We start from the raw sequence: 57,671 nt of genomic DNA on the forward strand, positions 1-57,671 counted from the left end.
GTATAGGTGATTACATCGCCTTCCGCTAGCTCAACACATCCGTTGTTGCCAGGAACCTGGTCGCTCTCCTTCACGATCGCGATGTCCGCGCTCTGGCAGATAACTACAACCGTATCCCCGTCCGCCGTGGTAGAGGTCGGGTGCGAGTCATCGGATACCGGGGTATTGGATGGGTTCATCGCAAGTCCGTTAACCGTAGCCTGGTTGGTCACCTCGCCATCGTCAACGTCGTCCTGTGTTACCGTATAGGTTGCAGTGTATTCCCAAATTTCATTAAGTCCAAGGATGCCGTCTGAACCTGTATCGCCCGTTGGGCCGGTGATGGTGGACAGGCCTACCAATGGATCTGTTACGACCACATTGTCGATGGACACGTTGCCCTCGTTGGTCACCCTGAAGGTATAGGTGATTACATCGCCTTCCGCTAGCTCAACACATCCGTTGTTGCCAGGAACCTGGTCGCTCTCCTTCACGATCGCGATGTCCGCGCTCTGGCAGATTAATACCGTAACTGTATTACTGGTAGCAGTATCAACAGTACCCAATACTGAGCTACCATCTACTTCCGCAGTATTTATAACAGAACCAGTATCCATATCATTTTGAGTTATTGTATAAGTTGCATTAAACGTCCAAACTTCACCAACATTCAAAATACCGTCACCATTATCCCCAGAAACGAGTACTATAGGAACAACTGGGTTTGGTGCCAAAAATAATGGATCGCTTATAACAACATTTGTAATATCAACATCACCTTCATTTGTTACTACAAACTTATAATCAATTGTATTACCAGCCTCAAAGTTAATACAATCTCCTGTTGCACTAGTACTGGACTTTACAATTGACATTTCAGCATCTTGGCAAAGATTTACTGTAACAGAAGATGAAGTAGAAACTGGGTAAGGATTTCCTGAGGTTTGAACTAGTCCGTTTACAGTAGCTGTATTTTGAACTTGTCCATTTGTGATATTTTGTTGTGTTACTGTATAAGATGCAGTATAAATCCATTCCTCGCCTCCTTCTAGAATACCATCTCCATCATCTCCACTTACATAAACAATAGGAACCACTGGATTCGGCGCCTCCAATAACGGGTCTGACAACTGCACATTATACACTGGTGAGGCTCCTACTGGAATTGACACTTTAAATGTATATGAAATAGGCTCTCCTGGAGCTATTGGTGTACAACCCTGTGGATTGTTTGGACTTGCTATTTTTTCAAGTATAATACCACAGTTGTTCAAAGTCAAAGTAACTGGTGTACGTGTCGAACTTTTACAACTTGTTGTATTATTTACAGCTTCAGCATAATATGTTTTTGAACCTATAGAATTCCATGTAGGAGCAACTACACTTCCACCAACAGCAAGATCATACCAAACTATGGATTGTCCTCCGGGTACAGTAGCTGTTGCCGTTAAAGTTTGTATTGGATCTAAAGCGCATTCCGTTTGGTTTCCACCACTCACAGGAGCTGAGGGCGCTGTATTTACCATGATATTTGCAGTGTCGCTGTTAGAGCAGCTGTTGCCATCGGTGTAGCTGTAGGTAACGGTAATGGAACCGGTTAATCCTAATGGATTGAAACTCGCTGTTCCGTTGCCGTTGTCCGTAACCCCTGTGCCGCTCCAAGTTCCATTGGAGTTGGTAGGCGTTCCCGTCAGGGTGATTGGGCTCACGTTGTCACAGAGTGGACCGTAATTCCCAGCATCGACCGTCGGAGCCGTGTTCACCAATATATTCGCGGTGTCGCTGTTCGAGCAGCTGTTGCCGTCGGTGTAGCTGTAGGAAACGGTAATCGAACCGCTAAGACCAGCAGGATTGAAGCTCGCAGTCCCGTTGCCGTTGTCCGTAACGCCCGTCCCGCTCCAGCTTCCGTTGGAGTTGGTAGGGGTTCCCGTCAGGGTGATTGGGCTAACGTTGTCGCACAATGGACCGTAGTTTCCGGCATCGACCGTCGGAGCCGTGTTCACCAATATATTCGCGGTGTCGCTGTTCGAGCAGCTGTTGCCATCGGTGTAGCTGTAGGTAACGGTGATCGAACCGCTAAGGCCAGCAGGATTGAAGCTCGCAGTCCCGTTGCCGTTGTCCGTAACGCCCGTCCCGCTCCAGCTTCCGTTGGAATTGGTAGGGGTCCCCGTCAGGGTGATTGGGCTCACGTTGTCACAGAGTGGAGCGTAGTTTCCGGCACCGACCGTTGGCGCAGTTTTAACAATTATGTTTGCAGTATCGCTGTTAGAGCAGCTGTTGCCATCTGTATAGCTATAGGTAACGGTAATGGAACCGGTTAATCCTAATGGATTGAAACTCGCTGTTCCGTTGCCGTTGTCCGTAACCCCTGTGCCGCTCCAAGTTCCATTGGAGTTGGTAGGCGTTCCCGTCAAGGTGATTGGGCTAACGTTGTCGCACAATGGACCGTAGTTTCCGGCATCGACCGTTGGCGCAGTTTTAACAATTATGTCTGCAGTGTCGCTGTTCGAGCAGCTGTTGCCATCTGTATAGCTATAGGTAACGGTAATGGAACCGGTTAATCCTAATGGATTGAAACTCGCTGTTCCGTTGCCGTTGTCCGTAACGCCCGTCCCGCTCCAGCTTCCGTTGGAATTGGTAGGGGTCCCCGTCAGGGTGATTGGGCTCACGTTGTCACAGAGTGGAGCATAATTGCCTGCGTCCACGTTAATTTGATTAGGTTGAGTAATAACAATAGTTTCCTGAGTAGCACAAGTACCATCACTTACTGTTACATTATAAGTACCTGCAGTTAGACCTGATTGATCTTGGGATGTTGGATTTAATCCACTTCCATTACTGGTGGTCCATGAATAAGTATACGAATTGGATCCGCCGGTTACAGTTAAGTTAATCGATCCGTCATTTCCACCAAAACAGGTTACATTTTGTTTCGTATAACTTGAATCTAAATCTGTATTTGTTAAAGTAAGTTTTCGAGATGGCGAAGTACAACCTAAAGTAGGGTTATAATAAAATGCATACCAAACTCCAGGAGTTGTAACTGTAGGATTATTTGGCAAATGGTCTCCTGTAACTGTTAAATCTGGATTAGTCGTCCACTTTAAAATAGCTCCGGGAGGAGTAGTAGATGTTACAAATGTATCTAGTGCAACTTGTGTGGGCTGACAATATTCTTTAAATATTGGGTCAACAGTGGGTGAATTTGCATACCCTTCAACAGATAATCTTAAACCATCTACCAACACAACTGATCTTCCTGGGTTTCCAGTTTTATAAAACACTTCCACGGAGGTGGCACTATTACCAGATCTAAATGTTATACATCTATTTTCCCAATAAGGGTTTATTTCTGTCCAACCGCCTGGATTTTGATTTCCTCCATTACCACTTGAAGAAAATGACAACCTTGTAGGAAAATCGCTTTGAGGGTGTTGTATTAAATCGTTATGGGTATAAGTTAATGGGTCAGTAATTTGAACCGCACCATTTCTTACACCAAATTGCAGGTTAGGCGCATATTCCAATATTCCTCCTCCTTGATTATTACTATTAACAGTAGCGTATCTTGGTATTACAGCTATTTCAAAACATACAGTATAGACTGTATTTGGAACTACAGTTAAAGTTTGGCGAATAGCTTCATTTTGATATGAAAATATAGCAAAACCACCACCATCAAAAGTAGACGGCTCAATAATACCAGGATATACTGAATTTGAGTTAGTAGTTGAATAAGAAATATATTGCCCTTCAGACCAATCTACAGTTCCGTCATCATCCCAACAGGTATATCTTGCATCAGCTTGGTACTGACCATTGGTACCACCCACAGCTGTGCGGAAAGTACCCCCATTAACATCGACCTTTTCAAAAGATCCGCAAGTAATGAGATTACAAGCTCCAACAACATTTCCTTTCTGACCATTATCGAAAGCTTGCGCTTTTGACCTAGAACGAAACGTTGCATTATATTCTGCTGCTTTTTTATCTAGATCAGCATTATATTGATCCAAGTATTCTTGCGAATATGGCAATATTACTTCTCCCTCATCTGAAGAACCTATCGCTTGAGAATAACCTTGGCTACTCAAGCAACCTATTAAAATGAGACCTATTAAGAACCTCTTATCAGAAGCTAATAATTTAGTAATTATTTTAAACATAAGTTAGAATTTTATTAATACCGATATCTTTTGATAATGCTATAAGTAACATTTCACCACAATTAATGTTCAAATATACAGTGTAAAAATTGTTAAGGAATTACTAACAAACAAGTATTAGTTGAACTGTAAAAAATAGTCGGCAAACGACCTAAATTGATTGAAAAAACAAGAAATTTTGTAGGAAAAAGACATACGTGTTAGTACGTATATACGCTGAATATAAGGCTTTTGGAGAGTAGTTTGGTAAGAAAAAAATACCAGTTTTAAATTTCTAATTGCATTCTAATATTCAAGTAAACCAATAAATGCAAAACAATATTGTATAATTAAAATCCTTCTAGTAGGTTTATAATGTAGTAAGAAAAAGTATTTTCAAAAGTTATATAGGTTGAAAGAAAAAATCCAATATAATTCTAAGCATTTACGGCTTAAATCTAAATAAACAACGTTTATCTTTGCAACCAATTTAGATTTAAAGCATGTCCTTAACAAAAGAAATAAAACGCCGAAGAACGTTCGGAATCATCAGTCACCCAGATGCCGGAAAAACCACTTTAACGGAAAAACTTCTTCTTTTTGGGGGAGCTATTCAGGAGGCTGGGGCCGTGAAAAGTAATAAAATAAAAAAAGGTGCTACCAGCGATTTTATGGAGATTGAGCGGCAGCGAGGAATTTCCGTGGCTACTTCTGTCTTGGCGTTTGAATATGAAGGAATTAAAATCAACATTCTCGATACCCCCGGCCACAAAGATTTTGCTGAAGACACATTCAGAACGCTTACCGCGGTAGACAGTGTTATTGTTGTAATTGACGTAGCAAAAGGTGTCGAGGAACAAACCGAAAAATTAGTTGAAGTTTGCCGAATGCGGAACATCCCAATGATTGTTTTTATAAATAAAATGGACCGCGAGGGAAAGGATGCGTTTGAATTACTTGATGAAATTGAGCAAAAACTAAACCTTCGTGTAACACCCCTAAGTTTCCCAATTGGGATGGGATACGATTTTAAGGGCATTTATAATATTTGGGAAAAAAACGTAAATCTCTTCAGCGGCGATAGCAGGAAAAATATTGAGGAAACTATTGAAATTGAAGATGTAAGCAGCCCAGATCTTGAAAAATTAGTTGGAGAAAAAGCAGCAAACACACTTCGAGAAGAGCTTGAATTGGTATATGAGGTTTACCCCGATTTTAATCACGATGAGTATTTAGATGGAGAACTTCAGCCAGTCTTCTTTGGATCTGCATTGAATAATTTTGGAGTACGGGAATTGCTTGATTGCTTTGTTGAAATAGCTCCTACCCCACGCCCAAAGGAAAGCGATACACGTTTGGTGAAACCGGAGGAAAAGGAGTTCTCGGGTTTCGTTTTTAAAATTCACGCAAATATGGATCCCAAGCACCGCGACCGTTTGGCTTTCGTTAAAATTGTTTCGGGCACATTCGAAAGAAACTCTCCCTATTTACACGTTCGCAATGGTAAGAAATTAAAGTTCAGTAGTCCGAACGCTTTCTTTGCCGAAAAGAAACAAATAGTTGACATTTCGTATCCAGGCGATATTGTAGGCCTTCACGATACCGGAAACTTCAAAATTGGCGATACGCTTACAGAAGGGGAAGAAATGCGATATAAAGGCATCCCAAGCTTTTCTCCGGAACACTTTAAATACATTAATAATGCCGACCCGATGAAAAGCAAACAGCTTGAAAAGGGCATCGACCAATTGATGGATGAAGGTGTGGCGCAACTTTTCACTTTGGAACTAAATGGCCGAAAAGTGATCGGGACTGTTGGTGCGCTTCAGTTTGAGGTAATACAGTACCGTTTAGAGCACGAATATGGTGCAAAATGTAGTTATGAAAACCTAAACGTGCACAAAGCTTGTTGGGTAGAAGCGAAAGATCCGAAGAGTGAGGAATTTGCCGATTTCAAACGTGTAAAAGCAAAATTTTTGGCGAAAGACAAACGCGGCCAATTGGTGTTCTTTGCAGATTCGGCTTTTACGCTGCAAATGACGCAGTCAAAATATCCGAATGTGAAATTGCATTTTGTGAGTGAATTCGAAAAAGCTAAAAAGTAAACGTTTCAATAAATAAAAAGGCCCCGATATTTCGGGGCCTTTTTTTATGCTTCGCCAGTCGGGCCAAAGTTTAAGGGAATGGGCGGCTGCTCATAATCTTTTATTTCGCCGTGGGCATTTTCAAATCGTTTCACGTTGTCACCCAATGCTTTTAGAAATCTTTTTGCGTGTTGTGGCGTCAGGATAATTCTCGACTTCACTTTACTTTTTGGGATTCCCGGCATAATGGTTACAAAATCTACAACAAATTCAGAAACAGAATGGTTTATGATGGCTAGGTTACTGTAAATACCTTGTGCCACAGTCTCATCAAGTTCAATATTTATCTGCCCTTGTTTGGGTTGTTCTTTTTTTTGATCTGCCATATCTGATTTACAATGTACGATTTACGATGTACGATTTAAAAATCTAAAATCGTACATCGTATATCTAAAATTACTAGTTATAATTTACTTCTTGCTTTACGCGGTTCATCTCCTCAAGCTCTTCTTTAGAACCTACAATGATAGTGTCATATCTACGCATACCGGTACCGGCTGGTATTTTATGTCCTACAATTACATTTTCTTTCAAGCCTTCCAAGGTATCAACCTTACCTGCAACTGCAGCTTCGTTCAATACTTTGGTGGTTTCCTGGAAGGAAGCCGCAGAGATGAATGACTTGGTTTGTAACGACGCTCTCGTAATACCCTGAAGTACTGGAGTGGCCGTTGCAGGAACCGCATCGCGCGCTTCCGCAAGTACTTTATCGTTTCTTCTCAATAAAGAGTTCTCATCGCGAAGCGTACGTGGAGAAAGGATTTGGCCTTCCTTCAAGTTTTCAGAATCTCCAGCGTTGGTGACAACCTTCATTCCAAAGATTTTATCGTTTTCTTCGATGAAATCATCTTTATGCGCCAATTGGTCTTCAAGGAAAGTTGTATCTCCCGGATCTTGGATCTGTACTTTACGCATCATCTGGCGAACCACAACTTCAAAGTGCTTGTCGTTGATCTTCACCCCTTGCAGACGGTACACCTCCTGAACTTCGTTCACAAGATATTGCTGTACTGCAGATGGGCCTTTAATGCGAAGGATATCTTCCGGAGTAATGGAACCATCAGAAAGTGGCATTCCTGCGCGAACGTAATCGTTTTCCTGAACTAGGATTTGGTTTGAAAGCTTCACCAAATACTTTTTCAATTCACCCAACTTGGACTCAACGATAATCTCGCGGTTACCACGCTTAATTTTTCCGAAGGAAACTACACCGTCAATCTCGCTAACTACTGCTGGGTTTGATGGATTACGAGCTTCAAAAAGTTCGGTAACTCGTGGAAGACCTCCCGTAATATCACCTGCTTTGGCTGATTTACGTGGAATTTTAACCAGTACTTTACCAATCTTAATCTTGTCGCCATCGTCTACCATCAAGTGAGCACCAACAGGTAAGTTATAGCTACGGATAACTTCGTCTTTCTTCCCTAAAATTTGAAGGGTTGGAATACGCTTTTTATCTCTCGATTCGGAAATTACTTTTTCTTGGAAACCAGTTTGCTCATCAATTTCTACCTGATAGGTTAAACCTTGAACAATGTTTTCGTATTTAATTTTTCCAGCAAATTCTGAAATAATTACACCGTTGTATGGATCCCAAGAACAAACCACATCACCAGCATTCAGGCTATCGCCATCCTTTACATAAAGTGTGGAACCGTATGGAATGTTATTGGTACTTAATGTAATACCGGTTTTCTTGTCAACCAGTTTAATTTCAGAAGTACGTGAAATTACAATATCAACTGTTTTGCCTTGGCTATCTTCACCTTTAACGGTTTTAAGATCCTCAATCTCTGCTTTACCGTCAAACCTGACAACCAATTTGTTCTCTTCGGAAATGTTCCCCGCAATACCTCCTACGTGGAAAGTACGGAGTGTAAGCTGGGTTCCTGGTTCCCCAATGGATTGTGCAGCCACAACACCCACGGCTTCTCCGCGCTGAACCATTTTATTGGTAGCAAGGTTACGACCGTAACACTGTGAACAGATTCCTTGTTTAGCCTCACAAGTAAGTGCAGAACGAACTTCAACACTTTCCAACGGAGATTTTCCAATGGCATCTGCTATTTCTTCTGTAATGTGTTCTCCAGAAGCAACAAGCAATTCCTTAGTCAATGGGTTAACAATATCGTTAAGTGCTGTACGTCCTACAATTCTATCGCGAAGGGATTCTACAACCTCTTCATTTTTCTTCAAGGCAGAAACCTCAATTCCACGAAGGGTGTAGCAATCTTCAATATTGATAATAACATCTTGTGAAACATCTACCAAACGACGTGTTAGGTAACCCGCATCGGCTGTTTTAAGAGCCGTATCCGCAAGACCTTTACGCGCCCCGTGGGTAGAGATAAAGTATTCAAGAATTGAAAGTCCTTCCTTAAAGTTGGAAAGAATCGGGTTCTCGATAATCTCGCCACCACCAGAGTTTGATTTTTTAGGTTTTGCCATCAAACCACGCATACCTGTTAACTGACGGATTTGTTCCTTAGAACCCCTCGCACCAGAGTCAAGCATCATATACACAGAGTTGAAACCTTGCTGGTCCTCACGGATTCGTTTCATCGAAAGCTCGGTAAGCTCAGCGTTGGTTGCAGTCCAAATATCAATTACCTGGTTGTAACGTTCGTTGTTCGTAATAAGTCCCATGTTGTAGCTGTTGATAATACCGTCAACTTGTTCGTTGGCGTTATCAATCATACTTTGCTTTTCAGCAGGGATAATGATATCACCCAAGCTGAAAGACAATCCACCTTCAAAAGCGAATTTATACCCAAGGCCTTTAATTTCGTCAAGGAACGCTGATGTTACAGGAACAGAAGTTACTTTCAAGATTTTTCCGATAATATCACGAAGTGACTTTTTAGTCAATACTTCATTTATAAAACCAGCTTCTTCAGGAACCTTTTCGTTAAAGATTACTCTTCCCAAAGTTGTGGTGATGATTTGGTTAACCAACTCACCATTTTCGTTGAAATCTTTCGTTCTAATCTTTATTTCAGCATTTAAATCTACTTGCCCTTCATTGTAGGCAATAATAGCCTCTTCAGCTGAATAGAAAGTAAGTCCTTCACCTTTAACTACAGTATCACCCATAGTTTTCTTAAGCTTGGTCATATAGTATAGACCCAAAACCATATCCTGTGAAGGAACCGCAACCGGACTACCGTTTGCAGGGTTCAAAATGTTGTGTGAAGCAAGCATCAAAAGCTGGCATTCCAAAATTGCTTCTGGCCCAAGTGGAAGGTGAACCGCCATCTGGTCACCATCGAAATCCGCGTTAAATGCAGTACAAACCAATGGGTGAAGCTGAATCGCTTTTCCTTCAATCAGTTTAGGCTGGAACGCTTGAATACCCAATCTGTGCAAAGTTGGGGCCCGGTTAAGCATAACTGGGTGACCTTTCAATACATTTTCAAGAATATCCCAAACTACGGGCTCCTTTTTATCTATAATTTTCTTTGCAGATTTTACTGTTTTTACAATTCCTCTTTCAATCAATTTACGGATTACGAAAGGTTTGTAAAGTTCGGCAGCCATATCTTTTGGAAGACCGCACTCGAACAATTTCAATTCCGGTCCCACGACGATTACCGAACGTGCAGAATAATCCACACGCTTACCAAGCAAGTTTTGACGGAAACGCCCTTGTTTACCTTTTAAGGAATCTGAAAGGGATTTCAATGGACGGTTACTATCAGTTTTAACTGCGGAAGATTTACGCGTGTTGTCAAACAATGAATCTACCGATTCCTGAAGCATACGCTTTTCGTTACGAAGGATCACTTCTGGAGCTTTTATCTCCATCAATCGCTTCAAACGGTTGTTACGTATAATTACACGACGGTAAAGATCGTTCAAATCTGAAGTTGCAAAACGGCCACCATCAAGCGGCACCAATGGACGTAATTCTGGTGGAATAACCGGAACTACTTTCATAATCATCCACTCGGCTTTGTTTTCGCGGTTTTTGTTTGCATCACGAAGTGCCTCCACAACTTGAAGACGCTTTAGCGCTTCAGTTTTACGTTGTTTTGAAGTTTCGTTGTTTGCTTTATGGCGAAGATTATATGAAAGTGTATCCAAATCGATTCTTTGTAAAAGATCGATCAAGCACTCTGCTCCCATTTTCGCGATAAATTTATTTGGATCTGTTTCTTCCAAATATTGGTTTTCCTGCGGAAGTGAATCAAGAATTGCAAGATATTCCTCTTCAGTAAGGAAATCCATTTTCTTCACATTCTCACCACCTTCATATTTTGCAATACCTGGCTGAATTACTACGTAACGTTCGTAGTAAATGATCATATCCAATTTCTTGGAAGGCAACCCGAGAAGGTACCCAATCTTGTTTGGAAGGCTTCGGAAGTACCAAATGTGCGCCACGGGAACTACCAAATTGATATGGCCTACACGGTCACGACGTACTTTCTTCTCCGTTACTTCCACCCCGCAACGGTCGCAAACTATACCTTTGTAGCGTATTCTTTTATATTTACCACAGGCACATTCGTAATCCTTTACCGGACCAAAGATGCGCTCACAGAAAAGACCGTCACGCTCAGGCTTGTGCGTACGGTAGTTTATTGTTTCGGGCTTTAATACTTCGCCGCGTGATTCCGCCAAAATGGATTCAGGGGAAGCCAAACCAATAGAAATCTTGTCGAATTTCTGTACTGTGTTTTCTTTATTTCTGTTCATCATGATTTAAAAATAAACTTTGTTGTTAAATGAGGTTTTTACTTCCTCGGAAGAAATTTATGATTCCCCACCGGAGCGGGGATTATCATTATTCCTCTAATCTAATGTCAAGACCCAATCCTTTCAATTCGTGCATAAGTACGTTGAAAGATTCTGGTAATCCTGGTTCTGGCATGGTTTCCCCTTTTACGATTGCCTCGTAGGTTTTCGCCCTTCCAATAACATCATCAGATTTAACAGTCAATATTTCTCTAAGCGTGCTGGATGCACCGTATGCTTCCAAGGCCCAAACTTCCATCTCTCCAAAACGCTGACCACCAAATTGTGCTTTACCACCAAGCGGTTGTTGCGTAATTAGTGAGTACGGACCAATGGAACGTGCGTGCATCTTATCATCTACCATGTGGCCTAGTTTCAGCATATAGATAATACCTACGGTTGCAGGTTGATCAAAACGCTTACCGGTGCCACCATCAAATAGATAGGTGTGTCCAAATCTTGGAATTCCAGCCTCATCGGTCAATTCATTTATTTGGTCAATAGTTGCACCGTCAAAAATTGGGGTTGCATATTTGCGACCTAACTTTTGTCCGGCCCATCCAAGAACGGTTTCATAAATCTGCCCAATGTTCATACGCGATGGTACCCCAAGTGGGTTCAACACGATATCTACAGGAGTTCCGTCTTCAAGGAAAGGCATATCTTCCTCACGTACAATACGTGCTACAATACCTTTGTTTCCGTGACGTCCCGCCATCTTGTCCCCTACTTTTAGTTTACGCTTTTTAGCGATGTAAACTTTGGCAAGTTTCAAAATTCCGGATGGAAGCTCATCTCCTACAGAGATTGTAAACTTCTCACGTCGCAAGTTACCTTGAAGGTCGTTTTCCTTAATTTTATAGTTGTGCATTAAATCTGCCACCAATACATTGGTTTCATCATCTGTCGTCCAAGTACCTCCAGTTAAGTGAGTATAATCATCAACCGCGTGAAGCATTTTTAATGTGAACTTTTTACCTTTAGGGAAAACTACTTCGCCAAGATCGTTATTTACACCTTGAGCAGTTTTTCCACCTACAATTGCGAAAAGTTTTTCAACCAAAACATCTTGCAGTGCTACGAATTTTGCTTCGTATTTTGCTTCAAGTTCAGCGATGTCCTCTTTATCTTTTGCACGCTTGCGCTTATCTTTTACGGCACGGGCAAACAATTTCTTGTCAATCACCACCCCGTTCAACGATGGCGAAGCTTTTAGCGAAGCATCCTTAACGTCACCTGCTTTGTCACCAAAAATGGCACGAAGCAGTTTTTCTTCCGGCGTTGGGTCGCTTTCTCCTTTAGGCGTAATTTTTCCGATAAGGATATCGCCAGGTTTTACCTCGGCTCCAATTCGGATCATACCGAATTCATCCAAATCTTTTGTAGCTTCTTCAGATACGTTTGGAATATCGTTTGTCAATTCCTCGTTACCCAATTTGGTATCGCGAACCTCCAAAGAGTATTCATCTATATGTATGGAAGTGAAAATATCTTCGCGAACTACTTTTTCAGAAATAACGATCGCATCCTCAAAGTTATACCCTTTCCAAGGCATGAAGGCAACCTTCATGTTTCGGCCCAAGGCCAATTCTCCTTTTTCAGTAGCATATCCTTGACAAAGCACCTGTCCTTTTTTCACTCTGTCGCCTTTGCGAACAATTGGCTTCAAGTTAATGGAAGTACTCTGGTTTGTCTTTCTGAATTTTACCAGTTGATATGTTTTTTCGTCAGAATCAAAACTTACCATACGTTCGTTCTCGGTACGGTCATATTTGATTGTAATTTCATTAGCATCAACATACTCTACTACACCGTCTCCCTCAGCATTTATCAAGACACGACTATCGGAAGCAACTTGTCTTTCAAGACCAGTTCCCACGATTGGTGAATCAGCAATCAACAAAGGTACCGCCTGGCGCATCATGTTTGAGCCCATCAGTGCACGGTTCGCATCATCATGCTCCAAGAATGGAATCAACGATGCTGAGATAGATGCAATCTGGTTTGGCGCAACGTCAGCATAATTTACAACCGTTGGTTCCACAAGCGGGAAATCACCTTCCATACGTGCAATTACCTTATCGGTTTCGATTTCACCTTTGTCAGACAATGGAATGTTTGCCTGTGCAATGTGTTTTTCTTCTTCTTCTTCAGCAGAAAGATAAACAGGCTCATGTTTCAAGTCGATTTTACCATCCGTAACTTTACGGTATGGTGTCTCGATGAAACCAAGATTGTTCACTTTCGCATAAACTGCAAGTGAAGAGATAAGACCAATGTTTGGTCCTTCCGGAGTTTCAATCGGACACAATCTACCGTAGTGCGTATAATGAACGTCACGAACCTCGAAACCTGCTCTTTCACGGGAAAGACCACCTGGCCCAAGTGCCGAAAGACGACGCTTATGCGTAATCTCTGCCAATGGGTTGGTCTGGTCCATAAACTGTGAAAGCTGGTTGGTACCAAAGAATGAGTTGATTACCGATGAAAGTGTTTTCGCATTAATCAAATCGATAGGTGTAAATACCTCGTTGTCACGAACGTTCATACGCTCGCGAATGGTACGCGCCATACGGGCAAGACCAACGCCAAACTGTTGTGACAATTGCTCACCCACAGTACGTACACGACGGTTACTAAGGTGGTCAATATCATCAATCTCAGCTTTAGAGTTGATAAGCTCGATAAGATATTTCACAATGGTGATGATATCTTCCTTGGTAAGCACTTGCTTGTCCATTGGGATATCAAGACCCAGTTTCTTGTTCATTCTGTAACGCCCTACCTCACCAAGATTATATCTCTGGTCACTGAAGAATAGTTTGTGGATAATACCACGAGCCGTTTCCTCATCGGGTGGTTCGGCATTACGAAGTTGTCTGTATATGTGTTCTACCGCTTCCTTTTCTGAGTTGGTAGGGTCTTTTTGCAGTGTATTGTGGATAATGGCGTAATCTGCCTGAAGGTTATCCTCTTTGTGCAACAAGATTGTTTTTGTTCCTGAATCGATAATTTCGTCAATATGCTCTTTTTCAAGAACAGTATCACGGTCCAAAATAATTTCGTTACGTTCGATGGAAACTACTTCACCTGTATCTTCATCCACGAAATCCTCATGCCAAGTTTTTAGCACACGTGCCGCTAGTTTGCGGCCAATATATTTTTTAAGCCCCGTTTTTGAAGCTTTAACTTCTTCCGCAAGGTCAAATATTTCAAGAATATCCTTATCCCTTTCAAAACCAATGGCACGGAAAAGTGTAGTTACAGGTAATTTTTTCTTACGGTCAATGTACGCGTACATTACGCTGTTAATATCTGTGGCAAACTCAATCCATGAACCTTTAAAAGGAATTACACGGGCAGAGTACAGTTTAGTTCCGTTTGCGTGGAAGGACTGGCCAAAGAAAACACCTGGCGAACGGTGAAGCTGCGAAACAACAACACGTTCGGCCCCGTTGATGCAGAAAGTTCCGCTTGGGGTCATATAAGGGATTGTACCTAAGTAAACGTCCTGTACTATTGTTTCAAAATCTTCGTGCTCGGCATCTGTACAGTACAGTTTTAAACGCGCCTTCAGAGGTACGCTATAGGTAAGACCGCGCTCAATACATTCCTGGATGGAATATCTTGGTGGATCTACGAAATAGTCTAAAAACTCTAAAACGAATTGGTTGCGGGTATCGGTAATCGGGAAATTTTCCAAAAAGGTTTTGTACAATCCTTCTTGGCCTCTTTCTTCTGATTTGGTTTCCAACTGGAAAAAATCCTGAAAGGATTTAATCTGAATGTCCAAAAAGTCGGGATATTCCGGCTTATTTTTTACAGAGGAAAAATTCAATCTTTCAGTTTGCGTTGCTGACATCTATGGACGGAATTTTAATTAAAATGAAAATGAAATAATCGTATAAAAAGGCATTAACCATTATATACGCAAAATGGTTTAGGTCTTTCCGGCGAAACGGAAGACCTAAACCTTAAGGTTTGGAACGTAAGGAGCCTACTTAAGCTCAACCTCAGCTCCAGCTTCTTCTAATTGAGCTTTCAAAGCCTCAGCTTCGTCTTTAGAAACGCCTTCTTTAATTGGAGAAGGAGCGTTATCTACCATTTCTTTTGCTTCTTTAAGACCAGCACCAGTTAATTCCTTAACTAGTTTTACAACTGCAAGTTTAGATGCACCAGCAGCTTTCAACATTACTGTGAATTCTGATTGCTCTTCAGCGGCGTCTCCACCACCACCAGCAGCACCACCAGCAGCAACAGCAACAGCTGCAGCAGCAGGCTCAATGCCATACTCGTCTTTTAATATTGTAGCTAACTCATTAACTTCTTTTACTGTTAGGTTAACCAATTTTTCTGCGAAATCTTTCAAATCTGCCATTTCTATCGTTTTTAAAAATAATTGTGTTTATATAAATTAATTAGTGCTTAATGAAATTTTATCCTTCTCTTTCGGATAAGGTCTTAACAATTCCTGCAAGCTTTCCACCACTTGATTTAAGTGCTGAAACAACATTTTTAGCAGGCGATTGCAACAACCCGATAATTTCTCCAATAAGTTCGTCTTTAGATTTAAGTTCAACCAGACTATCCAATTGATTGTCGCCAACATAAATTGACTCTTGGATGTAGGCTCCCTTCAAAAGAGGCTTATCAGATTTCTTTCTGAATTCCTTAATTACTTTGGCAGGCGCATTTCCTGTTTCAGAAATCATCAAAGATGTATTTCCTTTCAGGATATTTGTAAGCTCACCAAAATCCTTATCTGAACTCTCCATTGCTTTTTTAAGCAATGTGTTCTTAACAACTGCCAACTGAACACCTGCTTTGAAACAAGCCCGGCGAAGGTTGGAAGTATTCCCTGCGTCAAGTCCTGAAATGTCTGCCAAATAGATATTGGCATTATCAGACAACTGCGCAGTCAACGTTTCAATTACTTGTGATTTTTCTTCTCTTGTCATAATTTCCAGTTTTTACTGCTCAGTAAACCTTTTTGTATCCACTTCAACTCCGGGGCTCATTGTGCTTGACATGAAGATACTCTTAATGTAAACACCTTTTGCGGCCTGAGGCTTAAGTTTAACGAGGGTTGTTAATAATTCTCTTGCGTTTCCTGCAATTTTTTCGGCGTCAAAAGATGCTTTCCCGATTGCTGCGTGTACAATACCGGTTTTATCAACTTTAAAGTCAATTTTACCAGCTTTTACATCAGAAACTGCTTTAGCAACGTCCATTGTTACTGTACCTGTTTTTGGGTTTGGCATAAGGCCACGAGGACCTAATACACGTCCTAAAGGACCTAATTTACCCATAACGCTTGGCATAGTTACAATTACGTCAACATCTGTCCATCCTCCTTTAATTTTGTCGAGGTACTCATCAAGACCTACGTAGTCTGCTCCTGCTTCCTTAGCCTCGGCTTCCTTATCTGGAGTTACCAATGCCAATACTTTTACGTCCTTACCAGTTCCGTGTGGAAGGGTAACAACGCCTCTAACCATTTGGTTCGCTTTACGTGGATCCACGTTAAGACGTACCGCAAGGTCAACGGAAGCATCAAACTTTACGCTGGTGATTTCTTTTATTAAAGCAGAAGCTTCGGCTACTGAATAGGCCTTGTTAGGCTCTATTTTTGAAGCGGCTTCCTTTTGCTTTTTAGTTAATCGTGCCATTTTATAGATTCTTTTTTCAGATTAAAAAGGTGCGTCACCTTTTACTTTAATTCCCATAGAACGTGCAGTACCGGCTACCATTTTCATAGCAGACTCTACGGTAAATGCATTAAGATCGGGCATTTTGTCTTCCGCGATCATTTTAATTTGGTCCCAAGAGATTGTGGCCACTTTTTTTGCGTGTGGTTCACCGGAGCCTTTTTTTGCTTTAGCAGCTTCAAGTATCTGCACGGCAGCGGGTGGGGTTTTGATAACAAAATCAAATGATTTGTCTTTGTAAACCGTGATCGCTACTGGCAATACTTTTCCCTGCTTATCTTGGGTTCTTGCATTGAATTGCTTACAGAACTCCATGATGTTGACACCGGCAGCACCAAGAGCAGGTCCCACTGGTGGTGATGGGTTAGCAGCACCTCCACGAACTTGCAACTTAACTACTTTACTGATTTCTTTTGCCATTTCTAATTTTTAATGTGGTATTTCAAAAGTGGAAGCCTCCGAAAGACCTATTAAGCGTAACAATTAAACTTTTTCTACTTGCATATAGCTCAACTCTAATGGTGTTTTTCTTCCGAAAATTTTCACCATTACTTCCAGCTTGCGTTTCTCTTCATTTATCTTTTCCACGGTGCCGTTAAATCCGTTGAACGGTCCGTCTATTACTTTTACGGTTTCGCCAATTGTGTAAGGGATGTTAACACTATCATCTTTCACAGAAAGTTCATCAACCTTACCTAACATTCTGTTTACTTCAGATTGTCTAAGCGGCACGGGATCTCCTCCTTTGGTTTCACCCAAAAAGCCGATTACTCCATTGATAGATTTTATGATGTGTGGAATTTCTCCCCCCAAATTTGCCTGTATCATTATGTAACCTGGAAAGTAAACACGTTCTTTGTTTACTTTTTTACCGTTACGTATCTGTATTACTTTTTCAGTGGGTACGAGCACCTGATCAATATAATCCTCAAGTTCCAATCGTTTTATCTCATTTTCGATATACGATTTGATCTTGTTCTCCTGTCCACTAACTGAACGGACTACATACCACTTTTTTGCACTTGTTGTTTCGGTCATTGCTTACGACTTGATCCAATCAAAATATAAACCAACCACTTTACTGAAAACGGTATCTACGCCCCAAACTGCCAAGGCCAATAAAACAGAGAACACTGCTACAATAACAGTTAACTTCTGTGCTTCTGCCCAAGTAGGCCAAGTAACGTGATTTTTAAGTTCTTTATACGATTCTGTAATATAGTTTGCCATTTTGTCGCAGTTTAAGATTTTATAGATGTAACAAAGGTTTTCATCTTTTGCACGGGTTGAGAGACTCGAACTCCCGACACCTGGTTTTGGAGACCAGTGCTCTACCAACTGAGCTAAACCCGTCTATAAGGATTAGCACCTTTTAAAGGCCAATATGCTAAACCCGCTATAAAAGCCAAGGTATCCCGAAGTTAATTCGGGACACCCAGTGCTTTTTATAATAATATAATTAGTCTAAAATTTCAGTTACCTGACCCGCACCTACAGTACGTCCACCTTCACGGATTGCGAAACGAAGACCTACGTTCATTGCAATTGGTTGAAGCAACTCAACGTGGATAGTCAAGTTATCACCAGGCATAACCATTTCAACACCATCAGGAAGCGAAATTGTTCCAGTTACATCAGTTGTACGAACGTAGAACTGTGGACGGTAGTTGTTGTGGAATGGAGTGTGACGTCCACCTTCTTCTTTCTTAAGGATATAAACCTCAGCTTTAAATTTAGCGTGTGGCGTTACAGATCCAGGTTTAGTAATAACCATACCTCTAGAAATCTGTGATTTTTCAATACCTCTTAATAGGATACCAGCATTATCTCCAGCCTCACCTCTATCAAGGATTTGACGGAACATCTCAATACCAGTAATGGTAGAAGTTAATTTTTCAGCACCCATACCGATGATTTCTACAGGATCTCCAGTTTTTGCGATACCAGTTTCAATACGACCAGTAGCAACAGTACCACGACCTGTAATAGAGAATACATCTTCAATAGGCATAAGGAAAGGCTTATCAACATCACGAGTTGGAAGTTCAATCCAAGAATCAACTTCTTCCATCAATTTCAAAACTGTATCAACCCATTTTTGTTCTCCGTTAAGAGCTCCAAGAGCTGAACCTTGAACTACAGGCCCATTATCACCATCATATTCGTAGAAGTTAAGAAGGTCACGAATTTCCATCTCAACTAATTCTAATAATTCCTCATCATCAACCATATCTACCTTATTCATAAATACAACGATACGTGGAATACCTACTTGGCGACCAAGAAGGATGTGCTCGCGAGTTTGCGGCATTGGTCCGTCTGTAGCAGCAACAACTAGAATAGCACCGTCCATTTGGGCAGCACCTGTTACCATGTTCTTTACATAATCCGCGTGACCAGGACAGTCAACGTGCGCATAGTGGCGGTTAGCTGTTTGGTACTCTACGTGTGAAGAGTTAATTGTTATACCTCTTTCCTTTTCTTCTGGTGCGTTGTCAATCTGATCGAATGAACGTGCTTCAGAGAAACCAGCATCCGCCATTACTTTAGTAATTGCAGCTGTTAAAGTTGTTTTACCGTGATCTACGTGTCCAATTGTACCAACATTTAAGTGTGGTTTTGAACGATCGAATGTTGCTTTTGCCATTTTGTATTTATTTTAATCTTAGTTATATATTAGTGATCTATTGTATTCTAAATTTGAGCCAATGATGGGAATTGAACCCATGACCTCTTCCTTACCAAGGAAACGCTCTACCCCTGAGCTACACCGGCGTTTTTGGTTTCAGGTTTCAGGTTTCGAGCTTCAGGTTACTCCAACCTGTAACTTGCAACTTTACAACTTGTAACTCATTTAGAGCGGGAGACCGGGTTCGAACCGGCGACATTCAGCTTGGAAGGCTGACGCTCTACCAACTGAGCTACTCCCGCAATTCTTTGAATAAATTCCAAAATAATAAATCCCAAATTCCAAANACCGGCGACATTCAGCTTGGAAGGCTGACGCTCTACCAACTGAGCTACTCCCGCAATTCTTTGAATAAATTCCAAAATAATAAATCCCAAATTCCAAAGAATTTAAAAATGACTTTAGAACTTATTCAAAATGTTTTCAATATTGTAAAGAACAATTTTCAAATTTCCAACCAATTCTTTTGGAATTTGGTTTTTGTAATTTGAAATTTTCAATTTTTGCTTGGGCAAAAATTGTTCGTGGGGAGAGCAGGATTCGAACCTGCGAAGACGTAGTCAGCAGATTTACAGTCTGCCCTCGTTGGCCGCTTGAGTATCTCCCCAAGACCTTTTAAAGCCTATACTTTAAAAGGAGTGTTTTTCAAAATTTCAAGAGCCGATAGAGGGACTCGAACCCACGACCTGCTGATTACAAATCAGCTGCTCTAGCCAGCTGAGCTACATCGGCTTTTTGACCTCTTTTTAAGGCTATTTTTCAGCCATAAAAAAGTCCGCTATTTCTAACGGACTGCAAATGTAGAGAAATTATTTTTTCTACAAAACTTTTTCTAAAAAATTCTATTACAAATATGCTTTTTGTTTTTGTTTTCTTTTTTTAAGCTGTCTTTCAAGTGCCTTAATAACATCATCCACAGCCTCCTCAAAACTTTTCGCCTCTTTCTTTACCATCATATCGTCTCCAGGAATGCTCAATAGCACCTCCACTATTTTATTCTCCTTGTCGCTTGTTTTTTGGACTTTTAAAAATACATCTGCAAAAATAATTCTATCGTAAAATTGTTCTAGCTTGGACAGTCTGCTTTCAACAAATGTCAAAAGTTCATCTTTGGCAGCAAAGTTGGGTGTTTGAATGTTTACCTTCATACTATATTATATTTAAAGTTAATGTAATATGTAATTTTACCCCATAAAGTGTTTTTTTTTGAATTTATCCGTTTCGCGGATGTGAGTTTTTATAAACCTCCTTCAACTTTGCGATACTATTTTGTGTGTAAACCTGTGTGGAAGCAAGACTGGAATGCCCCAACAACTCCTTTACCGAATTAATATCTGCGCCTTCGTTTAAAAGATGCGTTGCAAAAGAATGCCGCAAAATATGCGGACTTTTCTTCACCTTTTCCGAAGCTTTACTAAAATATGAATTAATAATCCGATAGACAAGAGTTTCATAAATTTTAACCCCTTTTTGGGTGAGAAATAAAGCATCAGTGTCTTTTATACTCCCAAGTTCACTGCGCTGTTGCAAATAATCATTTATAGATTGCAGCACCGTGGGCAAAATTGGAACAATGCGCTCTTTGTTTCTTTTGCCCAACACCTTTAAAGTTTTCTGCGCAAAAGAAACATCAGTTACTTTAATATTGATCAACTCTGCCCTGCGTATTCCGGTGGAATAAAAAAGTTCCACGATTAAGCGGTTGCGCAATCCTTCAAAATCATTTTCTTCTCCAAACATTTCCATTACGTTCCCGATTTCCTTTTCTGAAAAAGGGACCTGGATTTTTTTTGAAGTTTTCAGCGCTTTGTGCTTTGCTAAAGGATTGATCTCTATTTGTCCCGTTTTCAAAAGAAATTTATAGTAGGTTTTTAAAGATGAAATCTTCCGGTTTACGGTTCTGTTTGAAATACCGGAATCTACGAGCGAGACTATCCAGCTTCTCACCACGGAATAATTCACACCTACAATTTCAGCATACTGAAATTCCGCAGAAGCAAAACCATTAAAATCTTCCAAATCTTTTAAATAGGCAGTCACCGTATGTGGTGAATACTTTTTTTCTAATTGGAGATATGCTACAAAAGGCTGAAAGGACATTGTTTTTTGGCGGCTTGTTTTCGATTATCAATTTTAATATTGAAACTCTGGGATTCTAAAAATAACTGAATAACTTAAAAAGCCAATGACTTTTTACCATAAAAAAATCCGTTGGAAAATTTTCACAACGGATTTTTTAGAATGAATTGAAAAGAATGATAGTTAAATATCTTCCTGATCTCTTAAGTTTTGAATATACTGTGCTTTTTGAAGCTGTGCTCTTTTCTTAACCGAAGGCTTAGTAAAAGCTTGTCGTGAGCGCAACTGGCGCATAGTTCCGGTACGGTCAAATTTACGCTTGAAACGTTTCAGCGCTCTGTCGATATTTTCTCCGTCTTTAACTGGTATAATTAACATAGTGTCATCACCTCCTCTCTTTAGGGCGGCAAAGATAGAAAAAATTTTTCAGTAATCAGTATTCATTTTTCAGTTTTTTTCATAGTAAGTTCAACAATACTAATCATAAATATTGAATTGCGCAGCCGTCGCTAGTGGTAAAAATAATTGGGTCGGGGTCGGGTCCTGCTGGTTTTCCTGCTGGACAACCACAATGGTATGCGTTAGGAGATGGATTACTCCAACCACAGCAACCTCCATTACAAACAAATGTTCCTCTTAGCAACGGGTGTAAAGCGTTTTTTCCAGCGTAAGAATTTGTGATATTGAGAACGCCTTCCGTTAATTTTTCATTAGAAGGCTTGCTATTATCAGAAATCACATATAGATTATTACTGTCTTGAAGGAAATTATGTGATCCTTTTTCTGAAAACACAACGAGCATTTTTTTTAATATTCCGTTATCAAGTAAATCAATAAATGCAATGGAATATGATTCCTTTTCTTCATAATAGATCTCTTGTATATTAATAGTATTCTTGTCTTTTATATCAATTTGTTTTGTTTTTAGAAGATAGAGTTCTATCAATTCATCTTCTGATGAAACAAGTATGTCGCCATTAGGTGATCTTAACGCTGTCGTTTGCGCTGATTCAATGTTCTCTACCTCCTTTATTTCATTTTCTGTTTCACAAGAAAAACATAACGAAAGTATTAAAAAGCCTCCCAAGAAAAATGCTATCTTATTCATAATATACTATTTTAGAGTTACTTAATGCTAAGTTAATATATATATATATAAAGCAACAAAAATTAAAAAAATTAACTATGATTACTCTTTATACAAAGATGCACGTTTGCTCAAATCCTGTATAAGCTTCTCCTCCTCTTTACTCTCCAACAAAACGTTGTAATTTTTCCAAAAAGATTCATTGTAAGGCTTACTTGAAAAAATATCTGCGGACCAATCGTTTTGTTGAAGTTCCTGTTTTATAAGTTCTGGCTCCTGTATGATGTCGCTGAACAAAATTTCCTGAATGGTGTAGTAATACTGTTCGTCCTTGTCAAATCCCGGTTCGGCCTCGGTCTTTATCCTATCGGAAGAACGGTCGCCCGTGTTTACTAGTTTTGGGGTTTCGTAGTAGATATAATTCGGATACATTTTTCCGTCGTAATCCTTATAGGTCATTACCAGTTTGTGGATGGTCTGCGTATCAAAAAGGCTCTTGCTGCGTTTTTTCTGTACGTCAGATGCGGCAACAAGTTCATACTCCACTTTTTTGATGGCGTAATTATCGTAATAAATATAGATCCATCCCTTGGGCTCAAAACCTTCATTGTAAATATTTGGCGTGTTCAGCCCAACAAAATCGGCTCCTTTTTCAATTTTGATTTTATAGAGTTTCCTTCCATTGTCAACCAAAATAGTGTCCAACTCGAAATGGTGTTTTTCCAACATATTTTTCCCCAACAAAGCACCGCTAACATTTGAGTTGCGGACTAAATTGAGCTTACCCTTAAAAAGATTCTCCAAGCCATTCACGCGGCTGTCGTTCCATTTTATGGCTTCAACTAAAGAGGACGTTTTAATCGAATTTCTATTCAAATTTGAGGCCTTTGAATTCATGCTTTTTAAATAAGCGGAATAGGTAAACAGGCTATCAACATCCCTTAAATCATAACTTTTACGAGTTTCGTCCACGTTTATTTTTAGGTTGTCCTTTGCTCCGGCAGCATAACTGGAATCATATAAGGTGATGGCGCTTTCAATAAGCCATTTGTATTCCTTTTTGTTGCGCTCTTTGTGGCGCAGAAATCCCTTTTGAAGGTAGGCTTGATCGGGAAGGTTTTTCGGGAGTTTTTCAATTGCTTTCTCAACAATACCATTTCCGGTTGTGGGGCGTGGATCGGCAACGATTACCACTTCATCTAGCGAGGCGACATCTTCTTCCAAGAAAATATCGGAGCCGTTTTCAAATTCGCTGATTATAACCTTAAAGCTTTTATATCCGATAGAAGAAATTACCAACGTATCCTGCAAATGTTGTTGTGGCACTTTCAAAACGAAATTTCCATCGGCATTGGTTATGGAGCCGATAGTTGTGTTTTCAATATAAACACTGGCGCTTTCAATGGGTTGAAATGTTAAGAAGTCGACCACTTTTCCCTTTAATTCTGTTTGTGCAAAGGTGGTTGCCCCGATGAAAAAAATAAATAGTATAGAAAAATGCTTTAAAGTGAAATACTTCATTTTCAAAATGATTGTTTAAAATAAATGATTTTATTTCGCTGGCTTATATTCCTTCCCTTCAATAATCATTTTAGCAATGATCTCGCGAAGAATCTCTGAAGTCCCGCCACCTATAGGCCCCAGCCTGCTATCGCGCAACAAACGCGCCAATGGATAATCTTCCATATAGCCATAGCCGCCCAAAAACTGAAGACATTCGGTCATAACCTCATCGGCAACTTTGGTGGAAATAAGTTTGCTCATCGTAGCTTCCTTTACTACATATTCGCCATCGTTCAATCTTTTTGCGGTAACGTAATTAAATGTTTTGCAAACCTCAATTTCACTTGCAATCTGTGCCACGCGGTGACGCAAGGCTTGAAACTTCGAAATGCTTTTTCCAAAAGCAAATCGGTCTTTCATATATTGAATGGTATATTCCAAAGCGAACTCGCTACGGGCGTGGGCATTGATGCCCATAATTAAACGTTCCAAAGCAAAGTGTTGCATAATATATGGAAAACCTTTGTTCTCCTCGCCCATCAAATTTTCAGCGGGAACTTCAACATTGTCAAAAGCAATTTCGCCCGTATCGCTGGCACGCCATCCAAGTTTGTCAAGTTTGGTTGCCGAAACGCCTTTTGCATCGCGATCAATCACAAAAATACTGATGCCTTTGTTGCCAAGTTCGGGAGCCGTTTTGGCCGCCACTATCAAATAATCGCTGTAAATACCGTTGGTTATAAAAGTTTTTGAACCATTTAAAATATAGCTATCCCCTTTTTTTTCAGCGGTGCTTCGCATGCCGGAAACATCACTTCCGCCAAAAGGCTCCGTGATACAAAGACAACCTATTTTTTCACCAGTGATGCTGGGTGCTAAATATTTTTCCTTTTGTGTATGATTGCCCTCTACTTTTAAATGTGTCATGGCAAGATATGCATGCGCCCACATAGCGGCTGCGAAACCTCCGCTATTAATTTTTTGAAGCTCTTCCAAAAAAATCACGGTATAAAAAAGGTCCAAGTCAAGACCGCCATATTCTTCGGGCTGGAAGATTCCGAAATAGCCCATCTCTCCAAATTTTTCCCAAATGAAACGTTCTATATGGCCTGTTTTTTCCCACTTTTCAATATGTGGCACTACTTCCTTTTGAAGGAAATCCTGAAAACTCTTTCTGAAAAAATCGTGTTCCTCTGTAAAATACATTTTATCCATGCGGTCTTAAAACTAATATTTGTAAGCCTTTCGGCGATTTAGAAAATTTACTCAACGGACAAATATAACTGAATTAGCTGTAACTTTCTTTCCGTCATTCCCTCAATTTTATCCAGCTCTTGAATGGTGCTTATTTTTTCGCGAAGCCGTCTAAATTCCCAGATTTTTCTTGCCATCTCAAAAGAGATGCCGGGAATGGTCGCAATATCTGAAGCAGATGCTTTGTTCACATTGATTTTGGTAATCTCCCTTGGAGTTTTTACTGTGAAAAGATTTAAAGTTCGCTGTACGACTTCGGGATTAAGTCCATACACACTATTCAATTCAATATCATTTGAAAACCCGCCCAACTTTTCCCGATACGAAACAATGCGCTTGCTGAGCGCTTCGCCAATGCCACTTACTTGCTGTAATTGTTCCTCGGTAGCTTTGTTCAGGTCAATCTTTTGTGCATATGGTTTTTCGGCAAAACCTTTATCGGTTTTATTATTGCTAAAATTGCTTTTTGGTTTTGGGTTGGTTACCCAATCTGGAAATTTAAAATACGGGCTCAGCTCATTCAACAATGAATCTGATACCTCCGTAACCCTTTTAAAATCGGCTGCGGAATTGATCCATTTACCTTCCTTTCTGTATTTCAACAATCGGTCAATTTCCCCATTTGTCATTCCTAAAGTATAACCTTTATAATCGGTAATAAAATTTGGGTTGAAAGGATATAGTTTCGGTTTTTTGTTTTCAATTTCAACAAGCCGAAGGGAATCCATTTCCTTTTGAACAGCAACAATTTCAGCAGAAGAGATGTCCAGTGTGTCCTCTTCCGAAAAATCCACAAACCAGTAAATGCACAGCAACGCCACGATGAGCAGTAACAAAAGTAAAATCCCACTCCGTTGCTGTTTGCTGAACGTAAAGTGGGATTTTAACTCCATATAAAAAGTTTTTGGTTACAAATGTTTCGACATATCTTCCAGCCCATCATCAATGGCCTCGTGTTTGGTGCGGATGGCGTTCATATAGCGCTTGAGTTCTTTTCTAACAATAGGCGTTAATAAAATGACCCCAATTATGTTTGGAACCACCATCGCAAATATCATTGCGTCCGAAAAATTGATAACAGACCCAAGGCTGATAACCGATCCTACCCATATAAAGATACAAAATAACAGTTTATAAATAAGCTCGGTAACTTTACCTCTTCCGAAAAGATAAACCCATCCCTGCATTCCGTAGTAAGACCACGAAATCATTGTGGAAAAGGCAAATAGAATAACAGCCACGGTCAGCACTACCGAAAAGTGTGGAATTACACTATCAAAAGCTGTTGCGGTAAGTTCCACGCCTTCCTTCACCTCAACACCGTATTGAATGATATTATTGTCGAAATTGGTTATTACAATTACTAAAGCCGTCATAGTACAGATAACAACGGTATCGATAAAAGGTTCCAAAAGTGCTACAATTCCTTCGGAAGCAGGATATTTAGTACGTACTGCGGAGTGTGCAATAGCTGCGGAACCAACCCCAGCTTCGTTTGAAAATGCGCCTCGACGAATTCCCTGAATCATTACCCCTACCAATCCACCGGCAATTCCAAGTCCGCTGAAAGCTCCTTCAAAAATTAAAGCGAAAGCATCGCCTATGTGGTGATAATTGGCAACCAAAATAACGAGGGCTCCCAAAACATAAATTCCCGCCATAAAAGGCACTATCTTTTCGGTAACTTTTGCAATTCGCTTGATACCGCCAATGATTACTACGGCAACTATAATTGCCATTGCAATACCAAACCATATGGCCGCGCTGGTGCCCTGCAGTTCAAAAAGCTGAACAAATTGTGCCGCTGCTTGGTTTGCTTGGAACATATTTCCGCCTCCAAAGGACCCACCTATTACAAATATTGCGAAAAGTATGGCGAGCACTTTACCGAGTCCGCCCATTCCTTTTTGACCAAGCCCTTTTTTAAGATAATACATTGGGCCGCCGTAAACAGTGCCATCTGGACCAACATCTCGGAATTTTACACCCAAGGTACATTCTGCAAATTTGGACGCCATTCCCAGTAAACCTGCAACAATCATCCAGAAAGTAGCGCCCGGCCCACCAATGGAAAGCGCCACGGCAACTCCGGCAATATTTCCCAATCCTACGGTAGCGGAAAGCGCTGCAGTTAGTGCTTGGAAGTGGGAAACTTCCCCATCTGCACTATCATCGCGAATGGTTTCGATTAAATTTTCCTGTTCGTTGGGCGTTACATCTCCGTAGAGTGTATCGGCCCCATGTTTTTCAATATCTTCATATTTACCGCGAACTACTCTAATAGCGGTGCCGAAGCCTGTAAAATTTATTAATTTAAAGTAAATGGTAAAATAAAACGCTCCACCAATCAGTACTATCAAAACCCAAGGTATTTGAAAGGATTCAGAAAATGGGATTTCGTAAAATATTAATTCAACAAACCAACCCGTATATTTTTGGAATATTGCATCTACTTGCTCAGAAGCAGTAGTATCCTGCGCAAAAGTGATGATTGGAATTAAAAATGTGATTAGCGAAAGAAGATATTTCTTCATAGTGGATTTTTAAAATGAAACGTTTTTTGAAATAAAACAGAGCAAGATGCTTAAAAAAAACTACAATTTCAAAAAATTAAAAGGAAATTTGTTAACGTTTCCTTAAACACCGTATTCCCTTTTCAAACTTTCTATTTGTTCGGGGCGCCCAATCAATATAAGTTTTGAGTTTTTTTGAAGCACGAGTGAAGGTTCCGGGTTCACTATATATTCACCCTTTGGGGTACGATACCCTATAATGGAACAGCCTGTTTTTTTACGAACATCCAAGTCTTTTATGGCTTGTTCCTTTCCATTTGAACATATTTTTTCAAATGGTATTTGCTCAACATTGATACTGTCTTGTTGGCCAGAGACAGTCAAATTGTCTAAAAACTCAACAAGATCTGGCACTACCACTAATGAAGCCATATGGTCCCCGCCAATTTTATCGGGCATAATTACATTGTCTGCACCTCCAAGTTTCAGTTTTTTGTAACTTGTTTCCTCACTGGCACGGCTTATTATTTTGAGATTTTTATTCATCTGTCGCGCTGAAAGCACTATGAATAGATTGTCCGCATCATTTGGGGTGGCGCAAATTAAGGTAGACGCCCTTTCTATTCCGGATTTTATCAAAATTTCATCTTCAATGGCATTTCCCAAAATGAACAGATTATGTTCATCAGCAAAACGATCTATAACTTCTTCATCCTTTTCAATAATAACAAAAGGACGGTTGTAGGCCAATAGCTTTTGGGCCGCTTGTTTTCCGTTTCTGCCATAACCGCATACAATAATATGGTCATGCATGGATTCCAATTTTTTCTGCACTCTTTTCTGTCTTAAAATTCCTATGTTTTTACTTAAAATATATTCAGTAATTACCGAAATGGCATAACCAACTATAAAGATACTGGAAATGATGAGAAGCGAAACAAAAACTTTTTCCTGGGGGCTCAGAGGCATTACTTCGCCATAACCTACCGTAGTTACGGTAATTACCGTCATATAGAAAGCATCTATCCAACTGTAGTCTGAAAAAAAGTGAAAGCCCACAACCCCGGTCATAAATACCAAAAGCAAGAGCAGAATTGCAACCGTAATTTTAGAACTGAAGAGTTGCTTCATAAATCAAAAACAGAGGTTCGTTTAGTATTCACAAGGTCTTTAAGCCTCAACAAAAAAGCTATTGTAAGATAAATTGCAAAGCCTACACCAAAGGTGGCAAAGGAAACATAAATGAAAAATAGCCGGACGCTTTTTGCTCTCATCCCCAACCTATCGGCCAATCTGGAAGACACATAAAAGCCACGCTTTTCAAGATAATGGCGCAAAGAATATACCGCTTGCAACATAGCTGCAAATTACACTTTTTCCATTTAAAATTTGAAATAGAGAAGAAGAAAAAGTCAGTTCCTAATCACCCTATTCACTCTTGATTGCATTTGTGAACCCAATATGTAGCCGCCTATTGCACAATCCAAACATTTGTTTTTATCGCAGTATTCCGTTTTAAGTTGAAGTAGCGCCTGACTTTGGCAAGCACTTTTTGAAATGTTTTTTAGTGAATTGAATTTTTTCACGACAGTGTTTTCCTCTGATGAAATTTTAGTGGCTAACTCCAATATTTCCTCAGAAACATCTTTGCCGTGCTGCACTGCATAACAGAACTTCAATGGAATGATAGTATTGATTATTAAAAGATCCATCAAGCCCTTGGAAACGCGTTTTTTGCGCTGCAACGACCCAATTCCAAAATTATAATGCGTATCCCAATATTCGCTCCCAGTTACATTGAATAATTCGTAAAAATCATCTACTTGCTGTCCTGCAATTACTTTTGAAAAGAGGTTAGGTTGTTCAAAATAGAGCATTGCAAACTGCGCCAAACGAACCGTGGGAAAGTTTGGCGGACGAAGCCTGAAAAATTTTGGGACAATTACGTTTTCGTTACATAATTGAAATTTATGCTTTAAATATTCATAGCGTGTTTTCAGTGTTTTAAAGTACCAGTCTTCCGTTTCACCTTTCAGCAATCCAGCCTGCCCCATTAATAGCGCTTCAAAATCCTGCCGTTCATGGCTGCACTTTTTTACTACGGAAAAATCAATTGATTTTGCAATGCTGAAAAAAGAATCGCCGTTCACCTTCAACCCAAAATTTTTACAAAGCATCCTGAAAAGCAGGCTTTCCCAATGGTTCTGAGTAGCTTTCAGTTCTTTTAAAAGTATTTCTTCTTTTTTCTGAAGCCTTTCAAGATATAGTCTTTCGAGCCAATTTTCAATAATGAAACCGTCTGTTTCATTGAAGTCATTTTCACAATTGATCCATTTGCTTTCTTTGGAAAAAAGTTTTTGGTATTGCTGGAGTGTAGTTGTTGGGATATGTTTTTTTAAAACAAATGTGGGAATTACTGAGCCGTCCTTTCTATAAATTTCAGCATCATTTTCCCAAACTACGTGAAGTATAACGTTATCGTAAGCTGGGTCCATTTCATGGCAATGGGCGTACCAATCTGAAGATTTAATATGGATTTCCACATTGCCGGCCCAAAGCTGGCCGTCCAATTCTATTTGTGCGTTAAAAAAATCAGGGCCGGAATTTAGATTATGGCTCCCTTGATTTTTTATGTGTAAAATTTCACCATTTGAAGTGTAAAGACTGCCCACATCAAACTTCTGAAATTTCCACACGTAGTGCAGAAAATTCTCTTTCATCGCTAATAAGTTTTAAGGGGAGTCTTAAAATTGTAAAGTAAATATAGCAAAAATATTATGCCTCGACTTCTTCTTTTTGTAATTTTTCCTGCGCATCTGATTGTTTTTGAACTTTTTCGGAAATAGTATCCACAAAAAGAATACGGTTCCATTTGTAAAGTCTTCGCGACAGCAATACATATCTAAAGATGCCGACCGCCAAAAATACTACACATACGGCGAGGGCTACGTAGCCCAGCCATTTTATACTTTCAAAATCCTTTAATTGCAGAATTCCGATTCCGCCAAGCAAAAGATAGAGCGAGGAACGAATATAGGAAAGCAGCGTGCGCTCATTGGCCAATTTGGTGCGCTCCAACGCTAATATTTCATTGGTATTTACGGGCACAGGCTTGGTGCGAAGAAATCGAAATAATTTTTTGGCTTCGTTTTTCATAGTAGCATAAAAATACGAATTATTTATTGGAGATTGTAACCACAAATTCACGAATAATTATATATCATTCGTGAATTCGCGGTGGAAAATTACAAGGCTCTTATTATATCATGCTTCGTAATTATATTGTATTTCCCGTCGCCCAAATCTACCAAAACGGCATTGTTTTCTTTATGAATCAATTTTGAAATTTCTTCTATAGGCGTGCTTCTTTTTACAATTGGGAAAGGTTTGTGCATCACTTCTTTTATGGGAAGATCTGCCACGTTTTTGTTTTCCAAATACTTCCGAAGCAAATCGGTTTCGTCCAAAGCGCCCACAAAACCTGAAGTGTCTTCCACTGGAATTTGGCTGATGTTGTATTTTTTCATCCGCTCGATTGCATGACCGACCAATTCTTCAGTTTTCACGGTAATCAACGGTTTGTCTGCGTGTTCCTGAATCAAATCTGAAGCGTTTTTCACTTCATCTTCCACAAAACCACGTTCGCGCATCCACTCGTCATTGTACATTTTACCAACGTAGCGACTTCCGTGGTCGTGAAAAAGAACAACCACTACATCATCTTTTGTAAATTTATCCTTAAGTTGAAGCAAGCCTTTAATTGCAGCTCCAGCCGAATTCCCCAAAAAGAAGCCTTCCATCTTGGCGAGTTTTTGGGTGTAGATTGCGGCGTCTTTATCGGTTACTTTTATAAAACCGTCAATAACATTGAAATCCACGTTCTTCGGAAGAATATCCTCGCCAATCCCTTCGGTGATGTACGGATAAATTTCGTTTTCGTCAAAAACTCCAGTCTCGTGATATTTTTTGAAAACACTTCCGTAGGTATCAATTCCCCAAATTTTTACATTCGGATTTTGTTCTTTTAAATATTTACCCACACCGCTGATGGTGCCTCCGGTGCCCACGCCCACTACAAAATGGGTTACTTTTCCATCGGTCTGTTTCCAGATTTCCGGCCCCGTGCTTTCGTAATGTGCCTTGGTGTTGCTGAGATTGTCGTATTGGTTTACGTACCAACTGTTGGGCGTTTCCTCTGCCAATCTTTTTGAAGTTGAATAATAACTGCGCGGATCTTCAGGGGCAACGTTTGTTGGGCAAACAATAACCTTACTTCCCACGGCCTTTAGAATATCAATCTTTTCCTTGCTTTGTTTATCGCTGATTACGCAAACCATTTTATAACCTTTTACGATTGCAGCAAGTGCGAGGCCCATTCCAGTATTTCCTGAGGTTCCTTCAATGATCGTACCTCCGGGTTTTAATCTTCCGTCTGCTTCGGCGTCTTCAATCATTGTTAAGGCCATTCGGTCTTTTACCGAATTTCCCGGATTGAAAGTTTCGTATTTGGCCAGCACCAAAGCGGGAATATCCCCAATTATTTTGTTGATTTTTACCATTGGGGTGTTGCCGATAGTTCCTAAGATGTTTTCTGCGTATTCCATAATATTTTTTGAGGCGGCAAAGGTACAATTAATAGATGAAAACAAAATGCATTACTTTCCTAAGACCTATTAATATCGAAATGTTTAAATAATTTTTCGAAAAAAATAGAGAATTAGAAGATTGACAAGAAGGTAGCATAGTAATTTTAATAAGTAGCATTAAAATAACATATACATTAAACACGCTATAAACATACTATATAGATACTATAAATATGCTATATAGACACTATATCTAAGACAAAATCTGACTCTCTTATATGTTTAAACAATAATATTAATAACACTATTTCACCTATGGATTCTTCCATAGACTAGTTGCTAATTTTAAGTTAGATAGAATTAGAAAATTCAAGAGTGATTGAGTTCCAATTGATTTTATTACTCAAACCGAATCGCCTTCACAGGAGAAATTTTTGAAATAATAAAAGAAGGTATTAAAAGCATTAACAGGCAAAGCAGAAATGTACCTGCGTTCAATATTAAAATATAGTCCCAATGCAAATAAACTGGCGCTTCGTTTACGTAGTATGTATCTGGATTAAGTTTAAAAAATTTACCGTATTTCTGAACCAAAAGAAGTCCAATTCCAATGACATTTCCCCAAAAAAGACCAACACCAATTAAATACATCGCATTGTACAAAAACACTTTGCGCACGCTCCAATCGCTGCTGCCCAAGGCTTTTAATATTCCAATCATTTGGGTGCGTTCCAAAATCAAAACCAGCAACGCGGTAATCATATTGATGCCCGCCACTAAAATCATAATCCCGATAATCATAATTATATTGAAATCGAAAAGATCGAGCCATTCAAAAATAGACGCATATTTCTGACGAATAGTCTGTGTGTCCAGCGTACTTCCAGTTTCGTTGTACACTTCGTTTCCTATCGGGATTATTTGGTCAAAATCATTAACAAAAACCTCGAACGCACCAATTTGGTCTTCTTCCCATTTGTTCAGTCGCTGAATGTGGCGAATGTCCGTAATTATAAATTGTTCATCAAACTGCTGAAAGCCGCTGTTATAAATTCCCACAATATCAAAACCACGACTGCGTGGGGTCTTTGAGACTTCATCGTCCAGAAAAAAAGTAGTCACTTTATCACCTAATTTCAGATGTAATCTATTTGCCAAATATTCTGAAATCAGGATGTCTTCATTTAAATCACCTTTAAAATCGGGCAATTTTCCTTCAGTTAAATAATCCTTGAAATACTCCCAATCATAATCGTTGCCAACTCCTTTAACCACCACGCCCTCAAAATCTGTTTCAGTGCGAATTACTCCACCTTTTGAAGCAGTAATTTGCACGTGTTTTATTCCGTCAATATTTTTAAAAGTTGGATAAAAGTCTTGTTTTTTTGAAATCGGGTTTTGCGAATCATTGGAAAAATTGGTGTCAAAATTTGTGATAATAATGTCGCCATTAAAAGCCGAAACCTTTTCTCGAATCTTTTTTTGCAACCCTACGCCGGTGGCAATTGAAATAAGCATCATAATAATACCAAGCGCGATTGCGGTGATTGCAATTTTTATTATCGGTGCCGAAATACTACTTTTATAGTCCTTGGAAGCAATGATGCGCCGGGCGATGAAAAATTCGAAATTCACTGCGATTTTATGGGGTTAACTTTTTTCAAAAATACATTATTCTTAACGCTTTTCGTATGTTTTTCTTGTGGAAGTCAGAACAAAGAAAAAGTAGAAAGTATCGAATCCGAAGAAATAAGCATGGACGATGTAATTTATGTAAATGACAAGATTGTAATTGGAGCTAATAGATTTTCGGAATATCACAAGCTATTGAAAGGAAAAAAAGTTGGTGTGGTCGCAAATCAGACATCAATGGTGGCGGATATTGCTGATGAAGAATATCAAACAGTACCTCAGCTTACATTATATATGGAATTTCATTTGGTTGATCATCTTATAAAAAGCGGTATTTCAATAAAAAAAGTTTTTGCCCCGGAACACGGTTTTCGCGGAACTGCCGATGCCGGCGAACATGTAAAGGACGGCGTGGATTCAAAAACCGGAGTTCCTTTAATTTCCCTTTACGGAAACAATAAAAAACCATCGCAGGAACAGTTAAAAGGAATTGATGTAGTGGTTTTTGACATACAGGATGTGGGCGCACGGTTTTACACCTACATTTCTACGCTACATTACGTGATGGAAGCCTGTGCGGAAGCTGGAATTCCTGTTATTGTTTTGGACCGCCCAAACCCCAACGGACATTATATTGATGGCCCAATTTTAGAAAAGGAGCATCAAAGTTTTGTGGGAATGCACCCAATTCCCGTTGTTCACGGAATGACGATTGGTGAATATGCGAAAATGATTAATGGTGAAGGCTGGTTAAAAAATAAAATTAAATGTGAACTGACTGTAGTTGAAATTGAAAATTACACACACGATACTCCGTATGCACTCCCTATAAAACCTTCACCAAACTTACCGAATGCGCAATCCATCAATTTATATCCAAGCCTTTGCTTCTTTGAAGGAACATTTATAAATGCCGGTCGCGGAACCGAGATGCAATTTCAGGTTTTTGGAGCGCCTAGTTTGCCTGCTTCAAAATATACTTTTGAATATACGCCTCAATCCAACGAAGGTGCAAAAAACCCAAAATTTAAAGGAGAGCTTTGCCACGGAAAAGATCTTAGAAACGAACCCCGCTTAAATAAAATAAATCTAGAATGGCTCATTGATGCTTATAACGCCAATGGAAAAAAGAAGGATTTTTTCAATTCGTTTTTTGTGAAACTTGCCGGAACGGACAAACTCCAAAAACAAATTGAGCAAGGATTATCTGCGGAAGAAATTCGGGATTCCTGGAAGGAAGGGCTTGCGGGTTTTCAGAAGATTAGGGAGAAGTATTTGTTTTATCCTTAAAGTACCAAATCTCAGATTCCAAATTCCAAAATAAATACTTCATTTTTTTTTGGAATTTGGTTTTTGTTATTTGGAATTTGATTTTTTCATTTGGAATTTAGCCTTCGTTTCATTTCCTCCACAATATTATAAGCAGCGGGGCAGATAGCGACATTGTTCATTGTGATGTTTGAAATTTGCTGAAATTTCTTTCTATCCGTATGCGGAAATTCGCGGCATGCTTTTGGGCGCACGTCATAAATACTACAATAATTATCCGATCCTAAAAAAGTGCAGGGTACGCTTTGCAGCACATAATCTTTGTCTTCGTCAATCCGCAAATAGGTTTCGATGAATTGTTGCGGTTTCATCCGGAAATGCTTTGAAATACGCTTAATATCCTTATCGGTAAAAAGCGGGCCGGTCGTTTTGCAGCAGTTGGCGCAAGTGAGACAATCTGTTTTTTGGAATTCTTCCTCGTGCAATTCCTGCATCAAACTGTCGAGGTGTTTGGGCGGCTTTTTTTTCAGCTTCGCGAAAAACTTTTTGTTTTCGTTTTCAGCTTCCTTTGCTTTTTGGGGAAGTTGTTTTAGAATATTTTCCATGTTCAACTTTAAAATTTCTCAGAGTAACTCTGCGAAACTCTGCGGAATAGCTATTTCACGGAGTTTCGCAGAGAAACGCAGAGGTTCGCAGAGAAAATTATTCGGCTTCAAAAACCATTTCGCCATTGATGAATGTTGCAACAACTTTGGTATTCGGAAGTTCTTTTTCGTCCACCTTCATAATATCTTTATCCAGAATGGTGAAATCTGCAAACTTTCCTACTTCAATGCTTCCTTTTTCATTTTCTTCAAAATTGGCGAAAGCTGCCCAAATGGTCATTCCTTTTAAAGCTTCTTCGCGCGTTAAAGCATCTTTCATTTGAAAGCCATTTTCAGGATAATTTTTTAAATCCTTTCGGGCAACGGCGGCGTAAAAGGTGTACATCGGATTCACATTTTCAACCGGAAAATCCGTACCCAAGGCAATACTGCCCGCTTTGTTCAACAATTCTTTATAGGCATAAGCGCCTTTTATACGTTCCGCTCCCACTCTATCCTCTGCCCAGTACATATCGCTGGTGGCATGCGTTGGTTGCACCGAAGGAAGTATGTTATTGTTGTCATCAAAATAATTGAAATCCTCTGCCGAAATAATCTGTGCATGTTCCACTCTCCAGCGTCTGTCGGTTTTTCCTTCCAATGCTTTTTTATATGCCCGCAACACCGCAATATTTGCGGAATCACCGATGGCGTGCGTATTCATTTGAAACTCGGAAGTTGCAATTTTTTCCGCTAAAAATTTCAAACTGTCGGCATTGGCTATCATGGCACCATAATGGCCGGGCATATCGCTATAAGGCTCGCGCATGGCGGCACCGCGGGAACCCAAAGCCCCATCTGAATAAACCTTAAAGGAACGTACGTTTAGTCTATCGGTTTTGTAAATTCCTTTGTTTAAATAATAATCGCGATTTTCAGGACTGTTGCTGACCATTGCGTACATTCTGAGCTTAAATTTTCCTTCTTTTTGAAGAGCATCAATCAACTCGATAATATTTTTACTCAAACCAGCATCGTCAACGGTTGTCAATCCATATTGAAGGCAGATTTTTTCGGCTTCCAAAAGTGCTTGTGTTGAAACTTCTTCGGTAATGTCAGGAAATGTTTTACTAATTAAACCCATTGGCGCGTCAATGATTATTCCTGTTGGTTCGCCATTTTCCAAAACTATTTCGCCTCCGGCAACTTTTGTTTTTGAAGTAATTCCAGCTAATTCCAAAGCTTTTGAATTTACTAGCATTGCGTGGCCATCAATTCTACGTAAAGAAACTGGTGTATCGGGAAATAAAGAATCCAGCTCTTTTTTAGTGGGGAAATTTTTATCATCCCAATCGTTTTGGTCCCAACCGCGACCTATTATATATTCTGTATTTTTTTCTTGCTGAAAAGCTATCACACGACCCAAAATTTCATCAAAACTTGTGGTGCCTACCAAATCAACATTTTGCAAACCAAGCCCGAGACCATACAAATGTGCGTGGGCATCAATCAATCCGGGAACTACTGTATTGCCTTTTGCATCGTATGTTTCCTTAATATTATATTTCAGTTCAAGTTCTGGTTTCAGACCTATTTCTAGTATTTTGCCATCTTTTACAACCACCGCATTTGCGATGCTGAAATCTTTATCAACCGTGTAAATTGTTGCATTTTTAATCAGTAAATCTGCGGAAAGTTTTTCGGGGGCGCAAGAAGCAATTGATATTGCTAATAAAAGGAAGAATAATTTTTTCATCTGAACAAAATCTTTGAGAAATAGGAAGATGGAATGCCCATATGTACATCTCCGATTGGTTTACAAATTGTCAATGGGCATTTCATAGTTGGTTTTATTGAAATGTAAAAATAGAAAACATCCGCCAAAGACGGATGTTTTCAGAAAGTTAAATAGCGTTATTTAAAAATTTTACTTCATCTAAAAAGTATTTGTTTTTAACTTTTTTTATGACCAATTCATAATAAGACCATCCATTAAATCTCAACAATTCTTCAATATCTTCTTGTTTGTAGGGCTTTTCAATTAGTGGAAATATACTAACCTCTATTTTGCACTTTCTTTTCTTTCTAATGATTTTTACAAATTTAATATTCAACCGATACTTATACTTTGTTGGTTTTTCCAAAAAATAATCACTATTCAAATTAGATTTCAAAAATTCTGAATCAAAAGGGAAAGAAAACTTTTCAGGATTTTTAATTATTATTTCATTACCAAACTTGTCTTCATAAATAAGACTATCATTCAATTTTGTTTGAGAATTACCAATAAAACAGAATATTAATAAAGCTAAAATGTTTATTGAATACTTCATAGGCTACCAATCAAACTTATAAGTAACCCCAGCCAATCCTTGAATTCCTTGAACAGGGTAATTAAGCCACTTTTCGTAATTATCACCAAAAAGGTTACTTCCCTTTACAAACGCTGAAAGCCTATCCGTAAATCTATAACCAAAGTGAAGATTGGCATCAACGTAGCCTTCCAAAGTTACCTCTTGATTGATGGAATTCCCGAAAAGATCATTATTGTAAATCAAATCCTTACGCTTGCCTACATAAAACAAGGAAGCCCCACCGTATAATTTTTCGGTTATGTTGAAATCTGAAAACACCGAAGCCTTTAAATCGGGCAAGTTCCACGCTTCACTTTGTAAATCTGTGCTGTAACTATTATAAGTTCCGTTTATCCCTAAGGATAATGTATTCGAAACTTCAACTTTCAATTCTGCGAAGAAAGCAAGTGTATTCACATCGTCATAAACCACATTGAAGGAATTTCCGTATTCATAACCTTCAAAACTTGCGTTGTAAATCTTTAAAGGATTCATTTGAAAAAGCGCACGGCTTTCATCTTTTCCGTACGAAGCCCGAACATTGTAGGCAACGGAATTAGAGATTTTCCCTTTAATTCCGCCGAAACCTTCGTAGAGTTTTTTAGTGGGCGCAATAAATAAAGTGGGAGAAACATATGGGTTTTCTTCCTTGAAATTATAATAGGTGTTTTGCTGCAAACCCCCTTCTGCCCCACCGTAAACAATCACGGTTTCGTCCAGCAATCGGTATGAGGCATTCAATCTTGGGTATAATGAAAAGTCCGTGTCGCTGTTTTCAGAATCCAAACTCACATACCCCGCAACGCCCAAAGAAACGCTGAGATCGTCATTTACAAAAGTGATGGACGGTGCCAAACCTGCGTTTAAATAACTGTATTTAATGTCGGAAGTGTTTGTGTAATTTCTGTCAAAACTTCCGCTTAAATAGTCTATGTCACCATCAATTCTAAAAGTCAGATTTTCCAACGGAAATGAAAACTCAGGCTTCAAAGTTGCGTTAAATTCCGAAGAAGAAAACGCATCGCCCAAATAGCGGATATTCACTGTCGCCTTTTCTAAAAACGAACCATCCAACGCAATACTTCCGCCAGCGTAACCGCTAAAATACATCTGCAACGGATCAATATCAGCAATTACGTTATCGGGATACGTTACGTAATCTTCGGGCAAACCGTACCAATTGTATATTTGATGCTCCACGCCCGCAGCGAGCCTATAGGTTGCATCTTTTTGTCTGCTTGTATAATTCGCATCTAGGCTGGTATCGTAATATTTATTGTCCAGTTTCACATCTTTTATATCGCCTTGAGAGGAATTGTGGCGAAAGAAAAACCCAGCATTATCTGTTCGGCTTATTTCAAAATTGCTGTAGAATTCGCCCAAAATAGAAGTATAGTTTCCGAAGCCAAGGGTTGCATAATTGTCATAAAGCTTTATGGGCTTTGCTTTTTCCACAGTAGTGGCCTTGCCTTTTGCCGGCGTAAAGGTTGAAGCAACCGGAACCGAGAAAATACTGTACTTCACCTCTTTTTTTGTGGTGGTAATGGAATCATTCAATTCTGGAGTTTCCTTTACTTTAAAGGCATCCGAAATTGTGGGCGTATATGGTTTCACAATATTTACAACCTCGGGATCGAGTTCTTTTTCCTGCGAAAAAGCTGAAAAATGAATTAGTAAAAAAGCTGGAATTGAAAATAAAACTATTTGTTTTATGGACATATTTTCAAAGTTTATAATGATAGTTTTGTTGATATTCATCTCCGCGTCCTCTGCGTCTCAGCGGTAAAATTATACCGCAAAGGCGCAGAGAGCGCAAAGTTCTGGGTTAGTTTCCGGTTTCCACGGAAGAATTGGTTTTTGCCTCTGCGTTTTTAATTACTGCGAGTTCTGCTTTTGCTTCTTCAACTACTTCAGGAAAATCGGTGAAATTTTTGGTAACACTTTCCAAAATGTAAGTTGCTTGATACGCATCCTTCAAAGCGTAAAAATTCTTCGCCATCAGCACCAAACCTTTGGCACCGTAGAGTTTATAGCCCGAATAATCCTTCGCCAATTTCTGCACGGAAGCATTTGAGCCTTCAAAATTTCCTTCCTTATTTTTGAAATACGCATCGTAATAAAGCGCTTCGGCAGCAAGGGCTCCTGTCGCTATTTTTTGCACCTCGGCATAAGCGGTTTTCGCTTTTGTCTCGTTATTCGTCTTCATCGCTGAACGGGCAATAATCACTTGCGCGTCACTTTTTATTGAATTGTCAATCTTTGAATTCTGAAGCACTTTTTCGGCGTAATTTACTGCTTCGGCATATTGCTTCAGTTCATACGAAGCCTTCATAGAATTGGTCTGCGCGAAGATGATGTTCTGCGGAAAATCTGCTTCGGTTTCCAAACGCTTCAAATATTTTAAAGCGTTCTGATAATCCTTTTTGCCCAAATACAATTCCGAAATCCGTGCCAAAGCTTGTTCGGTAAACTCACTTCGTTCACGGTTTGCAACATATTCAAAATGTGGAATGGCTAGATCATTTTTTCCGTCAGCGAAATAAATCTGACCCAAATAAAAATGTGCGTTTAAAGCATGTTGTCCGTTTGGAAATTGTTTCAAATAATCCTCAAAACGGCTTTGGGCCTGGCTTTGATTGTTTTCCAAATAAGGTTGCTCCGCGGCCATATAAGTTGCATCGTCAAGCTCGGTATCGCCAACCTGTACGTAATCCAAAGTTTTCACCCAGCGTGCATATTCGTCAACGGTTCCTTGATCTATATAAATAATTTTTGCGGAAGAAACAGCCTGCAAGGCTTCGGGTGTGGAAGGAAAATCCTTGGCCACTCTCTTGAAAATTGTCAACGCATCATTGCTTTTTCCAGTGTTGTCATAAATCAAAGCTTTCTTCAACAATGCTTTTGAAACAAAACTGCTGTTTGGAATATCGCGAACCAATTGGTCGTAAGCTGAAATTGCCTCATTCGTTTTGTTCTGCGCAACGTAGGTATTTCCCAATTCATACAAAGCATCATCGCGGTAAATGGATTTTGGGTATTTTTTTATAAAAGTTATAAGTTCTTCAATTTTCTTTTCGCTTCTGTCCACAAAACCGTAGCTTATTGCTTTTTGAAACTGCGCGTAATCATTGTCGCCGCCCAATTCAATCGCGGCGTTGTAGTTTTCCATTGCCGGCCAATATTGGCTTGTCACAAAATAACTATCGCCCAATCGCAGTAAGGCGTCCTTTTTGCGGATCGTTTCTGCGGAAGAGGAACCCACGTAAATTTTGAAATTGTTAATGGCGTCCGTATAATTTTTCAGTTTGAATTGGTTGTAAGCCACATTGTATTTCAAGTTTTTATATTCTGAAGTGTTTTGAGAACCTGGCAACTGCTGAAATTTATTGTACCCTGCCAACGATTTTTCAAAATTTGAGAGTTGGTAATCGCTTTCAGCTTTCCAGTAGGTCGCGCGGGCAGTGAAATTCTGATTTTCGGGATATTTCAAACTTTTGTCGAAAAATGCAATTGCCTCATTGTAATCTGCTTCGTTGTACAATTCAATTCCTCTGTAAAAAGCTACTTTTTGATAGGCAGCCTTATTTTCGAAATCTTTGTTGTTTTCCAGCAAATCCAGTGCTTCCTTGTAATTTTTTGAAGTGATGTAACTATCAATCAACAATCTTTTCAGCTCGTCATTATTGGCGTTGTTCGGGTATTTTTCAATAAAGGAAAGCAAAACCTGCGGCGTGCTTTTGTAGCTGTTGCCAATCTCGTAGCTCAGTTTGGCATAATTCAAATAGGCATCTTCCTGAATTTCAGCACTGAAATCCATTTCCGAAGCATTTTTAAAAGCGTTCAGCGCTTCCTGTTTTTTGTCGAGTTTCAGATAACTTTCCGCCAAATGGTAATAGGCGTTTTGGGCAACGGCGTTCTTTCCGTCCACAATTTTGTTGAACTCGCCAATGGCACTTTCGTAATCGCCCTGTTTGTAATAGGCATAGCCCAATTGGTAGTAATCGGTATTGTTCCATTTGCCGCGAAAACCTTTGTATTCCTTTAAATAAGGTATGGCTTCGGCATATTGGCCAAGGTTAAAATAGCTCTCACCAATAATTTTTGAAAGTTGGCTTTTTTCCTGCGGGCTGGATTTATCAAATTGCTCCTTCCCCATCTCGATGGCCTTTTCGAAATTTCCGAGCTTGAAATTCATATCGGCTTGGTAATAACTAAGGTCTTCCGAATAGCGCTCCTCGCCTTTTACTTCCTCAAAATTCTTGTTGGCTTCTTCATAATCGTCGCCTTCGTAAGCGATAAAACCCAGATAATACTTCGCCTGCGAGCCATATTTCTGCGAAGTGGAAACCTTGTTGAAATAGTTTTTCGCCTCGTCATATCGCTTCGCCTTAAAATAGACGTATCCGTTATTGAAATTGAAACGTTCCTGCTCACTTCGACTTAAATTTGAAGTATCAACCTTATCGTACCACTTTTGGGCATGTGAATATTTTCCGTTTTCGAAATAAAAATTCGCCACGTCTATAAATGCAGAATTTCGCTTCAAACTCGTGGGATATTTCTCCACAAATTCCTCCATCAACTGGTCGGCATTTTGCTGGTTCAGCCTCACCGCCGCATTGGCAATATAATATGCACAATCGCTCTGCACGGTTTCGTCTTCGCTGCTGTTTTTTATTTTGTCGAAAAGACTTTGGGCAGCCAAATATTGCCCGTTATTGTAGAGTTCCAGCGCTTGGTTGAAATCGGCAAGGTCATTTGTAAAGACCGCTGTTTGCTGTGAAAAGGACGAAAATGAAAGGAATAGGAAAAGTGAAAAAACAAGAAAATTCTTTATCATTATTTACAGTTTTTGTGGCGTAAAGATATTTAACTTTAAATGTAGCTTTCGGCGATACTGTAATTTTTTAAGGTTTAATTAACGAATGATTTTTTGATGAATTTTCTTAGGAATATAACGACGTAAAATTGAAATAAGTATGCACCTCTTCAACAGATTTTAACATACATTGAAACGTTTTAAAAAAATACCGTAATTTTAAAACTTTACAAATTATAAAAGCATCGTTATGAACAGATTATTGATTTTCGGCATTCTAATGTTTTCACTTTCCGCCACAGCACAGCGCAATCCTTTTAAAAATCTTTCTGAAAAGGATGGAAAAATAGGCGTTGGCACAACTACTCCCGATGAGCTTTTGACCGTAAAAGGAAAAATCCACACCCAGGAAGTTCTGGTAGATCTTGAGGGAGCAGTTGCACCCGATTATGTGTTTGAAACCTATTATAACGGTTTTTCTGAAATGATGCCGGAATACAGTTTGATTTCCTTGGAAGAACTGGAAGCGTTTTTAAAAGAAAACTATCATCTGCCAAATGTGCCTTCTGCCGAAACGATGCGGACGGAGGGAATTTCACTAAAAGAAATGAACTTGATTTTGCTTCAAAAAATTGAGGAATTGACGCTTTACACGCTTCAGCAGCAAAAGGAAATAGACGCACTGAAGGAAAAAATTTCAGAAAAGTAAATATGTTGGCAGTAATCAGTTGCAGTTTGAAGTAATTCAAATTACTTTTGTCCCTCGACTCCGCTCGGGATAGATACATTTAACCCAAAACCTATACTTAAAAATGGCCGATACCGTATTATTTTTAAAAGATGCTTCCATTTATCAAGGTGACAATTTAGTACTTTCCGATGTTTCCGTTTCTGTGGATAAAGGCGAATTTGTTTACCTGATCGGAAAAACCGGCACCGGAAAAAGTAGTTTTATGAAAACGCTTTACGGCGATCTTCCGCTGCAGGAAGGGGAAGGCAACATTGTGGGATACGATTTGGCTACTTTGAAAGAAAAGGATATTCCTTTTTTACGCAGAAAATTGGGCGTGGTTTTTCAGGATTTCAAACTTTTGAACGATCGCACGGTTCGCGACAATCTCAACTTTGTTTTGACTGCAACTGGTTGGAAAGACAAAGCTGCAATGGAAAGCAAAATTAACGAGGTATTGGATAAGGTTGATATGAAAACCAAAGCCTTTAAGTATCCGTACCAACTTTCGGGCGGGGAGCAGCAACGTGTGGCTATTGCCCGTGCGCTTTTAAATGATCCAGAGCTTATTTTGGCAGATGAGCCCACCGGTAACCTCGATCCGCAAACAAGCGTGGAAGTAATGGAGGTTTTGCGCGAAATAAATAAAAACGGCAACACCATCTTAATGGCAACCCATGATTATGCATTGCTGCTGAAATATCCTTCCAAAACTTTAAAGTGTGATGAAAACCAGATTTTTGAAGTAGTTCAGAAAACGGTTTAATATTCTTTAATAGTTAATCATTCAAAATACTTGGGTCACGAAGTTGTAGATTACATTCTTTTTTAAGGAATGGGTCTATTTTGAGATGAATTTTTCCTTTGGAATTAGGTTTCAAAATCGTGTTATTAGAAATTACAATTCTTTTTTTGGATGTTAATTCCAAGGTTGAATTTTCTGTAAATTCTTGGTTTTGCATCAACACGTCAGAAATAGCTGTGAGTTTAAAATCCCACCGACTGAATCGCTGGTTTTCAATTTTTACTGGTTCTTTTTCCGCGAACATATCAAAAACCATTTCCACGGCTCGGCCCGTATTTAACATTCCTGCACCGTACATTCCCGCATATGGTTTATTGGGCTCCACGTCGTCTATATTGGTAGAAGTGAATTTTAGGATGGTTTCAACCTCTTCCGCGGGAAGACAGGGATAAAGCGAAAACATAAGCCCAATACTGCCCGTAACCAATGGTGCCACCCCTGAAGTTTGGTTAAATTGACTAACGTCGTCAAAACCGTTGAGGGCTCGTTCACCGTATCTATAAATACCCTGTGAAGGAGCTACAATGTCAATTTCACTATTCAAATTTCGGATGCTGATAGGATACAAATGCGGAACCTGAGTAGTATCATTATTTTTAAAACCACCGGTAAGCCCCACATAATAGCGAATATTTTTTACGTAATACAAGCCCTTATCTTCTTCAATCTGAATATTTTCAGAATAATGTGCATAGCGGTGCGAAGCAGAAGAAACCGCAATAACTTTATCATATGAAGCTGGATAGTAAGGTTTTTTTCCTTTTGTTTCTGAAAAAGGCGGGTTGTGGCCTATTGCAACCACTACTGTACCATTGTTCATCATTTCATAAATAGCCTGCTGTGCAGTTTCATAATAGTGTGCAAGCCCCCAACTACAATTGATAACTTTCACTCCCAATTTGGAAAGCTCAACGAGTTGCTCCAAATTATTTATGTGTCTATAATTGGTGGAATAAACACTACAATCGTAACATACCCCCGGAATGGCATACCCATTGTCTCCCTGGCCGGCCGCAGATTCAGCAACAGAAAATCCGTGGCCTTTTGCCATAAAAGACTCCCTTATAATCTTACTTTTTCCTTCAAATTCCTTATCGTCGGTTTTTATGGAACCATCCGAAATTCCAACAATTATATCGCGCGAACCCGTTGTGTAATACCAAGCTTTCGGAACCTCCATTACGTCAAGATAATCCAGATTAACTTGCGCTCCCAAATTATCGCCTATGGTACTTGTCAATCCGTAATCATTGGGTTCAAAAATTTTTTTGTCCTCTTCGGCTATCAATTCGCCAAACTCAAAAAGATGGGAAACATTCTGCAGTAAATCCGTCATCATTGCTTCCTTATCGGCAATCACAAAAAAGGTCTTTTTTAGATTTTGCTTTTTAGCGTGTTTCCAAGTTTTTTTGAAGATTTTGATTTTATAGTTTTTTAAAGCTGCTTTCAGCCTTGCATCTTTACCCGAATAGCTCAAATAATCTCCTTTTTTTTCAAAGGAAGGCACGAAAGAAGTATCGCGCGCACGCAGATAAAACCAGGCCTCTTGTTGGGAGTAAGCTGAAAGTGTAGAAAAAACAACAAAAACTAAAATAAATATCCGCACAGCTGATTATTTTTTTACAAGATACATTTTTTTTAATTTTTTTTTGAAAACGATTTTTTATGGACCAAATAGAAAATCAAATTTCCCGCATCCAAAAAGATTACTGTATTTTAGCCAGATGTACCAAACCTTAAAAAAAGTGGCACTCACCTTTGTTCCAAAAAAAATTCTTTTTGAGAACGAGGTTTTTTTTCGTTCCATTTTTGCTTTTCACCTACGTGGAAAAAATCACGAATGTACGGTTTGCGGTCATTTGGTTAAACGATTTATTAAAATTCCCGATGGCGACCTGCTTTGTCCCTTTTGCGGGAGCCGTTCCAGAACAAGAAGACTTTATTCCTATATTAACGAAAACGATTTAGCATACGGAAAAGTGCTCCACTTTTCACCTTCGCGAAGTGTTTACAGATTGCTGAAGAAAAATCCGAGCATCACTTATTTCAGTACTGATTTTGAAGATGAATTTCTGGCGGATTATCAGTATGATATCACTAAAATTCCTTTGGAAGACAATTTTTTCGATCTGATAATCTGCTATCATATTTTGGAACATATTGAAGACGACAAAAAAGCAATGGAAGAATTACATCGCGTATTAAAACCCAATGGCAAGTGTGTAATCCAAACTCCTTTTAAAGAAGGAGAAATATACGAGGATTTTTCAAAGAAAACGCCCGAAGAACGAATAGTAGCCTTCGGGCAGGAAGACCACGTACGCATTTACTCTGTGGAAGGATTAATGCGCAGATTGAAAGAAAACGGCTTTCAAAATGTGGAAATCAAAACTTTTCCGGCAAATGAACGTTTTGGATTTATGAAAGAAACTGTACTTATCGCCAAAAAATGATTTCAATCCTTATCCCTACATACAATTACAACGTTTTTTCATTGGTAGAAAACTTGCAAAAACAGTGTGAAATCGCAAATGAGGTTTATGAAATCGTGGTTTTGGACGATGCTTCTACTGACAAAAAATCGTTGGAGGAAAATTCAAAAATAAATTTGTTGAAGCAGTGTAGTTTTCAAGCTTTGGAAAGAAATATCGGCAGAAGCAAAATCCGAAATCTTTTAGCAGAACAAGCAAATTATGATTGGTTATTGTTTTTGGATGCGGACACCTTTCCTTCAAACCCAGAATTTATTGCGAAATATTTGGTTACTATTTCAAATGAAGCTTCGGTGATTTTTGGAGGAATTAAATATCCAGAAAATAATTCTGAAAAATATAGTTTAAGGCATAAATACGGCTCAGAACGTGAAAGTCTGCCGCTCGTAGAACGCCTTAAAAATCCATACCGCAGTTTTATAACGATGGGGTTTGCTATTAAAAAAGAGATTTTTGAAAAAATAAAATTCAATGAAAAACTAACTGGATATGGTTATGAAGATTCCGTTTTCGGTTATGAACTTAAAAAAAATAATATTCCACTGACACACATTGATAATCCGGTGATCCATTTAAATTTGGAAACCAATGAGGCTTTCATAAAAAAGTCAGAATTGGCACTTCAAAATTTATTGAATTTTCACAACACTGGTGATCTTGATAAGGAAACCGTGAAAATTCTGAAAACATATTTGAAACTAAAAAAAAGAAACTTATTGTTTGTAATGCGAATATTCTTCAATGCCTTTAAAAAACCATTGCTGAAAAACCTAAATTCTACAAATCCATCCCTTTTCCTTTTTGATTTGTACCGCTTGGGCTATCTTAGTTCTTTAAAAACTAAGGATGCCTAAATTTTCGGTAGTCATATCGGTCTTTAACAAAGAAAAGTACATTGCTGATACGTTAAAAAGTGTCTTGGCCCAGACCTTTACTGATTTTGAAGTCGTGATTCTGAATGATGGTTCTACCGACAACAGTGAAACTGAAATATTAAAATTCAAGGATCCGCGCATTCGTTATTTTTCCATGGAAAACAGTGGCGCATCGGCTGCGAGAAATTTTACAATACAGCAAGCAGAATCCAAATATATAGCCTTAATGGACGCTGATGATTATTGGTATCCTTTTTATTTAGAGGAACAAAATCGGTTAGTAAATGAACACCCCAATGAATCCGTTTTTGCTACCGCTACCGAAATAAAACGCAACAGAAAAACTTTTAAAAACAGTTACTCTATCCAAACCATTGGAAAAGATTCAATTATTGTTGATTATTTTGAGTCTAGCCAATTAGATTCAGTATTGTTGAGCATTTCCACTGTTTTAAAAAAAGATGTGTTTGAAAATGTGGGTTGGTACGATCCAAAAATTAAAAGTGGAGAGGACACAGATCTTTACGTTCGAATAGGTTTAAAATACAAAGTTGTTTTTAGCCCAAAAGTCTGTGCAACTTATATAGTTCGGAAAAACAGCTTGTTCCAAAGTGTAAAAAATATAGAAGAAAAAGCCAATTATGAAGCCTACGAAGTTTTCGAAAAAAACAATCCCGCTCTTAAAAAATTTCTGGATTTAAACCGTTACTCACTGTGTGTCTTAGCAAAAATAGAAGGCAATAAAGAAGCTTTTCAGAAAAATTTCAAAAAGATAAACCAGGAAAACCTAAGTAAAAAGCAACAATTTCTACTTCGTCAAAACAAAACCATTTTGAAGTATCTTTCAAAAACGAAGAATAATTTGGAAAAGCTCGGACTGCGGTTAGGTACTTTTAAATAACTTGAAATCATTGTATTCACGAATGTAATCGTCTTCATTATATTCTTCACTAACCAAAGAAAGACAAACAGCGCCAGAAGAAAAATCTTCCAATTCACGCCAAACCCCATTCGGAATTAGCAAACCTTTATCGGGTTTATTAAGAGTTATGGTTCTACGGGTTTTTCCATTGTCCAAAACCACGTCAAAACTGCCGCTTACAGCAATCAAAAATTGCTGCAATTCCTTATGGGCGTGGCCGCCACGAGTGGAAGAGCTTGGAACATCGTATAAATAATAAACCCGTTTTATTATAAAGGGCAAAAAATCCTTTTCAACCACTGAAAGGTTTCCGCGACCGTCCGGATCGCTAATTTTAGGAATTTCCCTCAGTTCTATTTTATCCAAATCAACGTATTGCATGCTGTAAAGTTTGGTTCCATTTTTCAGAAATGGCCTGCATTGAAAACTGTTCTACGGAAGGTTTTGCGTTCGCTTTCATCTCATTATAAAGTTTCTCATCAAAGCATATTTTTTGCAATGCTTCCGCAAATAAAGGTAAACTTCTTTCGGCAATCAGCAAACCATTTTTTTTGTGCTTCACAATTTCTGAAGGTCCTGAAATTATATCCAACGAAACCACTGGCGCTCCCAAAGAAAGTGATTCTACGAGCACCATTGGGAAGCCTTCATATTTACTTGTCAGTGTTACACAATGTGCGTTTTTAATGATTTCGAAAGGTTTTTTAGTGAAAGGGAAAAATAAAATTTGATCACAACATTCTTTTGAAGCTGCCAGTTTTTGAAGCATTTCCTTGTCTTTTCCATCACCCAAAATAACAAGATGAAAATCCTTTTCCCAAACTTTCGATTGTGAAAAAGCTTTAATCAAAAATGAAAAGTCCTTTATGGAATCGTCCAATCTGCCATAGGAAAGTATATATTTTTTATTTTGAAGTATTTGGGGAAACTCGCTCTTTTCTTCAATCCAAGAAGGATCGAAAGCATTGTGGATTGTTATGGAATTGTCTATTCCTTCCTTCTTCAAAATTTCGTTTTCTATATATTCTGAAACGCCAACGTTCAAAAGGTTTTTTTGACAGATTTTTGAAAAAGCGGAGGGATTCTCAGTCAAGTATTCCGTTTTTTTGGAACTGTGCACCACATAAATTTTGTTGAGCTCTCGATAAATAAATTTCGAATAAAACAATTCCCGCTCAAAATTATTTTTAGGTCGGTGATCAATTATTACATCAAAATTTTCCTTTTTTAAATAATTTCGAAATTTCCGAAAGCGCAGCAAACGTTTCACCATTGAGTCTTTTTCCGCTTTCAGTTTTCCTAAATTAAACAATTTTCCGCTGTAAGGATAATCAACTTCATCGTTCAAAATTACCAAATGCACCTCATGACCTTTTGCTTCCAGCATTTGTGAAAGCATAGCGCACGAGCGCTCCAACCCACCTTTTGCAAGCGAAATGGAAACCAAACACACTTTGAATTTCTTTTCAGCGTCCATCGCTATATATTATGTATTTTTGGTTGCACAAGGCAAATATAGCTTTTATGCAAATACTTTTAGTGGGCGAATACAGCAGGTTGCACAATTCCTTAAAAGAGGGATTGTTGGCGATGGGCCACGAAGTAACCCTTGTTTCCACTGGCGATGAATTTAAAAATTTCCCCTCAGATATCCTTTTAAAGCGAAAGTATGATTCGGGGATTTCAAAAAAAGTGAAGGTTGGTTTATTCAAACTTTTTGGCTTGGACATTTCTTCTCTTTCCTTAAAAAACCAATTTCTTCAGCAGCAAGAAAAATTTAAAGGTTTTGATGTTGTGCAATTGATAAACGAAAGTCCGCTTGGGATTTTGCCAAAACACGAAAAGGAAATCATTTCATTTTTAAAGGAGAACAATAAAAAACTCTTCTTGCTTTCCTGCGGAACGGATTATACGAGCGTTAAGTACGCTTATGAAAAAAAATTTCGCTACTCTATTTTCAATCCGCTTTTTAATGGAAAAATTTCAGAGCAAGCATTTTTCCCAGCTTTAAAATATTTAAAGCCAGAATACAAAGATTTGCACGATTTTGTTTTTGAAAATGTTGATGGTGTAATCGCTTCCGATTTGGATTATGACATTCCGCTTCAAGGAAATAAAAAGTATTTGGGAGTAATTCCAAATCCTGTAAACACTGAAAGGCTGAAATTTAAACCTCTGGTTCCTGAAGAAAAGATTATCATTTTCCACGGCATCAATCGGGCGAACTATTTTAAAAAAGGAAACGATTATTTTGAAGCTGCACTTGAAAAACTTCAACAGAAACACGCTTCAAAAGTTGAAGTAATTACAGTTGAAAACGTTCCATATTCCGAATACATTGAAAAGTATAATTCGGCACATATTCTTTTAGATCAAGTGTTTGCGTATGACCAAGGCTATAACGCTTTGGAAGCGATGGCAAAGGGAAAAGTTGTTTTTACAGGAGCCGAAATCGAGTTTTTGGAATGCTACAATTTAAAGGCAGACGAAGTGTGTATAAATTCACTCCCAGACTCAGATTATTTATACGATAAGCTTGAAGATTTAATTTTAAATCCTGAAAAATTGACTTCCATTTCTGTCAATGCCCGAAAATTTATAGAACGTGAGCACGACTATGTTTCCATCGCCAAAAAATATTTGGAAACTTGGGAGAAATTGCTAGAACGGTAAATCAATAGATTCTGGATTGATAAAATCCTTTGAATATGGATTTTCAAGAAAGCTAAGTGGCGGTTTCTGAAATTGAAGAATATCTTCCCTTTCAATGCCATACACGCTCCAATAATTGGCGAGCAATTGGGCGAATATATCCTCATCCCAAAACCCAAAAATTGGTTTGCTTCCCTTTTTTTTTATAGGAAGTGCTTCTATAGTAATTCCGTTGTCCTGATTTTCAATTTTGTATTCCGGTTTATACTGCAAAATATAATCTGAATAGTGAAACCGTGCGTACAGCTCTTCAAATTGAACAGGGTGCAATACGTGACCCTTAATTTTATCGAGCAACTCTTTTTGCTTCTCCCCTATTACACCATTGTCCTGCAAACAAGCAATAAAACCGAAACCATTCACCCCAAACGAAAACATTAAATTGATGGCATCATCGCGATAGCTAAAAATATCTGCAGAATATTTAAGTGGGAAAACAGCGATGCTCCAAGGTTTTTTTCCAATAAAAGAAATAGGCTCAATTATGGATTGAAGCATTAAGTGAAAACGGCCAAATCTTTCCTTGAGATGTGCGGAGAGTGCAAACTCCTCGCCTAACCTTAACAATCTGTCTCTTTCATAAAGCATTTCATAATAAAGCAGCCCATAAACCATTCTGCCTGTCCATTGAAAAAGCAACTCTTGGTCGAGTGATGCCATTCCTTCAAAACCATTTTTATAAGCGGCTTGAATTTTTAAATCCAATGTTTCAAACGCTTGCTTTACTTCAAAAGAACAGGGTAATTCAAGGTCGGAATAAATGTAGGATTTGGTTTTATCCATCATCTCAATCTTTTCGTCACCAAACTTAAAATGATCCATCAACCACTGTGGGAAAACAGTAATTTTTTCAGTAGTCAAAGCTCCTGAAAGGAAACAAAAATGTTCGTCGAAAATTAAATCCTTGAACGGATTAAAGAGTTGTTGGGCCATATGAATTCAGAATAAGGTAAGCTTTGAATTTTTTTGCAAAGATAGCCATAAACTATTGTTTGCTTTTAGCTATTATTCGGTTGTTTTACGCTTCTTTTTGAAATAACGGAACACGAGGAAAAACACTACAAAAAAGTAAACCACATATCTTAAAAAGTGAGCCATTACAACCCCTTCAACGCCATAAATTCCAGCGAAGTAATAAGAGAATCCGTAGAAAAGCGCAAGCGACAACACTTCTGAAAAGATAAAATTACGCACCATTTTTTTCGCTAAAAACTGGTATCCCAAAACAATAGCTGCCAAACGTACAAAATCTCCTAACAGTTGCCACTTAAACAGTGGTTCCATCCCGAGAAAATCTGGATAGATGATTTGGATAACGTAGTCCCTCAAAAAATATATCAGTAACATTCCTACTCCAAAAAGCGGCAATAATGTTTTGTAAATATTGAAGAGTTCAGCCTTAAAATCAGTTTTATTGTGAATTCCAGCAAATTTTGGAAGTACGTACAAAGTGAAGATGGCACTCGAAAAAACCATGTAGTTTTTAGAAATATTGGTCATCGCTGTCCAAATTCCTGCATCGGCCATTGTAATTTTGTTTTGGATCATTACACGAATATCAATTTCAACATAATTCAACAACACAGTGGAAAAAAAGGACATCAGTGAAAATGCCAAAAGCCCATTAGCCATAGGTACTTTGAATGTAAGTTTTGAAAACTGTACATATTCGCGAAGCACTTTTATAAAAATATAAAGGAGCACGAAAAACTGCAGCGCCGGAGTTATTGCAATTGCTATCAGCGCGCCATCAATATTATTTGTAAGCAACAAAACAACAGTAAGAATTGCACTTAAAATGTAACTGAAAAGGTCTATTCCAGCCAATTTTTTATACAATGAGAGTCCATTCACAATACCGTTAAAAACGCGGTACATACTTATAAACGGCACAATTACTGCCAATAATTTTATAAGATAAATATAATTGGGAGAATCAAAAATAGTGGTGCTTAAGTAATCTGCACCAAAAAATAAAACCAAGGAAACAACTATGGTTCCCAAAACTGTAAATACCAATGTGGTGGAAAACAGTTTCTGCAACTGCTCTTTGTCATCTTTATATTCTGCCACATATTTTACAACTCCACTAAAAATACCAACTGAGGCAAAAGAGCTAAGCATTTCCAAAAGATTGCGAAGGGAGCCGATTTTGGCAATTCCAGCCTCGCCAACAATTTCAGCCAGTAAACGCTGAATGAACAATGAAATAACCAACCGAACGCCGATAACTCCGGCATTTAAAGAAGTCATCTTTAAAAGTAAATTACCGCGTATGGATTCGGGAATTTTCAAATTAATAACTGTTTAAAACTGAAATAACTCTTTCAACCTCTTCCTCGGTCATTACAGGACTCATTGGGATGCTTATAATTTCGTTGTGTATTTTTTCAGCATTTGGAAAACTTAAATGCGAAAAATCTGAAAGTGCCTGCTGCTTATGGGGTGGAATTGGATAGTGAGTTAAATGGCCAATGCTGTTTCGGTCCAAATGGTCTATAAAAGTATTTCTGTTTTTTACACGAACTACAAAAAGATGGAACACATGGTTTTCATTGCCGTCATATTCGGGAAGAACTATTTTATCGTTACTAATTTCAGAAATATAATTCTTGGCGATCGTTCTTCGAATTTCATTATCAGCATCCAAAGTCGGCAACTTTATATTTAAAAATGCCGCTTGCAATTCGTCAAGCCTTGAGTTGAAACCTAAAAACTCATTAACATATTTAGTTGAAGTTCCGTAATTTCTGAGTTTTCTAATCACTTCGGCCAAAGCATCATTATTTGTCGTTACTGCTCCCCCATCTCCCAAAGCACCAAGATTTTTGGTAGGATAAAAACTGAAACCCGCAGCATCACCTATATTTCCGGCAAATTTGCCAGCTTTGTTCTTCGCGCCGTGAGCCTGTGCAGCATCTTCAATAACGAGTAGATTGTTTTCTTTTGAAATCTTCAAAATTTCTTCCATTGGCGAAAGCTGTCCGTAGAGATGGACGGGCATAATAACTTTCGTTTTTTCGGAAATAGATTTTTTTAGTGCAGTTAAATCGAAATTATAGGTTTCCAAATCTGCTTCTACCAAAACTGGTTTTAAACCTGCCTGTTTTATTGCCAAAATAGTTGCAATGTATGTATTGGAAGCAACCAAAACTTCGTCGTTTTCTTTTAGCTTTCCTAGTATCTTATAACCTTCCAAAATCAACCGAAGCGCATCCAGACCATTACCAACACCTATACAGTGGGTTGTTCCGCAATATCTGGCAAAATTACCCTCAAATAATTTTACTTGGTTTCCCAAAATATAATATCCGGAATCTAAAAAAGTCTGGAAACTTTTCTGAAATTCCGCTTCATAACGTTGGTTTATTGCTTTTAGATTTAAAAACGGAATCATATAAAAATGTCGTTTAAAAGTTTGTGATTCTCGGTTTTGATTTCATAAAAATCGTGCACAATACTTCTGCCACCAAAGGTTTCTTTCCAATGCAAAAGACCTTTATTTACCTTCATTCCCTGTGCTTCATTGCTTATTCCAAAATCGAAATAATTTTTATTTGAATAATGCTGCAATAAATGATTGAACAGAAAATCCAAACCACCTGTTTGTCGCCCTTCTTCATTTGCTGAAATATATTGTGCGTGCGCTACAGTAACAGTTTCGAAAATTGTTGCTCCTGCAACTATCTCGTCATTTTTATAAACGTTGAATTGTTTAATGTTTTTAGGGAAGCGGGATTGCAACAGCTCAATTTCTTCCAAAGAATGAACTGGCTTTTGGTTGTGGACTTGCTTTAAATTTGGTTCCAAAACTTTGCTCCAAAATGGTTTGAAATTTACCTCTTCACTAACTTTTAATTCGTTTTTTACTCCTTTTTTAATTCCGCGCAAGCGATTTGAGGAAGCTATTTTTAAAGAATTTTCGTTAAAAACACAACTTGTAAAATCTTTTCTGATTAACGAAGCTTTTACGAGAAATAGTAAATAATCAATTTCATCACTGGGCATTTGATGATAAATTTTCGGAAGCAATTTCAGTTTTAAAACAGTAAAACCTTCACTTTTAAGAAAAGTGAGCAGACTTTTAAAAATATGTAAAGTTTCTTCAAAAGTGGCCTGTTTGCCCAAAACTACGCCGCCGTAACTAAGGCCTTGGTGGGAATGTAATTCAGAACCTGAAATATTTGCAGGAAGCACTGCAACCAACTTTTCGCCTTTATATATTAAAAGTGAGTGGTCCGTGAATCTATCGGAATGGTAATCCATAAAATCGCGTTGGAACAAAAACGTAGCGTTTTTTGCTTCTTTCACAAAGCTATCCCACACCGATTTTTGTGATGGTTGATATTTTTTTATCTCGTAAATGTCTTCCAATATTTATAGTTTCAGTTTAGTTTGTAGTCACGTTTCCGCTGTCATCAATCACGGCTCGCACCGATTTTGAAAAAGCGCCGTTCTGCAAGTTATAACTTGAATCATCCTCCAAATATTTCAAATATTCGGGATTATTGCTTAAAATGGAAAACAGTACGCGAAAAATATTCACGTTGCTGTTCAATTCAGCATCCATTCCTTCCTTTAAATGACCGTTCCATTTTATAGCTGCTAAAGTAGAATAAATGGAACGTATTTGCTGCGGATCATTAGTTGAGAACATTTCGGGATAACTGCCCAAACCAACCCAGCCGCCATGGTCCGCCAAAATAATAACGATTGCGTTCGGATCTTTTTCAGAAATATAATTTATTGTGCTTTCCAACCACCCGTTTACTTCTTTTATTTTTTCGATATAGGTATCGCGTTCCTCCTCTTTGGAAGCCGCAAAATGTATGTGGTGTGGCAGCAATTTTTCAACAAAATAAAACCGTGGACCATTAATATTCACTGTATCCATCGCAGCTTTCAAATCATTAAAAACCACTTTTTTTACGTTGTTGTCATTGCTGAAATAAGGGATTTCGTCAGGATTCAGATTGTAGTAATCATACTCCAGTTTTGGTCTGTTTTGCTGAAAATATTCGTCCTGGACGATAAAGAAATTTTTATAGCCGTTGTTTCTCAGCGTGGTGATTGTCGTATTATTTCCAGCAATAATATCGCGTGAATTTGGCATATCAATTGACGGAAAAAGAACATTTCCAAAACGGTGCTGTTTCATGGAAAACATTGAAGAATTCGAAGTTAAACTCGCTGGATAATTGCTTCGAAAATCGTCGTAAATTTTGAAGCCATTATTTTCCAGCCACCCATAAAAAGGATTGTTGAAATTGTACAAATCGCTCTCCATCATATCCCGCCCCACATAGCCGTCCGGTTGTATCATATAAATATTGGGGGTGGTTTTGAACTTAGCATTTTCAATTGAATCCGGAAGCGCTATCCATTCCATTTTCTGTTCGTGTTCCACAATTTTTATAACGCAATTAACTGTTGGAAGTATGCTCATCAATAAAATAATGACAAGCAGTTTTTTAAAGTGCGCATGCATTTTCCAAGCTGCTAAAACTGAAACAATCAGCAGACCCAACAGCATTTTCTTTTTAAGCGTAAGATACATTGCTTGTGACATCAAGGTTGCCACGGTCATAATTATCAACACGAAAAGAATGCGTGTTCTGTATTTTGAAAGCGTTTCAGAATACTTAAAAAATAATGAGGCAATTGTAAAAACCACTACTGGAATTCCTATAAAAAATAATAGAAAAAACCCTAAATGTTCCCAAGAATTGATTGCCGAAAAGTTATTTGAAAAATAGAAAACCAACGGATAAAATCCACAAATAAGGCCCGTAAGCAACGGATTGAAATTTTCTTTAAAGTATTTTGTGAAGAAATTACCCATAACCTTTTTAAGAAATTATACTTTTTTGAAAACGATGTTTCCGCTATCGTCAATGTATTCATAAACGCCAGGCTCGGCGCCTTCCTTTATAATAAGATAGCTACCATCTTTTTCCAAATGCTGTAAATATTTTTGGTCATTGCCCAAATAGGAAAACAAAACCCTGAAAACATTTACACAACTTTTCAATTTTGAATCCATTTCGGGAGCT

47 protein-coding genes and 5 tRNA genes (1 of these 52 running past the window's edge) are annotated in these 57,671 nt (G+C 38.7%); 8 read left to right on the top strand and 44 right to left on the bottom strand.

From position 1 onward, the window contains the following. A partial coding sequence (locus AC58DT_RS12425) for a beta strand repeat-containing protein (RefSeq protein WP_497217139.1) occupies positions 1-4,145 on the bottom strand: 4,145 nt, incomplete at its 3' end. Between the two features lie 482 nt (positions 4,146-4,627). On the opposite strand from AC58DT_RS12425, the gene AC58DT_RS12430 reads away from it, so the two are divergent. Further along, positions 4,628-6,229, top strand: a complete 1,602-nt coding sequence (locus tag AC58DT_RS12430; RefSeq protein WP_497217140.1) for a peptide chain release factor 3 — start codon at positions 4,628-4,630, stop codon at positions 6,227-6,229. Positions 6,230-6,273: 44 nt separating this feature from the next. Here the strand turns inward: AC58DT_RS12430 and AC58DT_RS12435 are convergent, their stop codons facing one another. From AC58DT_RS12435 to AC58DT_RS12575, 29 genes are all read right to left on the bottom strand, one after another. Next, positions 6,274-6,594 carry a DUF3467 domain-containing protein gene (locus AC58DT_RS12435; protein ID WP_045081585.1) on the bottom strand — a complete coding sequence of 107 codons (321 nt, stop codon included), beginning with the start codon at positions 6,592-6,594 and terminating at the stop codon, positions 6,274-6,276. A 73-nt stretch (positions 6,595-6,667) separates the two neighbouring features. Next, positions 6,668-10,966 (bottom strand): DNA-directed RNA polymerase subunit beta', encoded by a 4,299-nt coding sequence (gene rpoC, locus AC58DT_RS12440; protein WP_497217210.1) that lies wholly within the window; start codon positions 10,964-10,966, stop codon positions 6,668-6,670. 88 nt (positions 10,967-11,054) lie between these two features. Beyond that, on the bottom strand, positions 11,055-14,867 hold the full coding sequence (gene rpoB / locus AC58DT_RS12445) for a DNA-directed RNA polymerase subunit beta (protein ID WP_497217141.1): 3,813 nt from the start codon (positions 14,865-14,867) through the stop codon (positions 11,055-11,057). Between the two features lie 135 nt (positions 14,868-15,002). Next, positions 15,003-15,383 (bottom strand): 50S ribosomal protein L7/L12, encoded by a 381-nt coding sequence (rplL, locus tag AC58DT_RS12450; RefSeq protein WP_497217142.1) that lies wholly within the window; start codon positions 15,381-15,383, stop codon positions 15,003-15,005. A 58-nt stretch (positions 15,384-15,441) separates the two neighbouring features. After that, on the bottom strand, positions 15,442-15,963 hold the full coding sequence (gene rplJ / locus AC58DT_RS12455) for a 50S ribosomal protein L10 (protein WP_497217143.1): 522 nt from the start codon (positions 15,961-15,963) through the stop codon (positions 15,442-15,444). A gap of 12 nt (positions 15,964-15,975) precedes the next feature. Next, positions 15,976-16,674 carry a 50S ribosomal protein L1 gene (gene rplA, locus AC58DT_RS12460; protein WP_045081580.1) on the bottom strand — a complete coding sequence of 233 codons (699 nt, stop codon included), beginning with the start codon at positions 16,672-16,674 and terminating at the stop codon, positions 15,976-15,978. 21 nt (positions 16,675-16,695) lie between these two features. Beyond that, positions 16,696-17,133, bottom strand: a complete 438-nt coding sequence (gene rplK, locus AC58DT_RS12465; protein ID WP_497217144.1) for a 50S ribosomal protein L11 — start codon at positions 17,131-17,133, stop codon at positions 16,696-16,698. Between the two features lie 63 nt (positions 17,134-17,196). Next, entirely contained in the window at positions 17,197-17,751 is a 555-nt protein-coding gene (gene nusG / locus AC58DT_RS12470; RefSeq protein ID WP_497217145.1) for a transcription termination/antitermination protein NusG, read from the bottom strand. Positions 17,752-17,754: 3 nt separating this feature from the next. Next, complete coding sequence (gene secE / locus AC58DT_RS12475; protein ID WP_497217146.1) at positions 17,755-17,943, bottom strand: preprotein translocase subunit SecE; 189 nt, start codon at positions 17,941-17,943, stop codon at positions 17,755-17,757. A 50-nt stretch (positions 17,944-17,993) separates the two neighbouring features. After that, positions 17,994-18,066, bottom strand: a tRNA-Trp gene (locus AC58DT_RS12480). Between the two features lie 106 nt (positions 18,067-18,172). Continuing rightward, positions 18,173-19,360, bottom strand: coding sequence for an elongation factor Tu (gene tuf, locus AC58DT_RS12485; RefSeq protein ID WP_062622798.1), 1,188 nt, complete (start codon positions 19,358-19,360; stop codon positions 18,173-18,175). 56 nt (positions 19,361-19,416) lie between these two features. Next, positions 19,417-19,488, bottom strand: a tRNA-Thr gene (locus tag AC58DT_RS12490). An 83-nt stretch (positions 19,489-19,571) separates the two neighbouring features. Then, a tRNA-Gly gene (locus AC58DT_RS12495) sits at positions 19,572-19,644 on the bottom strand. 283 nt (positions 19,645-19,927) lie between these two features. Beyond that, positions 19,928-20,009: transfer RNA gene (locus AC58DT_RS12500), tRNA-Tyr, on the bottom strand. A 51-nt stretch (positions 20,010-20,060) separates the two neighbouring features. Continuing rightward, a tRNA-Thr gene (locus AC58DT_RS12505) sits at positions 20,061-20,134 on the bottom strand. Positions 20,135-20,247: 113 nt separating this feature from the next. Next, positions 20,248-20,550 (bottom strand): ribosome hibernation-promoting factor, HPF/YfiA family, encoded by a 303-nt coding sequence (hpf, locus tag AC58DT_RS12510; protein ID WP_497217147.1) that lies wholly within the window; start codon positions 20,548-20,550, stop codon positions 20,248-20,250. A gap of 64 nt (positions 20,551-20,614) precedes the next feature. After that, positions 20,615-21,502, bottom strand: a complete 888-nt coding sequence (locus AC58DT_RS12515) for a tyrosine-type recombinase/integrase (RefSeq protein ID WP_497217148.1) — start codon at positions 21,500-21,502, stop codon at positions 20,615-20,617. Between the two features lie 162 nt (positions 21,503-21,664). Then, entirely contained in the window at positions 21,665-21,859 is a 195-nt protein-coding gene (gene rpsU / locus AC58DT_RS12520) for a 30S ribosomal protein S21 (RefSeq protein WP_062622795.1), read from the bottom strand. A gap of 103 nt (positions 21,860-21,962) precedes the next feature. Beyond that, a complete protein-coding gene (locus AC58DT_RS12525; protein ID WP_497217149.1) occupies positions 21,963-22,589 on the bottom strand; it encodes a hypothetical protein in 627 nt (208 codons plus the stop codon). A gap of 81 nt (positions 22,590-22,670) precedes the next feature. After that, a complete protein-coding gene (locus AC58DT_RS12530; protein WP_497217150.1) occupies positions 22,671-24,089 on the bottom strand; it encodes a carboxypeptidase-like regulatory domain-containing protein in 1,419 nt (472 codons plus the stop codon). A gap of 30 nt (positions 24,090-24,119) precedes the next feature. Continuing rightward, positions 24,120-25,286, bottom strand: a complete 1,167-nt coding sequence (locus AC58DT_RS12535) for an acyl-CoA dehydrogenase family protein (RefSeq protein ID WP_497217151.1) — start codon at positions 25,284-25,286, stop codon at positions 24,120-24,122. A 47-nt stretch (positions 25,287-25,333) separates the two neighbouring features. Then, positions 25,334-26,218 (bottom strand): ComEA family DNA-binding protein, encoded by an 885-nt coding sequence (locus AC58DT_RS12540; RefSeq protein WP_497217152.1) that lies wholly within the window; start codon positions 26,216-26,218, stop codon positions 25,334-25,336. Positions 26,219-26,233: 15 nt separating this feature from the next. Further along, complete coding sequence (locus tag AC58DT_RS12545) at positions 26,234-27,859, bottom strand: alanine/glycine:cation symporter family protein (RefSeq protein WP_497217153.1); 1,626 nt, start codon at positions 27,857-27,859, stop codon at positions 26,234-26,236. Between the two features lie 102 nt (positions 27,860-27,961). Further along, positions 27,962-28,969 (bottom strand): potassium channel family protein, encoded by a 1,008-nt coding sequence (locus tag AC58DT_RS12550; RefSeq protein ID WP_497217154.1) that lies wholly within the window; start codon positions 28,967-28,969, stop codon positions 27,962-27,964. Then, positions 28,966-29,196, bottom strand: coding sequence for a PspC domain-containing protein (locus tag AC58DT_RS12555; RefSeq protein WP_497217155.1), 231 nt, complete (start codon positions 29,194-29,196; stop codon positions 28,966-28,968). The genes AC58DT_RS12550 and AC58DT_RS12555 overlap by 4 nt, the downstream gene beginning before the upstream one ends. 54 nt (positions 29,197-29,250) lie before the next feature. Then, entirely contained in the window at positions 29,251-30,558 is a 1,308-nt protein-coding gene (locus tag AC58DT_RS12560) for a DUF2851 family protein (protein ID WP_497217156.1), read from the bottom strand. Positions 30,559-30,613: 55 nt separating this feature from the next. Continuing rightward, positions 30,614-30,994, bottom strand: a complete 381-nt coding sequence (locus AC58DT_RS12565) for a DUF202 domain-containing protein (RefSeq protein WP_497217157.1) — start codon at positions 30,992-30,994, stop codon at positions 30,614-30,616. Between the two features lie 89 nt (positions 30,995-31,083). Further along, on the bottom strand, positions 31,084-32,442 hold the full coding sequence (locus tag AC58DT_RS12570) for a pyridoxal-phosphate dependent enzyme (protein WP_497217158.1): 1,359 nt from the start codon (positions 32,440-32,442) through the stop codon (positions 31,084-31,086). A gap of 381 nt (positions 32,443-32,823) precedes the next feature. Continuing rightward, entirely contained in the window at positions 32,824-34,059 is a 1,236-nt protein-coding gene (locus AC58DT_RS12575; RefSeq protein WP_497217159.1) for an ABC transporter permease, read from the bottom strand. Between the two features lie 9 nt (positions 34,060-34,068). Between AC58DT_RS12575 and AC58DT_RS12580 the strand changes: the two genes are divergently transcribed. Beyond that, a complete protein-coding gene (locus tag AC58DT_RS12580; protein ID WP_497217160.1) occupies positions 34,069-35,346 on the top strand; it encodes an exo-beta-N-acetylmuramidase NamZ family protein in 1,278 nt (425 codons plus the stop codon). Between the two features lie 86 nt (positions 35,347-35,432). Here AC58DT_RS12580 and AC58DT_RS12585 read toward each other — a convergent pair whose 3' ends face one another. From AC58DT_RS12585 to AC58DT_RS12605, 5 genes are all read right to left on the bottom strand, one after another. Then, positions 35,433-35,930, bottom strand: a complete 498-nt coding sequence (locus AC58DT_RS12585; protein ID WP_497217161.1) for a YkgJ family cysteine cluster protein — start codon at positions 35,928-35,930, stop codon at positions 35,433-35,435. 97 nt (positions 35,931-36,027) lie between these two features. After that, positions 36,028-37,665, bottom strand: coding sequence for an amidohydrolase (locus AC58DT_RS12590; protein WP_497217162.1), 1,638 nt, complete (start codon positions 37,663-37,665; stop codon positions 36,028-36,030). Positions 37,666-37,813: 148 nt separating this feature from the next. Next, positions 37,814-38,242, bottom strand: coding sequence for a hypothetical protein (locus AC58DT_RS12595; RefSeq protein ID WP_497217163.1), 429 nt, complete (start codon positions 38,240-38,242; stop codon positions 37,814-37,816). A gap of 3 nt (positions 38,243-38,245) precedes the next feature. Next, on the bottom strand, positions 38,246-39,982 hold the full coding sequence (locus tag AC58DT_RS12600; RefSeq protein WP_497217164.1) for a TonB-dependent receptor: 1,737 nt from the start codon (positions 39,980-39,982) through the stop codon (positions 38,246-38,248). Positions 39,983-40,088: 106 nt separating this feature from the next. Continuing rightward, the gene (locus AC58DT_RS12605) at positions 40,089-43,103 is read right to left on the bottom strand and encodes a tetratricopeptide repeat protein (protein ID WP_497217165.1); all 3,015 of its coding nucleotides are present in this window, start codon (positions 43,101-43,103) and stop codon (positions 40,089-40,091) included. 229 nt (positions 43,104-43,332) lie between these two features. On the opposite strand from AC58DT_RS12605, the gene AC58DT_RS12610 reads away from it, so the two are divergent. After that, positions 43,333-43,791 carry a hypothetical protein gene (locus tag AC58DT_RS12610; RefSeq protein ID WP_497217166.1) on the top strand — a complete coding sequence of 153 codons (459 nt, stop codon included), beginning with the start codon at positions 43,333-43,335 and terminating at the stop codon, positions 43,789-43,791. 103 nt (positions 43,792-43,894) lie between these two features. Next, positions 43,895-44,578 carry a cell division ATP-binding protein FtsE gene (locus AC58DT_RS12615; RefSeq protein WP_497217167.1) on the top strand — a complete coding sequence of 228 codons (684 nt, stop codon included), beginning with the start codon at positions 43,895-43,897 and terminating at the stop codon, positions 44,576-44,578. A 13-nt stretch (positions 44,579-44,591) separates the two neighbouring features. Here the strand turns inward: AC58DT_RS12615 and AC58DT_RS12620 are convergent, their stop codons facing one another. Further along, positions 44,592-46,223: a S8 family peptidase gene (locus tag AC58DT_RS12620; protein ID WP_497217168.1), complete on the bottom strand. Its 1,632-nt coding sequence runs from the start codon at positions 46,221-46,223 to the stop codon at positions 44,592-44,594. Positions 46,224-46,362: 139 nt separating this feature from the next. Here AC58DT_RS12620 and AC58DT_RS12625 point away from each other — a divergent pair, with 139 nt between their 5' ends. Genes AC58DT_RS12625 through AC58DT_RS12635 form a run of 3 tightly spaced genes read left to right on the top strand, consistent with a single transcriptional unit; the run spans position 46,363 to position 48,885 of the window. Further along, positions 46,363-47,070, top strand: coding sequence for a methyltransferase domain-containing protein (locus tag AC58DT_RS12625; protein ID WP_497217169.1), 708 nt, complete (start codon positions 46,363-46,365; stop codon positions 47,068-47,070). Next, positions 47,067-47,963: a glycosyltransferase family 2 protein gene (locus AC58DT_RS12630; protein WP_497217170.1), complete on the top strand. Its 897-nt coding sequence runs from the start codon at positions 47,067-47,069 to the stop codon at positions 47,961-47,963. The genes AC58DT_RS12625 and AC58DT_RS12630 overlap by 4 nt, the downstream gene beginning before the upstream one ends. Continuing rightward, complete coding sequence (locus AC58DT_RS12635) at positions 47,956-48,885, top strand: glycosyltransferase family 2 protein (protein ID WP_497217171.1); 930 nt, start codon at positions 47,956-47,958, stop codon at positions 48,883-48,885. Before AC58DT_RS12630 ends, AC58DT_RS12635 begins: the two co-directional genes overlap by 8 nt. Here AC58DT_RS12635 and AC58DT_RS12640 read toward each other — a convergent pair. Together AC58DT_RS12640 and AC58DT_RS12645 are read right to left on the bottom strand one after the other, a co-directional pair. Further along, the gene (locus tag AC58DT_RS12640) at positions 48,868-49,287 is read right to left on the bottom strand and encodes a sugar 3,4-ketoisomerase (protein WP_497217172.1); all 420 of its coding nucleotides are present in this window, start codon (positions 49,285-49,287) and stop codon (positions 48,868-48,870) included. The two genes, AC58DT_RS12635 and AC58DT_RS12640, sit on opposite strands and share 18 nt — an antisense overlap. Then, positions 49,274-50,383 carry a glycosyltransferase gene (locus AC58DT_RS12645; RefSeq protein ID WP_497217173.1) on the bottom strand — a complete coding sequence of 370 codons (1,110 nt, stop codon included), beginning with the start codon at positions 50,381-50,383 and terminating at the stop codon, positions 49,274-49,276. The genes AC58DT_RS12640 and AC58DT_RS12645 overlap by 14 nt, the downstream gene beginning before the upstream one ends. Before the next feature lie 47 nt (positions 50,384-50,430). On the opposite strand from AC58DT_RS12645, the gene AC58DT_RS12650 reads away from it, so the two are divergent. Further along, on the top strand, positions 50,431-51,579 hold the full coding sequence (locus AC58DT_RS12650) for a glycosyltransferase family protein (RefSeq protein WP_497217174.1): 1,149 nt from the start codon (positions 50,431-50,433) through the stop codon (positions 51,577-51,579). On the opposite strand, the gene AC58DT_RS12655 is transcribed toward AC58DT_RS12650, so the two are convergent. The 6 genes from AC58DT_RS12655 to AC58DT_RS12680 all read right to left on the bottom strand — a co-directional run. Beyond that, entirely contained in the window at positions 51,568-52,551 is a 984-nt protein-coding gene (locus AC58DT_RS12655; protein WP_497217175.1) for a hypothetical protein, read from the bottom strand. The two genes, AC58DT_RS12650 and AC58DT_RS12655, sit on opposite strands and share 12 nt — an antisense overlap. Before the next feature lie 72 nt (positions 52,552-52,623). Continuing rightward, the gene (locus AC58DT_RS12660; protein ID WP_497217176.1) at positions 52,624-53,913 is read right to left on the bottom strand and encodes an O-antigen translocase; all 1,290 of its coding nucleotides are present in this window, start codon (positions 53,911-53,913) and stop codon (positions 52,624-52,626) included. Between the two features lies 1 nt (position 53,914). Further along, positions 53,915-55,015, bottom strand: coding sequence for a DegT/DnrJ/EryC1/StrS family aminotransferase (locus tag AC58DT_RS12665; RefSeq protein WP_497217177.1), 1,101 nt, complete (start codon positions 55,013-55,015; stop codon positions 53,915-53,917). Beyond that, on the bottom strand, positions 55,012-55,992 hold the full coding sequence (locus AC58DT_RS12670; protein ID WP_497217178.1) for a GNAT family N-acetyltransferase: 981 nt from the start codon (positions 55,990-55,992) through the stop codon (positions 55,012-55,014). The genes AC58DT_RS12665 and AC58DT_RS12670 overlap by 4 nt, the downstream gene beginning before the upstream one ends. 16 nt (positions 55,993-56,008) lie before the next feature. Beyond that, a complete protein-coding gene (locus AC58DT_RS12675) occupies positions 56,009-57,460 on the bottom strand; it encodes a sulfatase-like hydrolase/transferase (protein WP_497217179.1) in 1,452 nt (483 codons plus the stop codon). 15 nt (positions 57,461-57,475) lie between these two features. Further along, positions 57,476-57,671, bottom strand: the final stretch of a protein-coding gene (locus AC58DT_RS12680; RefSeq protein WP_497217180.1) for a sulfatase-like hydrolase/transferase. The gene runs 1,292 nt beyond the window's last position; only the last 196 of its 1,488 coding nucleotides appear in the window; the start codon falls outside the window, past its right edge; its stop codon occupies positions 57,476-57,478.

The organism is Aequorivita sp. CRS11 (assembly GCF_059693805.1).

What these genes read in the sequence shown, in the direction of transcription:
- nusG (WP_497217145.1), bottom strand. Translation starts at nt 17,751, where the DNA reads ATGACCGAAACAACAAGTGCAAAAAAGTGGTATGTAGTCCGTTCAGTT.
- AC58DT_RS12545 (WP_497217153.1), bottom strand. Translation starts at nt 27,859, where the DNA reads ATGAAGAAATATCTTCTTTCGCTAATCACATTTTTAATTCCAATCATC.
- AC58DT_RS12435 (WP_045081585.1), bottom strand. Translation starts at nt 6,594, where the DNA reads ATGGCAGATCAAAAAAAAGAACAACCCAAACAAGGGCAGATAAATATT.
- AC58DT_RS12605 (WP_497217165.1), bottom strand. Translation starts at nt 43,103, where the DNA reads ATGATAAAGAATTTTCTTGTTTTTTCACTTTTCCTATTCCTTTCATTT.
- AC58DT_RS12570 (WP_497217158.1), bottom strand. Translation starts at nt 32,442, where the DNA reads ATGGAATACGCAGAAAACATCTTAGGAACTATCGGCAACACCCCAATG.
- AC58DT_RS12650 (WP_497217174.1), top strand. Translation starts at nt 50,431, where the DNA reads ATGCAAATACTTTTAGTGGGCGAATACAGCAGGTTGCACAATTCCTTA.
- AC58DT_RS12590 (WP_497217162.1), bottom strand. Translation starts at nt 37,665, where the DNA reads ATGAAAAAATTATTCTTCCTTTTATTAGCAATATCAATTGCTTCTTGC.
- AC58DT_RS12565 (WP_497217157.1), bottom strand. Translation starts at nt 30,994, where the DNA reads ATGAAAAACGAAGCCAAAAAATTATTTCGATTTCTTCGCACCAAGCCT.
- AC58DT_RS12615 (WP_497217167.1), top strand. Translation starts at nt 43,895, where the DNA reads ATGGCCGATACCGTATTATTTTTAAAAGATGCTTCCATTTATCAAGGT.
- AC58DT_RS12585 (WP_497217161.1), bottom strand. Translation starts at nt 35,930, where the DNA reads ATGGAAAATATTCTAAAACAACTTCCCCAAAAAGCAAAGGAAGCTGAA.
- rpsU (WP_062622795.1), bottom strand. Translation starts at nt 21,859, where the DNA reads ATGTTAATTATACCAGTTAAAGACGGAGAAAATATCGACAGAGCGCTG.
- AC58DT_RS12560 (WP_497217156.1), bottom strand. Translation starts at nt 30,558, where the DNA reads ATGAAAGAGAATTTTCTGCACTACGTGTGGAAATTTCAGAAGTTTGAT.
- AC58DT_RS12550 (WP_497217154.1), bottom strand. Translation starts at nt 28,969, where the DNA reads ATGAAGCAACTCTTCAGTTCTAAAATTACGGTTGCAATTCTGCTCTTG.
- AC58DT_RS12600 (WP_497217164.1), bottom strand. Translation starts at nt 39,982, where the DNA reads ATGTCCATAAAACAAATAGTTTTATTTTCAATTCCAGCTTTTTTACTA.
- hpf (WP_497217147.1), bottom strand. Translation starts at nt 20,550, where the DNA reads ATGAAGGTAAACATTCAAACACCCAACTTTGCTGCCAAAGATGAACTT.
- rplA (WP_045081580.1), bottom strand. Translation starts at nt 16,674, where the DNA reads ATGGCACGATTAACTAAAAAGCAAAAGGAAGCCGCTTCAAAAATAGAG.
- AC58DT_RS12630 (WP_497217170.1), top strand. Translation starts at nt 47,067, where the DNA reads ATGATTTCAATCCTTATCCCTACATACAATTACAACGTTTTTTCATTG.
- rplL (WP_497217142.1), bottom strand. Translation starts at nt 15,383, where the DNA reads ATGGCAGATTTGAAAGATTTCGCAGAAAAATTGGTTAACCTAACAGTA.
- AC58DT_RS12645 (WP_497217173.1), bottom strand. Translation starts at nt 50,383, where the DNA reads ATGGACGCTGAAAAGAAATTCAAAGTGTGTTTGGTTTCCATTTCGCTT.
- AC58DT_RS12595 (WP_497217163.1), bottom strand. Translation starts at nt 38,242, where the DNA reads ATGAAGTATTCAATAAACATTTTAGCTTTATTAATATTCTGTTTTATT.
- AC58DT_RS12580 (WP_497217160.1), top strand. Translation starts at nt 34,069, where the DNA reads ATGGGGTTAACTTTTTTCAAAAATACATTATTCTTAACGCTTTTCGTA.
- AC58DT_RS12525 (WP_497217149.1), bottom strand. Translation starts at nt 22,589, where the DNA reads ATGAATAAGATAGCATTTTTCTTGGGAGGCTTTTTAATACTTTCGTTA.
- AC58DT_RS12430 (WP_497217140.1), top strand. Translation starts at nt 4,628, where the DNA reads ATGTCCTTAACAAAAGAAATAAAACGCCGAAGAACGTTCGGAATCATC.
- AC58DT_RS12610 (WP_497217166.1), top strand. Translation starts at nt 43,333, where the DNA reads ATGAACAGATTATTGATTTTCGGCATTCTAATGTTTTCACTTTCCGCC.
- AC58DT_RS12530 (WP_497217150.1), bottom strand. Translation starts at nt 24,089, where the DNA reads ATGAAGTATTTCACTTTAAAGCATTTTTCTATACTATTTATTTTTTTC.
- AC58DT_RS12635 (WP_497217171.1), top strand. Translation starts at nt 47,956, where the DNA reads ATGCCTAAATTTTCGGTAGTCATATCGGTCTTTAACAAAGAAAAGTAC.
- rplJ (WP_497217143.1), bottom strand. Translation starts at nt 15,963, where the DNA reads ATGACAAGAGAAGAAAAATCACAAGTAATTGAAACGTTGACTGCGCAG.
- secE (WP_497217146.1), bottom strand. Translation starts at nt 17,943, where the DNA reads ATGGCAAACTATATTACAGAATCGTATAAAGAACTTAAAAATCACGTT.
- rplK (WP_497217144.1), bottom strand. Translation starts at nt 17,133, where the DNA reads ATGGCAAAAGAAATCAGTAAAGTAGTTAAGTTGCAAGTTCGTGGAGGT.
- AC58DT_RS12655 (WP_497217175.1), bottom strand. Translation starts at nt 52,551, where the DNA reads ATGGCCCAACAACTCTTTAATCCGTTCAAGGATTTAATTTTCGACGAA.
- AC58DT_RS12535 (WP_497217151.1), bottom strand. Translation starts at nt 25,286, where the DNA reads ATGGATAAAATGTATTTTACAGAGGAACACGATTTTTTCAGAAAGAGT.
- AC58DT_RS12665 (WP_497217177.1), bottom strand. Translation starts at nt 55,015, where the DNA reads ATGATTCCGTTTTTAAATCTAAAAGCAATAAACCAACGTTATGAAGCG.
- AC58DT_RS12640 (WP_497217172.1), bottom strand. Translation starts at nt 49,287, where the DNA reads ATGCAATACGTTGATTTGGATAAAATAGAACTGAGGGAAATTCCTAAA.
- rpoB (WP_497217141.1), bottom strand. Translation starts at nt 14,867, where the DNA reads ATGTCAGCAACGCAAACTGAAAGATTGAATTTTTCCTCTGTAAAAAAT.
- tuf (WP_062622798.1), bottom strand. Translation starts at nt 19,360, where the DNA reads ATGGCAAAAGCAACATTCGATCGTTCAAAACCACACTTAAATGTTGGT.
- AC58DT_RS12675 (WP_497217179.1), bottom strand. Translation starts at nt 57,460, where the DNA reads ATGGGTAATTTCTTCACAAAATACTTTAAAGAAAATTTCAATCCGTTG.
- rpoC (WP_497217210.1), bottom strand. Translation starts at nt 10,966, where the DNA reads ATGAACAGAAATAAAGAAAACACAGTACAGAAATTCGACAAGATTTCT.
- AC58DT_RS12515 (WP_497217148.1), bottom strand. Translation starts at nt 21,502, where the DNA reads ATGTCCTTTCAGCCTTTTGTAGCATATCTCCAATTAGAAAAAAAGTAT.
- AC58DT_RS12555 (WP_497217155.1), bottom strand. Translation starts at nt 29,196, where the DNA reads ATGTTGCAAGCGGTATATTCTTTGCGCCATTATCTTGAAAAGCGTGGC.
- AC58DT_RS12540 (WP_497217152.1), bottom strand. Translation starts at nt 26,218, where the DNA reads ATGGAGTTAAAATCCCACTTTACGTTCAGCAAACAGCAACGGAGTGGG.